This window comes from Nocardiopsis sediminis (assembly GCF_042650565.1).
Classification (GTDB): Bacteria; Actinomycetota; Actinomycetes; order Streptosporangiales; family Streptosporangiaceae; genus Nocardiopsis_B; species Nocardiopsis_B sediminis.
In genome coordinates this window covers 315,078-372,062 of sequence record NZ_JBHSBH010000003.1, presented here as the reverse complement: position 1 = coordinate 372,062, position 56,985 = coordinate 315,078, and the positions used below count along the sequence as shown (strand labels likewise).

The 56,985-nt window shown below is 72.9% G+C and carries 48 protein-coding genes and 1 tRNA gene (2 of these 49 running past the window's edge); 20 read left to right on the top strand and 29 right to left on the bottom strand.

Annotated features, from left to right (window positions below; translation table 11 throughout):
* A protein-coding gene (locus ACFOVU_RS03050) for a chitinase (protein ID WP_378529961.1) crosses the window boundary here: on the top strand, positions 1 to 200 show its end. Its footprint begins 763 nt before the window's first position; the window shows 200 of its 963 coding nt (coding positions 764-963); the start codon falls outside the window, past its left edge; the stop codon is at positions 198 to 200.
* Between the two features lie 103 nt (positions 201 to 303).
* Here ACFOVU_RS03050 and ACFOVU_RS03045 read toward each other — a convergent pair whose 3' ends face one another.
* The 4 genes from ACFOVU_RS03045 to ACFOVU_RS03030 all read right to left on the bottom strand — a co-directional run bounded on the left by ACFOVU_RS03045 (position 304) and on the right by ACFOVU_RS03030 (position 5,837).
* Positions 304 to 2,922: a bifunctional FO biosynthesis protein CofGH gene (locus tag ACFOVU_RS03045; RefSeq protein ID WP_378529720.1), complete on the bottom strand. Its 2,619-nt coding sequence runs from the start codon at positions 2,920 to 2,922 to the stop codon at positions 304 to 306.
* 64 nt (positions 2,923 to 2,986) lie between these two features.
* A complete protein-coding gene (locus tag ACFOVU_RS03040; protein WP_378529719.1) occupies positions 2,987 to 4,183 on the bottom strand; it encodes a glycosyltransferase family 4 protein in 1,197 nt (398 codons plus the stop codon).
* Positions 4,180 to 4,980: a hypothetical protein gene (locus ACFOVU_RS03035; RefSeq protein WP_378529718.1), complete on the bottom strand. Its 801-nt coding sequence runs from the start codon at positions 4,978 to 4,980 to the stop codon at positions 4,180 to 4,182. The genes ACFOVU_RS03040 and ACFOVU_RS03035 overlap by 4 nt, the downstream gene beginning before the upstream one ends.
* A 347-nt stretch (positions 4,981 to 5,327) precedes the next feature.
* The gene (locus ACFOVU_RS03030; RefSeq protein WP_378529717.1) at positions 5,328 to 5,837 is read right to left on the bottom strand and encodes an ATP-binding protein; all 510 of its coding nucleotides are present in this window, start codon (positions 5,835 to 5,837) and stop codon (positions 5,328 to 5,330) included.
* Positions 5,838 to 6,055: 218 nt separating this feature from the next.
* Between ACFOVU_RS03030 and ACFOVU_RS03025 the strand changes: the two genes are divergently transcribed.
* On the top strand, positions 6,056 to 6,916 hold the full coding sequence (locus ACFOVU_RS03025) for a helix-turn-helix domain-containing protein (protein ID WP_378529716.1): 861 nt from the start codon (positions 6,056 to 6,058) through the stop codon (positions 6,914 to 6,916).
* A 39-nt stretch (positions 6,917 to 6,955) separates the two neighbouring features.
* Here the strand turns inward: ACFOVU_RS03025 and ACFOVU_RS03020 are convergent, their stop codons facing one another.
* Complete coding sequence (locus ACFOVU_RS03020; protein ID WP_378529715.1) at positions 6,956 to 7,669, bottom strand: class I SAM-dependent methyltransferase; 714 nt, start codon at positions 7,667 to 7,669, stop codon at positions 6,956 to 6,958.
* 47 nt (positions 7,670 to 7,716) lie between these two features.
* Entirely contained in the window at positions 7,717 to 7,839 is a 123-nt protein-coding gene (locus ACFOVU_RS03015; protein ID WP_378529714.1) for a hypothetical protein, read from the bottom strand.
* A gap of 98 nt (positions 7,840 to 7,937) precedes the next feature.
* Between ACFOVU_RS03015 and ACFOVU_RS03010 the strand changes: the two genes are divergently transcribed.
* Entirely contained in the window at positions 7,938 to 8,903 is a 966-nt protein-coding gene (locus ACFOVU_RS03010) for an alpha/beta fold hydrolase (RefSeq protein ID WP_378529713.1), read from the top strand.
* 49 nt (positions 8,904 to 8,952) lie between these two features.
* On the opposite strand, the gene ACFOVU_RS03005 is transcribed toward ACFOVU_RS03010, so the two are convergent.
* Entirely contained in the window at positions 8,953 to 9,615 is a 663-nt protein-coding gene (locus tag ACFOVU_RS03005) for a TetR/AcrR family transcriptional regulator (protein ID WP_378529712.1), read from the bottom strand.
* 115 nt (positions 9,616 to 9,730) lie between these two features.
* Between ACFOVU_RS03005 and ACFOVU_RS03000 the strand changes: the two genes are divergently transcribed.
* Positions 9,731 to 11,260: an alpha/beta hydrolase gene (locus ACFOVU_RS03000; protein ID WP_378529711.1), complete on the top strand. Its 1,530-nt coding sequence runs from the start codon at positions 9,731 to 9,733 to the stop codon at positions 11,258 to 11,260.
* Between the two features lie 45 nt (positions 11,261 to 11,305).
* On the opposite strand, the gene ACFOVU_RS02995 is transcribed toward ACFOVU_RS03000, so the two are convergent.
* The 4 genes from ACFOVU_RS02995 to ACFOVU_RS02980 form a co-directional block, all read right to left on the bottom strand.
* Positions 11,306 to 11,920 (bottom strand): tetratricopeptide repeat protein, encoded by a 615-nt coding sequence (locus ACFOVU_RS02995; protein WP_378529960.1) that lies wholly within the window; start codon positions 11,918 to 11,920, stop codon positions 11,306 to 11,308.
* Entirely contained in the window at positions 11,859 to 13,394 is a 1,536-nt protein-coding gene (locus tag ACFOVU_RS02990) for an ATP-binding protein (RefSeq protein ID WP_378529710.1), read from the bottom strand. Before ACFOVU_RS02990 ends, ACFOVU_RS02995 begins: the two co-directional genes overlap by 62 nt.
* 77 nt (positions 13,395 to 13,471) lie before the next feature.
* On the bottom strand, positions 13,472 to 13,681 hold the full coding sequence (locus ACFOVU_RS02985) for a DUF397 domain-containing protein (protein WP_378529709.1): 210 nt from the start codon (positions 13,679 to 13,681) through the stop codon (positions 13,472 to 13,474).
* Between the two features lie 36 nt (positions 13,682 to 13,717).
* The gene (locus tag ACFOVU_RS02980; RefSeq protein ID WP_378529708.1) at positions 13,718 to 14,410 is read right to left on the bottom strand and encodes a TetR/AcrR family transcriptional regulator; all 693 of its coding nucleotides are present in this window, start codon (positions 14,408 to 14,410) and stop codon (positions 13,718 to 13,720) included.
* Between the two features lie 135 nt (positions 14,411 to 14,545).
* Between ACFOVU_RS02980 and ACFOVU_RS02975 the strand changes: the two genes are divergently transcribed.
* Together ACFOVU_RS02975 and ACFOVU_RS02970 are read left to right on the top strand one after the other, a co-directional pair.
* The gene (locus ACFOVU_RS02975; protein WP_378529707.1) at positions 14,546 to 15,724 is read left to right on the top strand and encodes an FAD-dependent monooxygenase; all 1,179 of its coding nucleotides are present in this window, start codon (positions 14,546 to 14,548) and stop codon (positions 15,722 to 15,724) included.
* Between the two features lie 51 nt (positions 15,725 to 15,775).
* Complete coding sequence (locus tag ACFOVU_RS02970) at positions 15,776 to 16,723, top strand: lysylphosphatidylglycerol synthase transmembrane domain-containing protein (protein WP_378529706.1); 948 nt, start codon at positions 15,776 to 15,778, stop codon at positions 16,721 to 16,723.
* 50 nt (positions 16,724 to 16,773) lie between these two features.
* Here the strand turns inward: ACFOVU_RS02970 and ACFOVU_RS02965 are convergent, their stop codons facing one another.
* Together ACFOVU_RS02965 and ACFOVU_RS02960 are read right to left on the bottom strand one after the other, a co-directional pair.
* Entirely contained in the window at positions 16,774 to 17,442 is a 669-nt protein-coding gene (locus ACFOVU_RS02965; RefSeq protein WP_378529705.1) for an acyltransferase, read from the bottom strand.
* 145 nt (positions 17,443 to 17,587) lie between these two features.
* Positions 17,588 to 18,955, bottom strand: coding sequence for a cystathionine beta-synthase (locus ACFOVU_RS02960; protein WP_378529704.1), 1,368 nt, complete (start codon positions 18,953 to 18,955; stop codon positions 17,588 to 17,590).
* A gap of 397 nt (positions 18,956 to 19,352) precedes the next feature.
* On the opposite strand from ACFOVU_RS02960, the gene ACFOVU_RS02955 reads away from it, so the two are divergent.
* From ACFOVU_RS02955 to ACFOVU_RS02945, 3 genes are all read left to right on the top strand, one after another.
* On the top strand, positions 19,353 to 20,483 hold the full coding sequence (locus tag ACFOVU_RS02955) for an SGNH/GDSL hydrolase family protein (RefSeq protein ID WP_378529959.1): 1,131 nt from the start codon (positions 19,353 to 19,355) through the stop codon (positions 20,481 to 20,483).
* Positions 20,484 to 20,549: 66 nt separating this feature from the next.
* Positions 20,550 to 21,773 carry an acetyl-CoA C-acetyltransferase gene (locus ACFOVU_RS02950; RefSeq protein ID WP_378529703.1) on the top strand — a complete coding sequence of 408 codons (1,224 nt, stop codon included), beginning with the start codon at positions 20,550 to 20,552 and terminating at the stop codon, positions 21,771 to 21,773.
* A gap of 205 nt (positions 21,774 to 21,978) precedes the next feature.
* Positions 21,979 to 22,224, top strand: a complete 246-nt coding sequence (locus tag ACFOVU_RS02945) for a DUF4287 domain-containing protein (protein ID WP_378529702.1) — start codon at positions 21,979 to 21,981, stop codon at positions 22,222 to 22,224.
* A 102-nt stretch (positions 22,225 to 22,326) separates the two neighbouring features.
* Here ACFOVU_RS02945 and ACFOVU_RS02940 read toward each other — a convergent pair whose 3' ends face one another.
* The 3 genes from ACFOVU_RS02940 to pruA form a co-directional block, all read right to left on the bottom strand.
* Positions 22,327 to 23,256, bottom strand: a complete 930-nt coding sequence (locus tag ACFOVU_RS02940) for a Bax inhibitor-1/YccA family protein (protein ID WP_378529701.1) — start codon at positions 23,254 to 23,256, stop codon at positions 22,327 to 22,329.
* 337 nt (positions 23,257 to 23,593) lie between these two features.
* Complete coding sequence (locus ACFOVU_RS02935) at positions 23,594 to 24,520, bottom strand: proline dehydrogenase family protein (RefSeq protein WP_378529700.1); 927 nt, start codon at positions 24,518 to 24,520, stop codon at positions 23,594 to 23,596.
* 213 nt (positions 24,521 to 24,733) lie between these two features.
* Complete coding sequence (gene pruA, locus ACFOVU_RS02930) at positions 24,734 to 26,359, bottom strand: L-glutamate gamma-semialdehyde dehydrogenase (protein WP_378529699.1); 1,626 nt, start codon at positions 26,357 to 26,359, stop codon at positions 24,734 to 24,736.
* A gap of 155 nt (positions 26,360 to 26,514) precedes the next feature.
* Between pruA and ACFOVU_RS02925 the strand changes: the two genes are divergently transcribed.
* A complete protein-coding gene (locus ACFOVU_RS02925) occupies positions 26,515 to 28,245 on the top strand; it encodes a PucR family transcriptional regulator (RefSeq protein ID WP_378529698.1) in 1,731 nt (576 codons plus the stop codon).
* Positions 28,246 to 28,365: 120 nt separating this feature from the next.
* On the opposite strand, the gene ACFOVU_RS02920 is transcribed toward ACFOVU_RS02925, so the two are convergent.
* From ACFOVU_RS02920 to eno, 7 genes are all read right to left on the bottom strand, one after another.
* Positions 28,366 to 28,439 (bottom strand) — tRNA-Leu (locus ACFOVU_RS02920).
* A 118-nt stretch (positions 28,440 to 28,557) separates the two neighbouring features.
* Complete coding sequence (locus tag ACFOVU_RS02915) at positions 28,558 to 29,937, bottom strand: NAD(P)/FAD-dependent oxidoreductase (RefSeq protein WP_378529697.1); 1,380 nt, start codon at positions 29,935 to 29,937, stop codon at positions 28,558 to 28,560.
* A 342-nt stretch (positions 29,938 to 30,279) separates the two neighbouring features.
* Positions 30,280 to 31,395 (bottom strand): Ppx/GppA phosphatase family protein, encoded by a 1,116-nt coding sequence (locus ACFOVU_RS02910; RefSeq protein ID WP_378529696.1) that lies wholly within the window; start codon positions 31,393 to 31,395, stop codon positions 30,280 to 30,282.
* A complete protein-coding gene (locus ACFOVU_RS02905) occupies positions 31,392 to 31,976 on the bottom strand; it encodes a DUF501 domain-containing protein (protein ID WP_378529695.1) in 585 nt (194 codons plus the stop codon). Before ACFOVU_RS02905 ends, ACFOVU_RS02910 begins: the two co-directional genes overlap by 4 nt.
* 88 nt (positions 31,977 to 32,064) lie before the next feature.
* A complete protein-coding gene (locus ACFOVU_RS02900; protein WP_378529694.1) occupies positions 32,065 to 32,697 on the bottom strand; it encodes a VOC family protein in 633 nt (210 codons plus the stop codon).
* Between the two features lie 174 nt (positions 32,698 to 32,871).
* Positions 32,872 to 33,813 carry an FtsB family cell division protein gene (locus tag ACFOVU_RS02895; RefSeq protein WP_378529693.1) on the bottom strand — a complete coding sequence of 314 codons (942 nt, stop codon included), beginning with the start codon at positions 33,811 to 33,813 and terminating at the stop codon, positions 32,872 to 32,874.
* An 11-nt stretch (positions 33,814 to 33,824) separates the two neighbouring features.
* Positions 33,825 to 35,108 (bottom strand): phosphopyruvate hydratase, encoded by a 1,284-nt coding sequence (eno, locus tag ACFOVU_RS02890; RefSeq protein ID WP_378529692.1) that lies wholly within the window; start codon positions 35,106 to 35,108, stop codon positions 33,825 to 33,827.
* Between the two features lie 469 nt (positions 35,109 to 35,577).
* Between eno and ACFOVU_RS02885 the strand changes: the two genes are divergently transcribed.
* On the top strand, positions 35,578 to 37,059 hold the full coding sequence (locus tag ACFOVU_RS02885) for an FtsW/RodA/SpoVE family cell cycle protein (RefSeq protein WP_378529691.1): 1,482 nt from the start codon (positions 35,578 to 35,580) through the stop codon (positions 37,057 to 37,059).
* Here ACFOVU_RS02885 and mazG read toward each other — a convergent pair.
* Both mazG and cysC read right to left on the bottom strand, forming a co-directional pair.
* The gene (gene mazG, locus ACFOVU_RS02880; RefSeq protein WP_378529690.1) at positions 37,025 to 37,738 is read right to left on the bottom strand and encodes a nucleoside triphosphate pyrophosphohydrolase; all 714 of its coding nucleotides are present in this window, start codon (positions 37,736 to 37,738) and stop codon (positions 37,025 to 37,027) included. The two genes, ACFOVU_RS02885 and mazG, sit on opposite strands and share 35 nt — an antisense overlap.
* A gap of 50 nt (positions 37,739 to 37,788) precedes the next feature.
* Positions 37,789 to 39,426, bottom strand: coding sequence for an adenylyl-sulfate kinase (gene cysC, locus ACFOVU_RS02875; protein ID WP_378529689.1), 1,638 nt, complete (start codon positions 39,424 to 39,426; stop codon positions 37,789 to 37,791).
* Between the two features lie 629 nt (positions 39,427 to 40,055).
* Between cysC and mfd the strand changes: the two genes are divergently transcribed.
* The 6 genes from mfd (at position 40,056) to ACFOVU_RS02845 (ending at position 52,030) form a co-directional block, all read left to right on the top strand.
* Positions 40,056 to 43,628, top strand: a complete 3,573-nt coding sequence (gene mfd, locus ACFOVU_RS02870; RefSeq protein ID WP_378529688.1) for a transcription-repair coupling factor — start codon at positions 40,056 to 40,058, stop codon at positions 43,626 to 43,628.
* Between the two features lie 229 nt (positions 43,629 to 43,857).
* Positions 43,858 to 46,650 carry a Wzz/FepE/Etk N-terminal domain-containing protein gene (locus tag ACFOVU_RS02865; protein WP_378529687.1) on the top strand — a complete coding sequence of 931 codons (2,793 nt, stop codon included), beginning with the start codon at positions 43,858 to 43,860 and terminating at the stop codon, positions 46,648 to 46,650.
* Between the two features lie 401 nt (positions 46,651 to 47,051).
* Positions 47,052 to 48,311, top strand: a complete 1,260-nt coding sequence (locus ACFOVU_RS02860; protein WP_378529686.1) for a ligase — start codon at positions 47,052 to 47,054, stop codon at positions 48,309 to 48,311.
* Positions 48,308 to 49,552, top strand: coding sequence for a phosphotransferase (locus ACFOVU_RS02855; RefSeq protein WP_378529685.1), 1,245 nt, complete (start codon positions 48,308 to 48,310; stop codon positions 49,550 to 49,552). The genes ACFOVU_RS02860 and ACFOVU_RS02855 overlap by 4 nt, the downstream gene beginning before the upstream one ends.
* A gap of 55 nt (positions 49,553 to 49,607) precedes the next feature.
* Positions 49,608 to 50,489, top strand: a complete 882-nt coding sequence (locus ACFOVU_RS02850; protein ID WP_378529684.1) for a sulfotransferase family protein — start codon at positions 49,608 to 49,610, stop codon at positions 50,487 to 50,489.
* Entirely contained in the window at positions 50,486 to 52,030 is a 1,545-nt protein-coding gene (locus ACFOVU_RS02845) for a lipopolysaccharide biosynthesis protein (RefSeq protein ID WP_378529683.1), read from the top strand. Before ACFOVU_RS02850 ends, ACFOVU_RS02845 begins: the two co-directional genes overlap by 4 nt.
* On the opposite strand, the gene ACFOVU_RS02840 is transcribed toward ACFOVU_RS02845, so the two are convergent.
* Positions 51,994 to 53,037, bottom strand: coding sequence for an NAD(P)-dependent alcohol dehydrogenase (locus tag ACFOVU_RS02840; RefSeq protein ID WP_378529682.1), 1,044 nt, complete (start codon positions 53,035 to 53,037; stop codon positions 51,994 to 51,996). The two genes, ACFOVU_RS02845 and ACFOVU_RS02840, sit on opposite strands and share 37 nt — an antisense overlap.
* A 94-nt stretch (positions 53,038 to 53,131) precedes the next feature.
* On the opposite strand from ACFOVU_RS02840, the gene ACFOVU_RS02835 reads away from it, so the two are divergent.
* The 3 genes from ACFOVU_RS02835 (at position 53,132) to ACFOVU_RS02825 (ending at position 55,965) form a co-directional block, all read left to right on the top strand.
* Positions 53,132 to 53,719 carry a TetR family transcriptional regulator gene (locus ACFOVU_RS02835; RefSeq protein WP_378529681.1) on the top strand — a complete coding sequence of 196 codons (588 nt, stop codon included), beginning with the start codon at positions 53,132 to 53,134 and terminating at the stop codon, positions 53,717 to 53,719.
* 135 nt (positions 53,720 to 53,854) lie between these two features.
* On the top strand, positions 53,855 to 54,313 hold the full coding sequence (locus tag ACFOVU_RS02830) for a UDP-N-acetylglucosamine--LPS N-acetylglucosamine transferase (protein ID WP_378529680.1): 459 nt from the start codon (positions 53,855 to 53,857) through the stop codon (positions 54,311 to 54,313).
* Positions 54,314 to 54,510: 197 nt separating this feature from the next.
* Positions 54,511 to 55,965 (top strand): glycosyltransferase, encoded by a 1,455-nt coding sequence (locus ACFOVU_RS02825; protein ID WP_378529958.1) that lies wholly within the window; start codon positions 54,511 to 54,513, stop codon positions 55,963 to 55,965.
* Positions 55,966 to 56,016: 51 nt separating this feature from the next.
* Here the strand turns inward: ACFOVU_RS02825 and ACFOVU_RS02820 are convergent, their stop codons facing one another.
* The 3 genes in view from ACFOVU_RS02820 to ACFOVU_RS02810 are tightly spaced (each overlapping or abutting the next) and all read right to left on the bottom strand, a layout consistent with a single transcriptional unit that may run on beyond the window.
* A complete protein-coding gene (locus tag ACFOVU_RS02820) occupies positions 56,017 to 56,478 on the bottom strand; it encodes a hypothetical protein (RefSeq protein WP_378529679.1) in 462 nt (153 codons plus the stop codon).
* Positions 56,479 to 56,937: a hypothetical protein gene (locus tag ACFOVU_RS02815; protein WP_378529678.1), complete on the bottom strand. Its 459-nt coding sequence runs from the start codon at positions 56,935 to 56,937 to the stop codon at positions 56,479 to 56,481. It lies immediately after the preceding gene.
* On the bottom strand, positions 56,924 to 56,985 hold the final stretch of the coding sequence (locus ACFOVU_RS02810) for a polymorphic toxin-type HINT domain-containing protein (RefSeq protein ID WP_378529677.1). Its footprint extends 1,840 nt past the window's final position; the window shows 62 of its 1,902 coding nt (coding positions 1,841-1,902); its start codon lies beyond the right edge, outside the window; the stop codon is at positions 56,924 to 56,926. Before ACFOVU_RS02810 ends, ACFOVU_RS02815 begins: the two co-directional genes overlap by 14 nt.

Here is a 56,985-nt window from a genome sequence, read left to right as displayed (position 1 = left end):
CCGCCGCAGGCGGCGGCCACCAGTCCCCGGCCAACGTCGTGGCCGCCCTGGACTGCCTCGAATCGGGGAGCGGCTGCGGCTCCTTCACCCCCGAGCAGCCCTACGGGCCCATCGGCGGGGCCATGACGTGGTCGATCAACTGGGACGCCACCAACGGCTACGCCTTCGCCAACGAGGTCGGAGCACGGCTCGGCACCTGAGCCCTGCCTCGGCCTCGGGCTCGTCGACGCCCGTTGACCGCCGCCCGGCCGGCGCGTGCACCCGCCGGCCGGGCGGCCTCCATTCCTCAGCGGGGAGCCGTCGTCACACCAGCGGCAGGCGTGTGCGGCGGATCCCCTCGGCGACGCCGCCGCTGGCCTCGGCCACCGCGCGCCGATCCGCCGCCACCTCGCCGTAGAGCGTGGTGCGCTGGCGGAGCGGCCGCCCGGTCGGGGCGACCAGGGCGCGGATGTCGCCGATGGTCTTGAACGACCCGTTGGCCGAGCCCGCCATGCGGCTGATGGTCTCCTCCATCAATGTGCCGCCGACGTCGTTGACGCCGCCCTGGAGCAGTTCCCGGCAGGTGTCCTCGGCCAGCTTCACCCACGAGCACTGGATGTTGTCGATGTGCCCGTGCAGCAGCAGCCGCGCCAGCGCGTGCACCGCCCGGTTCTCCCGCACGGTCGGCCCGCTGCGCGCCAGGCCCGCGAGGTAGATCGGGGCCCCGGTGTGCACGAACGGCAGGGGCACGAACTCGGTGAACCCCGGCCGCCCGTTGCGCTCGACCGAGCGCTCCTGGAGCGAGCGCAGCAGCTTGATGTGGGCCACCCAGTGCCGCGGGGTGTCGACGTGGCCGTACATCATCGTCGACGTGGTGGGGATGCCCAGGTCGTGGGCGGTGGTGATCACTTCGACCCAGTCCGCGGCGGGCAGCTTGCCCTTGGTCAGCACCCAGCGGACGTCGTCGTCGAGAATCTCGGCGGCGGTGCCGGGGATGGAGTCGAGCCCGGCCTCGCGGGCGCGCACCAGCCACTCACGGACCGGCAGGTTCGTCCGTGAGGCCCCGTTGACGACCTCCATCGGGCTGAACGCGTGCACGTGCATGCCCGGGACGCGCTGCTTGACCGCGCGCGCGATGTCGAAGTAGGCGGTGCCGGGCAGGTCCGGGTGGATGCCGCCCTGCATGCACACCTCCCCCGCGCCAGCCTCCCACGCCTCGGCGGCGCGGTCGGCCACTTGGTCCAGCGAGAGCGTGTAGGCGTCGGCGTCGGTGCGGCGCTGGGCGAACGCGCAGAACCGGCACCCGGTGTAGCAGACATTGGTGAAGTTGATGTTCCGGGTGACGACGAAGGTGACGTCGTCGCCCACGGCGTCGCGCCGCAGCGCGTCGGCCAGGCGGGCCAGCTCCTCCAGCTCGGGGCCGTCGGCGTGCAGCAGGGCCAGGGCCTCGTCGTCGGTGAGCCCGGCCGGGTCGGCCTCGGCCCGCCGCAGGGCGGCGCCGATGTCGCGGTCGAAGCGGTGCGGCGCCCCGGTGCCGGTCTCGGGGGCGGGCACCCGTTCGCGCAGGCGGTCCCAGTCGCCGTAGACGGCGTCGAAGTCGCCGCGGCGGTCGGCCGAGCGGCCGTCGGTGTCGATCCCGGTGTGCAGGTCGGTGCGGCCCGCCGCCGTCAGCTGCGGCTCGGGCTCCTGCCACGGGCGCCCCTCGACCACCGCGTCCTCGCGGGCCAGCCCGGTGCGCGGGTCGGCGAGCGCCGCGACGTGGCCCATGATCCGCGGGTCCAGCCACGGTTCGCCCTGGAGCACGTAGGGCGGGTAGGCGGTCAGGCGCTCGCGCAGCTCGAACCCCTCCGCGGCGGTCTGCTCGGCGAGCGCGTCGATGTGCGGCCACGGGCGCTCGGGGTTGACGTGGTCGGGGGTGAGCGGGGAGACCCCGCCCCAGTCGTCGATGCCCGCGCGCACCATGAGCGCGTACTCGCCGGCGATCAGGTTGGGCGGCGCCTGCACCCGCATGCCGGGCCCCATGACCAGCCGCGTGACGGCGATGGTTGCGGCGAGGTCGGTGAGGTCGGCGTCGGGGCGGTTCATCATCGCCGTGCCGGGTTTGGCCCGGAAGTTCTGCACGATGACCTCTTGGATGGAGCCGTACTCGCGGGCGATGCGGCGCATCGCGAACATCGAGTCGGCGCGCTCGGCCAGGGTCTCCCCGATCCCGATGAGGATGCCCGTGGTGAACGGGACGCTGCTGCGCCCGGCGTCCTCCAGCGTCCGCAGCCGGACCGCCGGGTCCTTGTCGGGGCTGCCGTAGTGGGCCTGGCCGCGTTCGGTGAACAGCCGCTCGGAGGTGGTCTCCAGCATCATGCCCATGGAGGGCGCCACCGGCTTGAGCCGCTGGAGGTCCGACCAGCCCAGCACTCCGGGGTTGAGGTGCGGCAGCAGGCCGGTCTCTTCCAAGACCAGGATCGCCATGGCGCGCACGTAGGAGAGGGTGTCGTCGTAGCCGTGGGCGTCCAGCCACTCCGCCGCCTGCGGCCACCGGTCCTCGGGGCGGTCGCCGAGCGTGAACAGGGCCTCCTTGCAGCCCAGCGCGGCGCCCTTGCGCGCGATGTCCAGGATCTCGTCGGGGGTGAGGAAGGGCGCGGGCAGGTGGGCGGGTGCGGTCGCGAAAGTGCAGTAGTGGCAACGGTCCCGGCACAGCCGGGTGATGGGCACGAACACCTTGCGGCTGTAGGTGATCACACCGGGGCGGCCGGCAGCCGCGAGCCCGGCGTCGCGGACCCGGCCGGCGTGGGTGAAGAGGGCGGTGAGGTCGTCGCCGCGCGCGTGGAGCAGCACTTCGGCCTCGGAGGCGTCCAGGGGCTTGCCGTCGCGGGCGCGCGCCAGCGCGCGCCGCATCGCCGACGGCGCGGGGGCCGGTTCAAGGGCCCCGTCTCCAGCAGCTGTCATAGGGCGCACGATACGTGGCGGCCGACCGCCGGTCACCGGCCGGGCCCCGCGCGGCGCGCCGGGCCTAGCCCGGTGCGGGCCGCCACCGCAGGCCGCGCCGCTTGGCGGCCGTGCGCTCCTCCAGCAGCTCCTCCCAGCGCCGGGTGATCGCGGTGACGTCGTAGTCGGCGGCCGACGCCACGGCCGCCTCCGCCATCCGCAGCCGCTCGTCGCGGTCCTCGACCAGCCGCAGCAGCCCCGCGCCCAGCGCCGCGACGTCCTGGTGGGGCACCAGCAGGCCGTTGCGGCCGTGGTCGATGATCTCGCGGGGGCCGTGGGGGCAGTCGAAGCTGACCGCGGGGACGCCCACCGAGAACCCCTCGATGATGGTCATCCCGAAGCCCTCGGTGCGCGAGCTGACGGCCAGCAGCGACGCCTTGGCGAGCTCGCCGGTGAGGTCCTTGGTGCGGCCCATCAGCGCGACCTGGTTGCTCAGCCCCATGCCGGTGATCTTCTCGCGGAGCCGCTCGTCCTTCTTGCCGCCGCCGTAGATCCGCAGCCGCCACTCCGGGTGCCGCTCGACGACCAGCGCGAACGCGTCGAGCAGCTTGGGGTACTGCTTGATCGGCGACATCCGGCCGGCGGCCACGATGATGGGGTTGTCCTGGGTGGAACGGGGATAGGCGCCGGAGGGCAGCGAATTGGGCATGGCCCGCAGCCGGCCGCCGGACATGCCGAGGAACCCGGCGTAGGCGGCGCGGTCGGCCTCGGTGAGGACCACCACACCGTCCAGGCGCGGGTAGGCGGTGCGGATCGCCGCGCGCACGTCGGCGGCGTGGCCCTCGAGGTGGATGTGCTCCTGGCCGATGCGCAGCATGCGCGACGGCGCCCAGCGGGCGATCAACAGGTTGATCCCCGGGCGGGTGCCCATGACGACGTCGGCGTCGCTGCGCCGGAGGTAGTCGCGCACCGCTCTGAGGCGGTGGTCATCGTAGACGGGGTTGCGCCGGGCCTCGCTGCCGGGGACGACGGCGGCGCGCCGCTGTCTGCGCCGCCGCTCCAGCCGGCCCGCGGCTTCGGGCGCGGGGTCCGGCTCGTCCTTGGGAACGAGCGGGACCAGGCGCACGCCCGGGGGCGGCGGGAAGAACGGCGCCTCGCGGTGCTGATCGAGGCTGACGACCTCCACCTCGTGCCGGGCCGCCAGCCCGCCGGCGAGGTTGAAGACGGTACGGATGGTGCCGCCCATGCCGTAGGCGTTGGCGATGAGGATCGCGATCTTCATTCGTGCCCCGCGAGGGTCGCCAGGAGGGACAGGTCGTCGTCGACCGTGTAGTACGGCCGGATGCGCACCCCTCCCAGGAGGGTGTCCGGGTAGACGACCTTCTTCTTCTTGCCGACGATGTCGTCGGCGCGGGCGGCCAGCCGCAGTTCGCCGCCGCCGGGGAGGGCGAGCCAGAGGTCCCACTCGTTGTGGGGACGCCCGGGGTCGTGGTGGCGGCTGAGGGGTTCGAGGGGGATCTCGGTGCGGAACGCGCCGTCGGTGAGGTCGGCGGGGGCGGTGATGGTCCCGCTGCGCTCGCGCTGGCGGGCGACCAGCCGCGCCGGCCCGGTGCCGGCGCGCGGGCCGTAGGCGGGCATCCCCGATACGCGGACGGTGTCGGTCCCGACCTCCACCCAGGAGACCTCGGCGTAGGGGGCGACGGTGCGGGCGCGCAGCCGCAGCCGGCCGCGGGGGTCGCGCAGGGCGCGGAGCTCGCGGCGGCGCGGGGTCCTCAGGTAGGCGACACGGTCGGCCATGCTGAACCCGGGGTCGGTGGTGGCCAGCGGCCGGGGTCGGCCGTCGCCGCCGATCCACAGGACGTCCCAGGTGCCGTCGTCGAGGGGCACCTCGCCTAAGTCGGCGCGGACCCGGCCCTCGCCGACGACCCGCCCTGTGACGTGCACCGCCGGACCGGGTGCGTCGTCGCGGCGCAGCTCCAGCACCGCGTCCTCCGCGCGATCGATACCGGCCTCACCGGTATCGCGGAGCCGCAGCTCCAGCACGTCTCCACTGTCGATCCGACTCAGCTCCGCCTGCACGTGCCCCCCATGCCACCGGGTGAATGTGCCGCAGAGGACCGCCGCGGCCCTCGCCCGGACGGGCCGGCGCGTTGAGCGCGGGCCGTCCCATCCGTCCCCCACGATAAGGCGACGAATCGGTACATCTTCCCCGGAGAAATCTCATCTTTCCGTCATATGTACCGCCTGTGGGTAAGGTTCTCGTTAGTAGTTCATCTGCGCGTAATCATGGCCGGATGCGGTCATCCCGGAACGCACCCGGCCATCAGGGCACACGAAAACCGCGCCCGGCGCGTGGCGGCCGGGCGCGGATGGTGAAGCTCACACGGGTCGGGCCCCGGAGGGGCGGTCCGTTCCCCCTGAAGGGCTCAGGCCGCCTCTTCGGGGTCGAGTTCGAGCTCCACCCACACCGAGTGCACCGGGTGCCCGGGCGGCTCCGTCCAGCCGTAGCGGCGCGAGTGCACGGCGATCAGCGCCAACCCGCGGCCGTGCTCGGCGGTGAGCAGGTCGGCGTCGGAGAGGATGTGCGGCGGCTCCTGGGGGCGGGTCGGGCGCTCGGGGTGCGGCCCCTGGTCCATGACCCGCAGGCCGATGGTGTCGTGGGGGAAGTGGACGGTGGTGATGAAGTACGCACCCTCCTGCCCCGACGCCGAGTGGGCGATGGCGTTGGAGGCGAGCTCGCTGGCCACCAGCCGCAACGCATCGGCGAGGTCCTCACGCTGGGCATACGGGCGTCCGCACGTGCGCAGCCGCTCGGCCACCCAGGTCCGGAGCTGGCCGGGTGATTCGGGCGTACCTGGCAGGGCCACGACATCGGCGGCGGGGCCCCACCCCCAGCCGGGCTGCACGAGCGTCGGTCGCGGGATAACTTGGGTCATGGGTCGACTCCCTGCTTCCTCAGGAGAGTTGGGCCAGGCCCTTGGCACGTGCTGAACCCACGTGCCGGGGGCCGTTCTTCGTGCGCGCGGCAAAGATAACCGCACCGGAGGACATGACTCCTCGTAAACGATCACTTACGCGTTGCTAGAGTGGCAGTCATCGATCGGTGGTGCAAGACTTCCGGCAATTTTGCCCTGCTTTCGACGGGGAGGGGTCCTTGGCCGCGACACGGAGCCCGGCACTGCGCGCGCAGTGGCTGGGCGGGATGCTCCGGGACCTGCGCGAGAGCAACCGCCTGCCCCTCCGGGAGACCGCGCGATTCCTCGAACGCAGCGCCTCGACGGTGAGCCGGTTCGAATCCGGCGCCCTGCCCATCGCCCCGGCCGACGTCGCGGCCCTCCTGGACTTCTACCACGTCGAGGGGGCGCTCCAGCGCTCGGCGCTGCTCCGCCTCGCCGAGGACCCCGCCGCCGCCGGATGGTGGGAGCGCTATCGCGCCGACATCAGCCCCGCGACCGGCGACCGCATCTGGCTGGAGGACCGGGCCGAGCGGATCCGGGTCTTCAGCCCCCTGGCGGTCACCGCGCTGTTGCAGACCGAGGCCTACGCGCGCGCCGTCATCGCCGCAGGGGCGCCCGGCGCCCCGGACCGCCAGGTCGAACGCTGGGTCGAGGTGCGCATGAAGCGCCAGGCCGTCTTGGAGGGCGACTCCCCCGCTCGGCTCGACGTCCTCCTCGACGAGGCCGCCCTGCGCCGCCCGGCCGGCGGCCCCGCCGCCATGCGCGACCAGCTCGCCCACCTGCGCGCATCGGGCGAGCGCGACAACATCCGCATCCGGGTGCTGCCCTTCGACGCCGGCGCCTACGCGGACCCGGTCACCGACGGCGGGTTCAGCCTGATCGCGCTCGACGGCCCCCTGCCCGAGGTCGCCCACGCGGACGGCGCGACCGGCCGCGTCCTCCTCGCCCACGACGACGTCACCCGCCTCGGCGCGCTCTACGACCGCCTTGAGGCCGGCTGCCTCGCCGAGGCGGAATCGGCCGACTTCCTGGCGGCCGTGGAGTCGGCCGCCGGCTGAGGCCGGAGAGCGGGGCAGGAGGCACCGCCGGGGAGGTCGTCAGCCGGTCTTTCGGGCGCGCAGGAGGACGATGCTGCCGCGGGTGTTGGGGCGGCGGGCGTCGCCGGCGGCGATGAAGGGGATGAGCGGGGCCGCGGCGTTGAAGCCGACCCGGCCGCCGCGGGCCGAGATCGTCAGGTAGGTGCGCTCGGCGGAACGGCTGCGGAACTGGTAGGAGTGCTCCTGCACCTCCAGGCCGCAGTCGGCCAGCAGCGCGCCCAGCGACTCGTGGGTGTAGGTCCGTTTGACGTGGTAGCGCTCGGCGTGGGCGGCGAACAGCTCCGGCCACTCGTCGCGGCGCGACAGGCAGTCGGCCGACATCACCAGCTCGCCCCCTGGCCGCAGCATCCGCGCCATCTCGCGCAGCGAGGCCGGGCCGTCGTCGAAGTGCTCGATCGCGCAGATCGACAGCACCTTGTCGACGGAGGAGTCGCGCATCGGCAGGCGCAGCGCGTCGCCCTCGATCAGAGCAGGGGCGTCGCGGAGCCGGGCGCCACGCAGCATCTTGGCGCGCGCGAGGTCGAGCGAGACCGCGCGGGCGCCCCGCCGCCGGGCCTGGGCCGCCCAGTAGCCGTCACCACCGGCGACGTCGAGCACCACCTGCCCGCTGAGATCCCGGCCGAGCCACTCCAGCAGGGTCCCCGCTTCGCGGGCACGGCAGACATGGACCCGGTGACCGGCGAAGGCGACGACGTCAGGCATTCCCACGCGCATCACCTTAAGGCAGCGGACCGGCGGCGGGGACAATCGGCGTCGTCCGGCTACAGCGGACCGGCGATGGGAGCACAGGTGTCGTCGTCCGGCTCCATCGGTCCCGCCACGAGCACATCGGCGTCGTGCGGCATTTCGGTCCGGGCCGCGAGCGCATCATCGGGGTCCGGCATCGGCGGATCAGCGATATGTCAGGCGAACGGAAGCGCAGGGCTCTAGCGTGCTGGTCATGGGCCGACGATGGCGTCGGTCCGGAGCGGAGGGATCGTCCATGCCGGAGACCGGGACGGCGGCAGGTCCGACATCGGCGTCGCAGCCGTGGGAGACGCGCCTGGAGGGGGCGCCCTCGCTCGCGGTGCGCGTGCGGGAGGGCAGCGGGGTCCCGGTGGTCCTGCTGCACGGCCTCGGCCGCACCCTGGAGGACTGGGAGCCCGTCGCGGCCCTGCTGGCGGGGCGCGACGGAGCCGCCGGTGCCGGTCACCACGCGGTGTACACGGTGGACCTGCGCGGCCACGGCCTCTCCGCCGACGGCGCGTGGTCGCTCGACGCGTGCGTGGACGACCTGATCCGGGTGATCGGCCACTTCGGGCTGGAGCACCCGGTGGTGGCCGGCCACGGGCTGGGCGGGGTGGTCGCGCTGATGTGCGGCGCGCGCCGGTCCGACCTCACCGCCGTGGTCGGCATCGAGGTCCAGGGCCGCCCGCGCGCCGAGGAGATCGCCGGCCCGATGGGCCTGTCCCCGGCCGAGGCCGAGGGCCCGGCCCGGACCGCCCACGACTACATGGTCGAGCAGCTGACCGCCCTGATGTCCCCGATGCCGCTGGACTCCTTCGAGCAGCTCCTCAAGGCCCAGCGCACGGGCCCCCTCGGCCTCCCCGGCGAAACGCTGGAGGCGTCGGCCCTGCGGGGGAGCCTGATGGGCGACGGCCTGGTCTCCCCCCGCCCGGGCCCGCGGGCGGTACGCGCCCTCGTCGAGTCCTACGGCGAGTACCGCTCCTCCTGGACCCAGCCCCGCCTGATCGTCCCGGCCCTGTCCCTGCTGTCCAGCCAGCCGATCCCCACCCCACCGGGCGCTCCGGCGCGCTACACCGAGGTCCTGGCCGCTCAGACGGCCTACGAACTGGCCCCCCGCGGCGACCGGGCGACAGTGACCGGCGTCGACGCCCCGCATGCGATGCACCTGACCCACCCGGCCCTGGTCGCCCGCCTGATCGAGGAGTTCCTGGACGGGGTATGACCACCTCACCCAGGTCGCGCTCATGCATGAGCGCTGTGCCGATGACGTGCTAGCCGTGGCTCCGTGACTCCCCGGCGGCCTCAGCAGCTCCAGCCGCTCCCTCGACGGCCTTTTCGGAAGGCGGATAGGCGTCGCGCAGGCGTTGCACGGTCGCCGTCACGACGGCACGGACGTCCGTCTCGTGCAACGGGGTGGAGGACAGCGCCGAACTGAACGAGAAGCCCTCGATCAGGGCGAGCAGCAGGAGCGCCTCGCGGTGCAGCGCCTCCTCCTCGATAGCGCGGTCGGCCAGCGCCTCGCGCAGCAGCGAGCGGATCACCTCTTCAGCCGCGAGGGACGTCGCGGCGATGTCGGCCGCAAGCTCCGGGTCCGTGCGCGCCATGACACGGTATTCGACGAGGGCGATGTTCTCACGGTGCTCCTGCTCGCTGGTCGGCGCGGCGAAGGTGAACACATCCACGATCCGTGTCAGCGGGTCGTCGGACATCGTCGCGTCGCGGCGCGCGGCGCGCTGCATGAGGACGCCCAGCGTGAAGCGCATGACCTCGCGGATGGTGTCGCCGAAGTAGTGCCGGATGCTCCCGATGGCCAGGCCGGTGCGTGCGGCGATCCGGCCGAGGGTCACCGAGCGGACCCCATGCGCGGCGATCTCGTCGATCACGGCGTCGGCGACCTGTTCTCGGCGGACATCCGGGTCGACTCTCTTCGGCATGACACCATCCTAGTCATTTTTTTGGCATGCGCGTGCTACATTCTCTAGCATGAGAATGCTAAATAAACTTCGTGGCGGTGCTCCGTCCGGTTTCGATGTCGATCACGTGTCGGCCGTGCGCGCCGCGGCCGCCACGGCTGTACTCCTACTGCTCGCCGGATGCGCGCCCGCTTCCCCTGCATCGAACGCCGGCGCGGATGCGGACCTCGGCGCCTACCTGGAGCAAGATCTCGACTGGGCCGGATGCGAAGACACCGCGACGAGCGCGGCGGACGCCGAGCTGTTCGCGAACCCGGTGCTCGAGTGCGCCTCGGTCGAGGTTCCGCTCGACTACGACGAGCCGGAGGGCGAGAAGGCCCAGGTCGCGCTCCTGCGCCTGCCCGCGACGGGTGAGGCCGAGGGCTCGCTGCTGATCGACCCGGGCGGACCCGGAGGATCCGGCACCGGCCTCGTGGCGTCCTTGCTGCCACTGTGGCAGGAAAGCCCCGTCGCCGAGCGCTTCGACATCGTCGGCTTCGACCCGCGCGGGATCGGGTCGTCGACCCCCGCTCTCGACTGCTACACCGACGAGGAGTACGACGCGGGCGACGCGCCGCGGTTCGGCGCGGTCTACGACGTCACGAGCGCCGAGGAGGCGGCCGAGCTCGCAGAGCGCTGCACCGAAGGCTCCGGCGGCGTCGAGAACCTCGCCAACGCCGGGTCGACGAACGTCGTGCGCGACATGGACATCATGCGCGAGGTGCTCGGCGACGAGAAGCTCACCTACCTCGGCTACAGCTACGGCACCGAGCTCGGCGCAATGTACGCCGCGACCTACCCGGAGAAGGTCCGTGCGATCGTGCTCGACGGCGCCGTCGCACCCGACCTGACAGCGAGCGAGTTCCGCATCTCCCAATTCACCGGCCTCCAGGCACGGTTCGACGACCTCGCCGCCCTCTGCGCGGAATCGCCCGACTGCGTTCTCGGCCCCGACCCCGCGGCTGCGAACGATCGCCTGCACGAGATCGTCCAGCCGCTCATCGAGACACCGGCGACGGCCTCGGACGGCCGGGAGGTCAGCGTCTGGGACGTCTACCTCGGCATCGGCGTTGGACTGTACTCCGAAGCGAACTGGCCCGAGATCATCTCCGCCCTGACCGCGCTGGAGGCAGGCAACGCCGACGAGATGCTCGCCCTGCGCGACGCGTTCTACGCCCGCGGGGCTGACGGCGCCTACGGCTTGGACCTCGATACGAACATCGCTGTGCGCTGCATGGACTCGCCCCGTCTGACGCCGGAGGAACAGACCGCGCTCGCACGCGAGATCGGGGAGGTCGCGCCCATGTTCGACCTCGACGTGTTCACCACGGGGGACTACCGCAGCGAATGTGAGGCGTGGCCCGCGCCGCCCACACGCGACGAGCCCTGGCTCGCCGATGTCGAAGGCCTCCCGGAGACGCTCGTCGTGTCGGTCACCGGCGATCCGGCCACGCCGCACGAGGGCGGCATCGCGATGGCGCGAGCTCTCGACGCCAGCCTGCTCACGGTCGACGGCAAGCAGCACGGCGCCTACCTCCTCGGCGGCAGCACGTGCGTCGATGACGTGGTCGAAGCGTATCTCCTCGACCTCGAATCCCCGCCCGCCGACGCCCGTTGCAGCCTTTGACACACCCCGCGGAGAGCAGCATCGCGGGCCGGCGGGCGGCAGCCGTCAGCCGGGCTCCGTCAGCCGGCCTTCGATGTGTTCCCGGGTCCGCACCGCTCGCGGGTCGCCGAAGTCCGCGAGTAGCCGGAGAGCCTCGGTCCAGTGGCGCCGGGCTTCGTCGGGGCGTTCGTCCGACAGCGCCTCGGCCAGCCCGTCCAGCGAGATCGCCTTGTTCCAGGAGTCACCGAGTTCACCGTGGACCGCGGCGGCTCGGCGATGGAAATCGGCGGCTTCGGCGGGGCGGCCCATGTGCCGGTAGGTCTCGCCGGCGCCGTGCCACGCCAGCGCCTCGCGGCTGCGGTGGCCCAACCGCCGGTGGAGCGTTGCCGACCGCTGGTACGAGGTCAGAGCATCACCGAACCGGCCGAGGGCCTGCTGGGCGTTTCCCAGCCATAGCAGCCAGTAGCCCTCCACCAGCTTGTCGCGGAGATCCTCGGCGATCTTCACCGCCTCGGTGGCCGCGAGAAGCGCATCGTCGGCCTCCCCGAGATCGAGCAGAACGGCACTGAGGATCTGCAACGCATTTCCCACGGACGCGGGCTCGTCCTGCCGCCGATGATCAGCGAGGCTCCGGCGGATCTCCTCGTGTGCCTGCGGGAGCCGCCCTTGCCGGTTGTGGATCTCGGCGAGGTTGGACCGGAGCAGGGCCTGCCAGTGAACGTCGCCGAACTCTTCGAAGGCGGCCATCGCCTGCGTGACGTAGGCCTCGGCGTCGTCGAGGCGAGACGATCGTGTACGGCCCCCGGGCGTTCCACAGGACTACGGGGATCTGCCAAGCGTGGCGGTCGAATCCGGCCTTCTCTGCCGCACGGACCACTGGAAGGAAGTTCGTGTTCTCGCGTTCGGACCAGTCCACCGCCTGGTCGTATTCGGAGAACGCCGGCGGCGAGACCCCCTCGGCGGGCGGGTCGAGTGCCACGCGCTCCTCACCGGGGTTGACCAGTGCCTGCGCGGCGTCGGCGGTGTGCAGGTACCAGTCGAGCAGGCGTCGCAGAGCCGCCTCCTGCCCGCCTCTGGGCTCTTCTTGGCGGGCTTGGTCGGACGCGAAGGCGCGCAGCAGGTCGTGGAACTCGAACCGGTCGGGGGCGGTCTGCTCCAGCACGTGTGCGCCGACCAGGACGTCCAAGAGGTGGCGGGCCCGCCGGACGCTGATTCCGGCCAGGGCGGCTGCGGCCGCGATGCCGAAATCCGCGCCCGGGTGCAGGCCCAGCAGCCGGAACATGCGCGCCGCATCGTCGGGCAGTGCGCGGTAGGACCAGGAGAACACTGAGCGCACCGCCCCGGATTCTTCTTCGTCGCCGGTATCGAGGGTGTCCCAGAGGGCGGATTCGTCGCGCAGGTCGGCGATCAGCTCGTCCAGCCCCGTGTGCGGACGGGTCACGGCGCGTTCGGCGGCGATGCGCAGGGCCAGCGGCAGCCGGGCGCAGAGCCGGGCCAGTTCGCTGAGCTTCTCGTCATCGTCGGCGCTCCGGAACCCCGCGGTGACGGCGCGAACAAGCGCCACGGCATCGGGGTCCGGCAGGGTGCCCAGCGTGATGCGGTGCGCACCGTCGTGAACGGCCAGGCCGGACAGGCGTCCCCGGCTGGTGACGACCACGAGGCATCGGGAGTTGCCAGGTAGCAGTGGACGCACTTGGGCGACCGCGTTGGCGTTGTCCAGCAGGACGAGCATCCGCCGGTCGGCGAGCAGGGACCGGTACAGGGCCGCGGCGTCATCGGTGTTGTTCGGTACCTCATCGCCGGCGATGCCGAGCGCGATGAGGAACCGGCGCAGGGCGTCGTAGGCGCCGACCGGGGCCCCGGGGTCGTAGCCCCGCAGGTTGATGTAGAGCTGGCCGTCGGGGAAGCGCTCCTGGATCTGGTGGGTCCAGCGCAGGGCCAGGGCCGTCTTGCCGACTCCTGCCGTGCCGGCGATGACGCAGACGCTGACGGCGCGGTCGCCGCCGTCCTCGTTTTCGTCGGTCAGGACCGCATTGAGTTCGGCGAGTTCTGCGGTGCGGTTGACGAAGCCCCGGACTTCGAGGGGCAGCTGCCGCGGACGCGGGCTTCTCGGTCCATTTCCGTGGTGATCATGGAAATGGACCCCGCCACTCACGCTCCCCGCCTGAACGACATCGCGGGACGTGCCCGAGATCTCCGAACGAATTCCGCGGCGATCCACATCGCGGCCCGTCATTCGCGCCTCCGCGCCGGTCGGCTCGGCCAGTCTCCGGTCTTGACGGCCTCGATGAACGCCGACCACTCGGGTGAGGGGAAGGCGAGGGTGGCGAGGTCCCGGTGCTTCGTGTCACGGATGGCGGAGGCGGCGGCGCCACATGCCACTTCCACGCAGTTGCTCTGGCTTGCGCTGTAAGAACTCTTCCGCCAAGCGATGGGGGACAACGGAATTGGCCCTTCTGCTCCTGCCGATGTCCTTCATCATGCCAGCCACCTCCCCGTATCCACGAGGATCGCCAGAATGCCCCCGGTGACGAATGCCACGAGCCATTCCGTTTCCGATTCCGCCGCAGCCTCCCTCCCGCCCTCGTTCAGGGGCCGGTCCGGTGGGGCGAAGGCGCCCGACTGGTAGGTGGCGAGGAGGCCGAGCATGCTGGTGTAGGCGAAGCGGACACCGTCGTCGCCGAGGTCCGGGAGGGCGCGGCCGAGCGCGGCGAGGTAGCGGCCCTCGACCGGGCCGACCTGTTCGGCGAAGATCCGCCGGACGCGCGGGTCGGGCTCGCCGATGATGCGGCCGATGAAGCGCGCGACATCGGGCCCTCGCGCGCCGTGGGTCAGCGCCAACCCGGCGCCGGGCTCGACGAACGCCCGCACCAGGTCGGGGACGGCCGGCCGCGGCGACGCCGCTTCGAGTTCGTCCAGCCGCCGTCCGCGCTCGTCGTTGACGGCCCGCATGGTCTGGTCGACGGCCGCGCGCAGCAGGCCCTCCTTCGACCCGAAGTGGTAGTTGACGGCGGCGATGTTGGTCCCGGCGGCTTCGGTGAGGGCCCGCATCGAGGTGGCCTCGATGCCGCGTTCGCCGAACATCCGCACGGCCGATTCGACCAGCCGCTCCCGCGTGGACGCCCGATCCTGCGCCACCTGCGCCGCGGGAGCGGAACCCCGTCCGGACATCGCCGCCTCCTGTGTGCCGTCCCCGTCATTGCCACCGCTCGCTCCGTGAGTGGAACCGCCATGCATGCTATAGCCTTCGTTTTAAACGATCGTTTGAAACGACCGTTTGATTCATTCTCGAGATCGGGGTGCGTTATGTCGAACACGGCGGTCATCGTCGGCGCGGGCATCGGCGGGCTGGTCGCCGCCCATGCCCTGCGGCGCATCGGGTGGCAGGTGTCGGTCTACGAGCAGGCGCCCGCCATCGGGCCGGTCGGAGCGGGCGTGGGCATCGCGCCCAATGCCGTCAAGGCCCTCGACCACCTCGGTCTGGGTGCCGCCCTGAGAGACCGCGGCCGGCGCCAGGACGGCCTGGAGATCCGGCGGAGGCGGGGCATCCGCCTGGCCGGCATCTCCGGCTCGGACATCGAGCGGCGCTACGGCGCCCCGTTCTACGCCCTGCACCGGGCCGAGCTGCACCGCCTGCTGACCGCCGGCCTGGACCCGGACACCCTGCACACCGGCCACCGCGCCGACCGGATCACCACCGCGGAGGACGGGGCGACCGTCGGCTTCCACACCCCTCAGGGCCCGATCTCGGTGACGGTGGACCTGGTCGTGGCCGCCGACGGCGTGCGCAGCGGGCTGCGCGCGAGCCTGTTCCCCGAGTACCCCGGCCCGGACTACGCCGGATACACGGTCTGGCGCGGCCTCGTCCCCGCAGAGCGGGCCGCCCCCCTGCGGATACCGCCCGTGCTGTCCGAGACCTGGGGCCGGGGCGCCCGATTCGGCGTCGCCGCGATCGACGACGGCCGCGTCTACTGGTTCGCCTGCGAGAGCGTCCCCGAGCACGCCGTCCTGGAGCACGGCCTCGGCCGGCTCGCCGCGCGCTTCCGGGACTGGCACGATCCGGTCCCCGCGCTACTGGCCGCCACCCCTGAGGACGCCCTGATGCGCCACGACGTCTACTACCTGCGCGAGCGCCTGCCCGGGTTCGTCCGCGGCCGCGTGGCACTGCTGGGCGACGCCGCCCACGCGGTCACCCCCGACATCGGCCAAGGCGCCTGCCTGGCGATCGAGGACGCCGTCGTGCTCGCCGCGGCCATCGACCGATCGGGCACCGCCCGCGGCCTCGCGGACTACGACGCCGCCCGCCGCCCCCGCACCGAGCGGATGGCGCGCACCTCCGGGCGGATCGGGCGGATCATGCAGACCCGCAGCCGCACCGCGGCCGCCCTTCGCGACACCGTCGGCGCCGCCCTCCCCTCCTCCTTGCTCATGCGCGGGGCCGGGGCCGCCTTCGCCTGGGACCCGCCCGCGGACGGGAGCGCCTGACGACCGCGCGCGGGTGCGGAGGCGGGCCCCCGGCGGCACTACGCTGGCGGGGTGCTGAGCCGTCTGCGTGCCGATCGATGGGTGCGGCTGGTCGTCGTCCTGGTGGTGCTGGGGTGCGCCGGGTATGCGCTGCACAGCAGGTGGAGCGAGGCGCGCGAGGCGCTGAGCGCGCTGTCGCCGTGGGTCGTGGCGGGGTCGGTGGGTGCGGCGCTCGCCGGGCTCGGGGCGCAGATGCTCGCCTGGCGCGCGATCCTCGCCGACCTCGGGTCGCCACTGTCCCTGCCGACGGCGGCGCGGGTGATGTTCGTCGGCCAGCTCGGCAAGTACCTGCCCGGCTCGGTGTGGGCCTTCGTCGCCCAGGTCGAGCTGGCCCGCGACCACGAGGTGGCGCGGCAGCGCGGGATCACCGCCACCGTCCTGGCGGTGGCCGTCACCCTCGCGGTGAACCTCGCCGTCGCCGCCGCGACCCTGCCGTTCACCTCCGCAGACGCCGCGCGCCAGTGGTGGTGGGCGCTGGCCGTCGCCCCGGTCCTGCTCGCCGCCCTGCACCCGCGGGTGCTCACCCCGGTGATCCACACGGCGCTGCGCCTGGCCCGGCGCTCCCGCACGGTCCCCGACGAGGAGCTGGAGCGCATCAGCGGGCGCGGCATGGCCGCCGCCGTGGGCTGGTCGGTGGCGGCGTGGGTGCCGCTGTCCCTCCAGATCTGGCTGCTCGTCGTGGGCGTCGACGACGGTGCCCGCGGGCCGGGGGCGCTGGCGGTGTCCGCGGGCGCCTACGCGCTGGCGTGGACGCTGGGCGTGCTGGTGGTGATCGCCCCCGCCGGGCTCGGGGTGCGCGAACTGGTGCTGGTCGTCGCCCTGGCGCCGCTGATCGATCCGGGCTCCGCGCTGATCGTCGCCGCGCTGTCGCGGCTGGTCATGACCGTGGGCGACGTCGTGTGGGCGGGCGGCGCGCTGCTGCTCACCCGCTCGGCCGCGGCTCGTCCCCCTGCCGGCTGACCCGCCTCCGCCGCACGGCGGGGCTCCCGGCCTTCACGGCCGGGAAGGCGTCAGACCTGCTCCCGGCCCCGGGCCGGGGTGGCGTCGCCCGCGCTGAGGGGCGGGACCCAGCCCTCCTCGCTGTCGTAGCCGCGTACGACCCGGCCCGGGACACCGGCGATGACGCTGTGGTCGGGGTACTCCCCCGCTCGGACCACCGAGCCGGCCGCCACCACGCAGTTGCGGCCCAGCCGCGCCCCCGGCAGGATGACGGCGTTCGCGCCGATCCACGTGCCCGGCCCGATGCGCACCGGCCGGTCGGCCGGCCACTGGCGGCCGACCGGGACCTCGGGGTCGCTGTACACGTGGTTCTGGTCGGTGATGTAGACGTAGGGGCCGGTGAAGACGTCGTCGCCGAGTTCGATCGACCGGTGCGCGACGATGTGCGAGCCGCGCCCGATCGTGCAGCCGCCGCCGACCCGGATCAGCGGCTCCTCCCCCAGGTCCAGCCCCGGCACCATCCCCGCGGTCAGGGTGATGTCGGCGCCCAGCAGGGTGTGCGCCCCCAGCTCGATCCAGGGCTCGCCGAAGACGGTCGCCGGGGGGAACGCGATGGAGGTCCCCGGCCCGAAGGCGGCGAACCTGCGGGCCGCGCGGGTCCCGGCGCGGATGTCGGCGTTGCGCCGTGCCCACGACCACACGCCGCGCACCATCCAGGACATCAGCCGCGAAACGCGCATCCCCACATCCACCGTCCGGTACTCGCCGGTAATCACCAGGGGAGAACAGTATCCCGCGGCGGCCGGGACGGTGCCGGGGCGGGGCGCGGCGCCCGTGCGGTGCGCGCTGCACGCACCCCGCAGCGCACCGCGCCCCGCCCCGGTGTCAGCCCGAGAGGTGCGCCAGGAGGTCCTGCCGGGTGAGGACGCCCGCCGGCTTGCCGTCCATCAGGACCACGACCGCCCCCGACGACTCCAGCAGCTGCACGCAGCGGCTTACGGGCTCGCCGGAGCCCACGACGGGCAGCGGGGGGCTCATCCGGCTCTCCACCGGGTCGTCGAGCTGGGCGCGGGCGTTGAACAGCGCGTCGAGCATGTCGCGCTCGGCGATGGAGCCCACCACCTCGGCCGCCATCACCGGCGGCTCCTCCTTCATGACCGGCAGCTGGGAGACCCCGTACTCGCGCATGATCGCCACGGCCGTCCCCACGGTCTCGTGCGGGTGGATGTGCACGAACTCCGGCAGGTCGCGGCCCTTGCCCCGGAGGACATCGCCGGCCGTGGCCTCCTCGGTCTCGGTGGCGAGGAAGCCGTAGTCGGCCATCCACTCGTCGTTGAAGATCTTGCCGAGGTAGCCGCGCCCGCCGTCGGGGAGCAGGACGACGATGACGTCGTCGGGCCCCGCGGTGGCCGCCACGCGCAGCGCCGCCACGACGGCCAGCCCGCAGGAGCCGCCCACGAGCAGCGTCTCGTCCTTGGCCAGCTGGCGGGTCATGAGGAACGACTCCTTGTCGCTGACCGCGATGACCTCGTCGCAGACGGCGGGGTCGTAGGTCTCGGGCCAGATGTCCTCGCCCACCCCCTCGACCAGGTAGGGGCGCCCGGTGCCGCCGGAGTACACCGACCCCTCGGGGTCGGCCCCGATGACCTTCACCGCACCGCCGGAGGCCTCCTTCAGGTAGCGCCCGGCACCGGTGATGGTGCCGCCGGTCCCGATACCCGCGACGAAGTGCGTGACGCGCCCCTCGGTCTGCTCCCAGATCTCCGGGCCGGTGGTCTGGTAGTGCGACTCCGGGTTGTTCTGGTTGGTGTACTGGTCGGGCTTCCAGGCGCCCGGGATGCTCGACGCCAGCCGGTCGGAGACCGAGTAGTAGGAGTCGGGGTGGTCGGGGGCGACGGTCGTGGGGCAGACGACGACCTCGGCGCCGTAGGCGCGCAGCACGGCGAGCTTGTCGGTGCCGACCTTGTCGGGGCAGACGAACACGCAGCGGTAGCCCTTGTCGGCGGCGACGATCGCCAGCCCCACACCGGTGTTGCCGGAGGTGGGCTCGACGATGGTGCCGCCCGGCTTGAGCAGCCCGCGCTTCTCGGCGTCCTCGACCATGCGCAGGGCGATGCGGTCCTTGACCGACCCGCCGGGGTTGAAGTACTCGACCTTGGCGAGGACGGTGGGGGCCAGGCCCGCCGTCACCTTGTTCAGCCGCAGCAGCGGGGTGTCGCCGACCAGCTCGATCAATGAGTTGTGCACCCGCATCCGCGGAGCCCCCTTTGTGTCCTTGCGTCCGGCGGCCGCGGATCGCGCGGACCGCCCTGTCCGGTCACGGCCGATCGCGCCGCGCACAGGCCGGTCGGGCCCGTGTCCCCCGACTGTAACGCGGTGTCGGCGCTGCCCACACGCCTGTTGCGGAACTCGGCCACACCGTCGGTCGGCGCGCTCCGGGCACCCGGCCGGCGCCGCGCGCACGGCCTCCCGGCGTCGAGGGAACGCCACCCCGACGGCGGTCGTTGACAAGACGGTTACCCGCGGGTAGATCAGCTAGTGAGGGGCCTGACGGAGTCCGGCCCCCGGCCGGGGCGGCGCCCAACCCCCGCGGGCCCGCCGGGAAGGACGAAGTCGACCACGCCGCTGAAGTCGGGAGGCGGGGACCATGGTGCTGCGAGCCGCACGGGCCCGGAGGATCGCCACCGCGACGGCGTTCGGCGGAGGCGGTATCACCCTCCTCGGGGCCAGCACGATCGGACTGCTCTACCTCCAGGCGCTCCAGGCCCACCGGACCGTCGGCACCACCGAGTGGAAGCCCCCGCGCGCCGACGGCGTCTACGGCACCGGCGACGCCCCGCCGATCCGGTTCGTGATGATGGGCGACTCCACGGCCGCCGGCTACGCGGTGACCGACGCCCTGAACACGCCCGGCGCGCTGCTGGCGGCGGGCCTGTCGGCGGTCGCCGACCGCCCGGTGCGGCTGCGCCGGCTGGCCCGCGTGGGGGCGACCTCGCGCGACCTCGCCGACCAGATGGCCAAGGTGCGCGGCCACCGGGTCGACCTCGCCGTCATCTTCATCGGCGGCAACGACGTCATCCACCGCATCCGCCCCGCCGACTCCGTGCGCCACCTCCAGGACGTCGTGCGCGAACTGTCCGCCCTGGGCGCGGCCGTTGTCGTGGGCACCTGCCCCGACCTCGGCACCGTGCAGCCGATCGGCCAGCCGCTGCGCTACGTCGCCCGCCGCGCCTCCCGGCAGCTCGCCGCCGCCCAGACGATCGGGGTGGTCGAGGCGGGCGGGCGGACGGTGTCGCTGGGCGGGCTGCTCTCCGACGACTTCCTGGCCCACCCCGACGAGCTGTTCGGCCCGGACCGCTTCCACCCATCGGCGCGCGGCTACGCCCACGCCGCCGCCGCGGTCCTGCCGTCGGCCTGCGCGGCGCTGGGCCTGCTGCCGGAGCCCGAGGCCGCGCCGGCCCTCGGCCGCCGCGACGGCGTGCTGCCCGTCGACCGCGCGGCCGTGGAGGCGGCCGAGCGCCCCGGCACGGAGGTCAGCGGCGCCCGCGTCGCCGGCCGGGCGCGCGGGCCGCGGGGGCGCTGGGCCACGCTCATGCGGCGCCGCCCGCGGACCGCCCCGGACGAGGGCGGCGCCGACGCCACGGTCGCCGCCGACGCCGCGGACGCCGGAGGCCCCGGGGCCCCGGCCGCGACGCCCGCCGCCGTCCCGGCCGACACCCCCGACCCGGGCAATCCGGGCAATGCGACCCCGGAGGTGAGCGGAACGGGCCCGACAGGTTAACGTGCGAGTAACCACCCGACCGACCGCCTGGTCTGTCGATCCACCCCTCATGGAAGGGCCGCGCGCATGCCTGAAGCCGTCATCGTCGCCACCGCCCGTTCGCCCATCGGGCGCGCCTTCAAGGGATCGCTCAAGGACATCCGGCCCGACGACCTGGCCGCGCAGATCATCTCCGCCGCACTGGCCAAGGTGCCCGCGCTCGACCCGACAACGATCGACGACCTGCTGCTCGGCTGCGGCCTGCCCGGCGGCGAACAGGGTTACAACCTGGCACGGGTGGTGGCGGTCCGGCTCGGACTCGACACGGTCCCCGGCGCGACCGTGACCCGCTACTGCTCGTCGTCGTTGCAGACCACCCGCATGGCCTACCACGCGATCAAGGCCGGGGAGGGCGACGTCTTCGTCTCCGCCGGGGTCGAGGTGGTCAGCCGGTTCACGAAGGGCAACAGCGACTCGCTGCCCGACACCAAGAGCCCGTTCTTCGAGGGGGCGGAGCTGCGCACGGCGAAGCGCGCGGAGGGGGCCGCCCCGATCTGGGTCGACCCGCGCGACGACGGCGACGTCCCCGACGTCTACATCGCCATGGGGCAGACCGCGGAGAACGTGGTCCAGCTGCGCGGGGTCTCGCGCCGGCACCAGGACGAGTTCGGCGTGCGCTCGCAGAACCTCGCCGAGAAGTCGCTCGACAACGGGTTCTGGGAACGCGAGATCACCCCGGTGACGCTGCCCGACGGCACCGTCGCGAGCACCGACGACGGCCCCCGCCGCGGCACCACCTACGAGAAGGTGTCACAGCTCCAGCCGGTGTTCCGGCCCGACGGCACGATCACTGCGGGCAACTGCTGCCCGCTCAACGACGGCGCCGCCGCCGTTGTCATCATGAGCGACACCAAGGCGGCCGAGCTGGGGCTGACCCCGCTCGCCCGGATCGTGTCGACCGGGGTCGGCGCGCTGTCCCCGGAGATCATGGGGCTCGGCCCGGTCCAGGCGTCACGGCAGGCGCTGGCCCGCGCGAACATGAGCATCACCGACATCGACCTGGTCGAGATCAACGAGGCCTTCGCGGCGCAGGTCCTGCCGTCGGCGGACGACCTGGGGATCGACATCGACACCCAGCTGAACGTCAACGGGGGCGCGATCGCCGTCGGCCACCCGTTCGGCATGACGGGGGCCCGCATCACCACGACGCTCCTCAACGGGCTCCAATTCCACGACAAGACCTTCGGCCTGGAAACGATGTGTGTAGGTGGGGGGCAGGGGATGGCTACTGTGTTCGAGCGGCTGAGCTGAGTCGCAGTGGAGGGCGGGAGACCCGACGCGAAGCCCCACCGGTATCCCGCCCGCAACGGAGGCGAGGCTCAGCGCTCCCGGAAACACGAGCGGCTGAGCTGAGTCGACCCGGGAACTTGGTAAAAGGTAAGCCCCGGGGGCTTGTCGTCGCCGTCTTCCTGTTGCAGGGTCGCTGGTAAGTGCACGCGCTCTTTCGGAGGTGCCTATGTCGGTGACCCACTCGCCGGAGACACACGCGCTGCTCATCGCCCGCATTCCGACCGTCACCGGTCGCGAACTCCACGAGTGGTTCGACACCCTGGAGATGGGACCGGGACTCACCCGCTGCTCGGAACGCGCCAACTGGCTGGCCGACGAGTACAACCTCAGCCACGGCTACGCCCAGGCGATCGTGCAGGAGTACAACCGCCGGCGGCGCAACCGGTCCCTCATTCCGCAGCAAAGACGTTGAACGCCCGCAACCGCACACCACCGCCGACACCGGTGGAACAGGCGAGCGCCCCGCCCGGATCTTCCGGACGGGGCGCTCGGCGGTCGGAGCGGTGCTCCAGGGTCATTCACTGAAGAACGACTGGATCATCCAGACCAGGCGCAGCATCTCGATGTAGAGCCACACCAGCGACACCGTCAGCCCGAAGGCGAACTGCCACGCCAGCTTGTTCGGCACGCCGGCGGCGATACCGTCCTCGATGCCGCGGAACTCGATGGCGAGGGTGGCGCAGGCGATCACGATCATCAGCAGGGAGACCGCGATGCCCAGCGGGCCGGCCTCGCGCAGGCCCAGGCCACCGGGGATGAAGAAGCCGAGCACGAAGTTGGCGAGCAGCATCACCAGCGCCGCGACGAGCGCGACGGAGACGACCTTGACGAAGGTGTTGGTCACCCGGATGATGCGCAGCCGGTACAGCGCGAGCATGGTGCCGAACGCGAAGATCGTGCCGAAGACCGCCTGGGTCACCAGCGCGCCCGGCGCTGCGCCCGCCGACACCTCGAACACGCGGCTGATGCCGCCGACGAACAGGCCTTCGAGGGCCGCGTAGACCAGGATCAGCGCGGCGTTGGTGGACTGCGTGAACCCGATGACCAGGCCCATGATCAGCGCGCCGATCGCCCCGACGAAGGTCAGGCCGAGGGCGAGCCCGGGGTTGGACGTGTACAGGAAGAAGTTGACGACGGCGGTCAGGACGACCATGCCGATCGTCATACCGCTGCGTATGACGACGTCGTCGATGGTCATGGCGCCGCCGGCGGCGGGGGCCATGGGGGGCTGGCCGTAGGGCTGCTGGCCGGGCTGCGGGTAGCCCGCGTAGCCCTGCTGGCCGTAGCCCTGCTGGGGGTAGGGCTGGCCGTACGGCTGCTGGTAGCCGTAGCCCTGCTGGTACTGTCCGCCCTGGCCGTACGGCGTCTGGTACGACTGGCCGTACCCGGCTTGGCCGGACCTCATCGCCCGTTTGAGTACGGGGTTGGAACTCCTCATCCGCATGACTTCGCAAGCCTTTCCAGGGCGTGACGTATCTGCCCTCAACGTAACGCACGGGTCCGCGCACGGGTTCCCACGGCAGATCACGGGTCGGACTCATCGGTGACCTGCGCAGGCCCCGGGGACCGGCTGACAGCGGGGAACGGCTCCCCCTGTGGTGTCGATTCCCCGGGGGGCCGCCGCGAACCCCTCGTCCGGTCGCCTGTGGACGGCCGCCGCCTCCCGTGGTCGCCCGTGGACGGCCGGCTCCCCTCCCCCGGTCATCCGGGGGGACGACCGGACACCGGGCCGTTCAGGGCACCCGGACACCCGGACCCGGCCGCCCCGACCGGTACGCCCCTCAGCCCCGCGTGGCCAGCGACCGGAGGAAGAAGGCGATGTTGGCGGGGCGCTCGGCCAGGCGCCGCATGAAGTAGCCGTACCACTCGTCGCCGTAGGGCACGTAGACGCGCATCCGCTCCCCCTCGGCCGCCAGCCGCCGCTGCTCGGCATCGCGGATGCCGTAGAGCATCTGGTACTCGTGGTCACCGGGGGCGCGTCCGCTGTCTTCGGCGAGCCGGCCGGCGATGGCGACGATCCGCGGGTCGTGCGTGGCGACCATCGGGTAGCCCTGGCCGCGCATGAGGATCCGCAGGCAGCGGATGTAGGCGCGGTCGACCTCGGCTTTCTCGCGGTGGGCGACCGACGCCGGCTCGTCGTAGGCGCCCTTGCACAGCCGCACCCGCGACCCGGCGCCGCTCAGGTCGCGGCAGTCGGCCTCGGTGCGGCGCAGGTAGGCCTGGAGGACGGCGCCCACCCACGGGAAGTCCACCCGCAGCTCCCGCAGGACGGACAGGGTGGAGTCGGTGGTGGTGTGGTCCTCCATGTCCAGGGTGACCGTGGTGCCCGCTGCCGCCGCGGCCTCGCAGATGCGCCGGGCGTTGTCGAGCGCGATCTTCTCACCGTCGGCGGGCAGCGACTGCCCCACGGCCGACAGCTTGACCGAGACCTCCGCGCGCCCGGCCAGCCCCGCAGCGTCCAGTTCGGTGAGCAGCCGGCCGTAGGCCGCGACGGTGGCCTGCGCCTGAGCGGCGTCGGCGACGTCCTCCCCCAGGTGGTCCAGGGTGACCAGGCGGGTGCGGGTCAGCTCGCGGACCGCGGGCAGCGCCTGCTCCAGCGTGGAGCCGGCGACGAACCGGGCCACCAGACCCCGGGTGACCGGGGTGCGCTCGACCAGGTTCCGGCAGGCGGTGGAGCGTGCCGCGATCAGCAATGGGGTACGAAGCATGGTTCACCTCGCGTTTCGTGGGCGGCGAGCGGCTGGGCCGAGCAGCAGTGGAGGGTGGGATGCCTTCGCGAAGCCCTCAGGATCCCGCCCGCAACGGAGGCGAAGCCCAGCGCTCAGAGAATCCGGCCGTCGATGGTCCCGGCGGCGCGGCGCGGGCCGGCGGGCGGGCCGCGCCGCCCCGGCCCGCCGGGCGGGGCCGGGACGGCGCTCCCGTCAGCCCTGGTGGGGGTGGGCGGAGGAGGTCGGGGGGACGAAGGTCTCCTTGATCGACCGCGGGCTGGCCCAGCGGGCGAGGTTCTGCGCGCTGCCCGCCTTGTCGTTGGTGCCGGAGGCGCGGGCGCCGCCGAAGGGCTGCTGGCCCACGACCGAGCCGGTCGGCTTGTCGTTGACGTAGAAGTTCCCGGCGGCGAAGCGCAGCGCGTCGTGCGCCGCTGCCACGGCCCGGCGGTCGGTGGCGATGACCGCTCCGGTGAGCGCGTAGGCCGACCCCTCGTCGACGGCCTTGAGGACGCGGTCGTAGTCGCCGTCCTCGTACACGTGCACGGCGATGAGCGGGCCGAAGTACTCGGTGCGGAACACCTCGTGCCCGGGGTCGGTGCCGACCAGGACCGTGGGGCGGACGAAGTAGCCCTGGGAGTCGTCGCACTCGCCGCCGGCCAGGACCGTCAGCGTGTCGTCGGCGCGCGCGGCGCCGAGCACGGCCGCGAGCCGGTCGTAGGCGCGGCGGTCGATGACGGCGCCCATGAAGTTGGTGAAGTCGGTGACGTCGCCGACGCTCAGCGCCTCGACCTCGGCGGCGAGGTCGTCGCGGAGCCGCTCCCACACCGAGCGGGCGACGAACGCCCGCGAGGCGGCCGAGCACTTCTGCCCCTGGTATTCGAAGGCGCCGCGCACGATCGCGGTGCGCACCACATCGGGGTCGGCCGAGGCGTGGGCGACGATGAAGTCCTTGCCGCCGGTCTCGCCGACGATGCGCGGGTAGGACCGGTAGTTCGCGATGTTCTCGCCGACCGAGCGCCACAGGTGCTGGAAGGTGCGGGTGGAGCCGGTGAAGTGCACGCCGGCCAGGTCGGGTTCGTTCAGGGCGACGTCGGAGACCGCGAGGCCGTCGCCGGTGACCATGTTGATGACGCCCGGGGGGAGCCCGGCCTCCTCCAGCAGGCGCATGGTCAGGTGGGCCGCGAACTGCTGGGTGGGCGAGGGCTTCCAGACGACGACGTTGCCCATGAGTGCGGGGGCGGTGGGCAGGTTCCCGGCGATCGCGGTGAAGTTGAACGGGGTGATCGCGTAGACGAAGCCTTCCAGCGGCCGCTGCTCCAGCCGGTTCCACTGGCCCGCGGGGCTGTAGGGCTGCTCCGCCATCAGTTTGCGGGCGTAGGAGACGTTGAACCGCCAGAAGTCGATCAGCTCGCAGGCGGCGTCGATCTCGGCCTGGATCGCGGTCTTGGACTGGCCGAGCATGGTCGCGGCGTTGAGGGTCTGGCGCCAGGGCCCGGCCAGCAGGTCGGCGGCGCGCAGGATGACGGCGGCGCGCTCCTCGAAGGGCAGGGCGCGCCACCCCGGTGCGGCGCGCCGGGCGGCGGCGACCGCGGCGCGGGCGTCGTCGCGTGTCGCGTTGCCGAGGGTGCCCAGGACGGCGGCGTGCCGGTGCGGCTGGACGACGTCGATGCGGTCGCCGCCGCCCATGCGGCGCTCGCCGCCGATGGTCATCGTCAGCTCGGCGGGCTCTTTGGCGAGCGCGTCGAGGCACTCGGCCAGCTCGGCCCGCTCCGCGCTGCCGGGTGCGTAGGTGAGCACGGGCTCGTTCACCGGGGCGGGAACGCTCGTCACGGCGTCCATGGGCACCTCCTCGTGGGGTGGTGGGGGTGGTGGGTGGGTGGCGCGGTCCGCGCCTGGTCGGAGCCCCAACGTACGAGCGGCGGCGCGGGGGGCGCCTTGTGGGCCCGGCCACTCTTCTTGGCAGGCGGTTGGCCGATGCGACAAACTGGGAGGTCATGGATGTCTCCCTTGGTTCCACCCCGCCGTCCGCCGACTCCGGCGGGCCCGGCCCCGCGACCGGCGTTCCGCTGCGCCGGCTGCTGCTCGCCATCGGCGATTCGGTGGTGGACGTCCTCGCGGCGCCCGCGGGGATCGATGTGCGGGTGGACAATGTCGTGATCGCCGACCCCGAGGACGAGCCGGAGGCCGAGCCGGGCGACCTCGTGCTGCTGATCGGGGCCCGCGGCGGGACCGCCCGCCACCTGCTGCGCACCGCCGCCCGCCGGGGCGCGTCGGCGGTCGTGGTCAAGCCGGGGGGCTCCGCGCAGGTGGCCGATGACGCCGACCTGCGGGCGGCGGCCGGTGCGGCGGGGGTCGCGCTGCTGGCGGTGCGCCCCGATGTGCGGTGGGACCAGGTGCAGTCGCTGTGCCGCAGTGTGCTGGATGACGCCCGGCTCACCGCCGACGCCGACTTCGGCGACTCCTCCGGCGACCTGTTCTCCCTGGCCCAGACCATCGCCACGCTGACGGGCGGGCTGGTCAGCATCGAGGACTCCGCCAGCCGGGTGCTCGCCTACTCCAGCGGCGAGGAGGTCGACGAGCTGCGCCGCCTGTCGGTCCTGGGGCGCCGCGGGCCCGAGCAGTACCTGTCGCTGCTGCGGGACTGGGGGGTGTTCTCGCGGCTGCGCGCGGGCGAGGAGGTCGTCCGCATCGACGAGCACCCCGAGCTGGGGATCCGCCGCCGGCTGGCGGTGGGGATCCACGCCGGGTCGCAGCCGCTGGGCACGATCTGGGTCCAGGAGGGGGCCGAGCCCTTCACCGCCAACTCCGAGGAGGCGCTGCTCGGCGCCGCGCGGATGACCGCGCTGCACCTGCTCCGGCACCGCACCGAGATGACCGTGGGGCTGCGGCTACGCGAGGACCTGCTGTCGAGCCTGCTGGAGGGGCGGATCGAGGCGGCGGCACTGGCCGACTCGATCGAGGTGACGCCGGCCCGCCCGGCGCTGGTCGTGGCGTTCTCGCTGTCGCCGGCCGGTGGCCGGGGCGGGGCGGCGGAGGAGCGCGGCCGCTCGGAGCGGGCGCTGAAGCGGCGCCGGATGATCGACCTGATCTCCGTGCACACCGCCGCCTACCGGCGCACCTCCCTGGTCACCGCGCTCGGCGGCCGGGTGTACGTGCTCCTGCCCGATCTGGCCCACCGGCCGGGGCCGGCGGTCGCGGGGCCGCGCCCGGCGGGCGCCGACGCCGAAGCGTCGGTCCTCGCCCTGACACGCAAGACCGTGGAGGCCGCCCGGCAGATCCTGGGGGCGGCGGTGCAGGGGGCGGTCGGGTCGCCGGTGGAGTCGCTCGCCGGGATCGCGGGGTCGCGGGCCGAGGCCGACCGGATCCTGGACGCGATGGGCCGCGACCTGGAGCGCGACGTCGCGACGATCTCCGATGTCCGCGCCGACGTCCTGATCAGCGAGACCCTGGCGCACCTGCGCGCCACCCCGACCCTGCGCGACCCGCGGGTCACCCGGCTGGTGGACCACGACGCCGCGGCGGGGTCGGAGCTGGTGGCGTCGCTGGTGGCCTACCTGGACGCGTTCGGCGACGTGCGCGCGGCCGCCCGGCGGCTGCACATCCACCCCAACACCCTGCGCTACCGGGTACGCCGGGCCGAATCGGTGAGCGGGATCGATCTGTCGGACCCCCGCCAGCGGCTCTTCGCCCACCTCCAGCTCCTGACGGAGCACGGCGGGTACTGAGCGGCCGCCCGCCTCGCGCGACCGCGTCGACCTGAGGTCGCCCACGGTAGGCCACGGCGTGCACAGCGTTACGCCACAGAGTCCGGAACCGGTGGTACGGGAGCGGCTCCCTGTGGTACGTACCCCCGGTCGGACTCGAACCGACACTTGTGACCCTTTTAGGGGGCCTGCCTCTACCATTGGGCTACGAGGGCGGGACCATCATACCGGCCATGGACGTTTCAGATCGTTTCGCACCGCTTCGGCCTGTCAACAGACGAAACGGCCGGCCACCCGAAGGTGCCCGACCGTTTCCTTGGTCGCTGCCGGTCCTTAACCCACGCGCCGCAGGAGCTGGCCGTTCTCGACCTTGGCGCTGCTGGCGTCCTCGAACGCCTGGCGCGGCTCGTCCATCTCCGAGAGCGCCGCGAAGTCGCGGCGGAACAGGAACCCGAGCGTCCAGTCGGCCAGGACCCGCATCTTGCGGTTGAAGGTGGGGACCGCGTAGAGGTGGTAGGCGCGGTGCGCGTACCACGCGAGCCGCCCGGTCAGCTTGACCTTGCCGAACAGCTGGGCCGCGCCCTTGTGCAGGCCCAGGCCGGCCACCGCGCCGAGGTTCTTGTGCACGTAGGCGGTGGGCTTGGCGCCCCGCAGCGCCGCGATCACGTTGTCGGCCAGGACCGGCGCCTGGCGGACGGCGTTCTGCGCGTTCGGCGGGTAGAACCCGCCGTTGCCGTCGGGGACCTGGGCGTTGTCGCCGCCGGCGAACGCGTTCTCGGCACCGTTGACCATGAGGAACTCGTTGGTGTCCACGTGGCCCTTGGGGCCCAGCGGGAGGTCGCTGGCCTGCACGACCGGGCTCGGCTTCACGCCGGCGGTCCACACCAGGGTCCCGGCGTCGAACTCCGCGCCGTCGCTGAGCTTGATGCGCTGGTCGGTGGCCGACTCCAGGAAGGTGGAGAGGCGCACGTCGATCCCGCGCCGCTTGAGCTGGTTCAGCGCCTTCTCGCCGACCTCCGCGCCCACCTCGGGCAGGATGCGGTCGGCCGCCTCGATGAGGTAGAAGTGCAGGTCGTCGACGCCGATCGACGGGTAGATGCGGGTGGCGTCGCGAGCGAGGTCCTCGAGCTCGGCGATCGCCTCGGCGCCGGCGAAGCCGCCGCCCACGAAGACGAAGTTCAGCGCCTTGCGGCGGACCTCGGGGTCGTCGGTGGAGTCGGCGATGTTCAGCTGCTCCAGGACGTGGTTGCGCAGGTAGGCGGCCTCTTCGACCGTCTTGATGCCGATGCCGTTCTCAGCCAGCCCCGGGATGGGCAGGGTGCGCGAGACGGCCCCGGCCGCCATGACGATGTAGTCGTAGGCGATGGAGCGGGGCTCACCGACGTGCGGCTCGAAGTCGACCTTGCGGTCGGCGTGGTCGATGCGGACCACGTGGCCGTTGAGGACGCGCACGCGGTTGAACGCCTTGCGCAGCGGGACGACGACGTTGCGCGGGGAGATGCTGCCGGCAGCGATCTCGGGCAGGAAGGGCTGGTAGGTCATGTAGGAGTTGGGGTCGACGACGGTGATGCGGGCCTCGCCCGTCCCCAGCTTCTTCTCCAGCCGCTTCGCGGTGTACATCCCGAGGTACCCGCCGCCGACGATGAGTACGTGCGGGATCTCCGCTTCGTCGCCACCGCCGTGCACCAGCCGGTAGTTCCTGCTCTCGGTCATCGCATATCCGCCCTTAGTTCCCGTTCCACGTCCACGAGGGGCGCAAAGATCGGTAAGTCGTCGTTGACTCGCATGTTCCTGTCGGCTTTCGACGGAAAGGCTGTCGCTTCTTCGGTCTCGGGTGAAGTCCACCCTCCTCCGCCTGCTTGTGCATTCTTTCACAAGCACCTTCCGTCAAGGAAGCGACAGCCGGATAAGGTTTAGACCACCACAAACCCGACGTTGGTCACGTCTTTGCAGGTCAGAGGCCTTGTGAACGCTTTCACGTGCTGTTCCGCGGGTGACGCGTCTCACGTGCCACACCGGCGGCCGACCACCGCCACCGCAGAGCAACGTAGCAGGTCACCCCTGCTCTTCCGGCGGCTCCCCCAGGCTCAGGCTCCAGGCGATGCCGTCGAGGATGTCGTGCTCGCTCGCGACGAACTCCTTGGCGCCGATGCGGGCCACAACGCGGTCCAGGATCAGGGCCCCCGCTGCGATCACGTCGACCCGGCCGGGGTGCATGACGCCGAGGGCGGCGCGGCGGTCGCGGTCCATCGCCAGCAGCTCCTCGGCGATGGTGTGGGTCCGCTCGGCCGAGACCCGCATGTGGTGCAGGATCTCGGGGTCGTACTCGCGCAGGTCGGCGGCGATGCCCGCCACCGTGGTGGCGGTGCCGGCGACGCAGACGACGGTCGCCGCCTCCTCCAGCGGCACGACGGCGGCGGCCTCGTCCAGCGCCGCGTCGACGTCGGCGATCGCGGCCGCGACCTGCTCGGCGGTCGGCGGGTCGGCGGTGAAGTGCCGCTCGGACATCCGCACGCACCCGATGTCCACCGAGCGCGCAGCGCGCACCACGCCCTCGCCGTCGTCATCGGCGTAGCCCAGGACGAACTCGGTCGAGCCGCCGCCGATGTCGACCACGAGGAACGGCAGCGGGAACGCCGGGCCGTCGCCATCGGGGTCGGGGGCGATAACGCCGTGGGAATCGGGCAGATCGGCGCTGCGGGAGTCGGTCAGGTCGGCGCCGCGGGAGGCGGACGGGTCGGCGGCGCCGGCTTCACCGTCGCCGTCGGACTCCAGTTCGGCGGTCGCGCCGATGAAGGAGAGCTCGGCCTCCTCGTCGCCCGAGATGACCTCGGGCTCGACGCCCAGGATCTCGCGGACGCCGTCGATGAACACCTGCCGGTTGGCGGCATCGCGGGTGGCGCTGGTCGCGACCATCCGCACGGTGTCCGGCCCGAGGTCGACCCCGTGCTCGCGCATCAGCTCGGCGAAGCCGCGCAGGGCCTCGAACGTCCGCTCCAGCGCCTCAGGCGCGAACTCGCCCGTGCGGTCCACGCCCTGGCCCAGCCGCACGATCTCCATGCGGCGCTCGACGTCGAGCAGCTGCACTTCGTCGTCGTCCTGCGCCAGCACGCTGGAGATGAGCAGCCGGATGGAGTTGGTGCCGCAGTCGACGGCCGCCACAGTGGTCACTTCGCCTCGTTCTCTTCCTTGCTGTTACGGGCGTCCTGCGCCCCCGCGCAGACGCACGGCCCCTTGGCCCACCACTCGGGCAGCACGTCCAGCGCCTCGCGGCCGAAGGGGTTGGTCCCGGGCGCGGCCAGCTCGTGCCCCACAAGGGCGTGCAGGCACTTGACGCGCTCCGGCATCCCCCCGGCGCTCTGCATCCCCTCGGGCAGCGGCTCCATGCCGTCGGCCCGCGCCTGGTCGTCGCGCTCGGCGATGTAGGACGCGTGGGCCTTCGCATAGGCGGCGCGCAGCTCCGGGTCGTCCGCCAAGCGGTCCTGCATCCGGCGCATCAGGCCGTCGGCTTCGAGCGTGCCGATGGCCGAGGCCGCACGGGGGCAGGTCAGGTAGTAGAGGGTGGGGAACGGGGTACCGTCCTCCAGGCGCGGCGCGGTCCGCACGACATCGGGGAGCCCGCAGGGGCACCGGTGCGCGACGGCCCGCAGCCCGCGCGGCGCCCGGCCCAGCTGGAGTTCGACGGCGGCGGTGTCCTCGTCGGAGACGGTCTCGCCGGAGGCGGTCCGCCCGGCACGATCGGTGGAAGTCATGGCGCCCTCAGCGTAGCCGCTGCCCGGCCGCCTCCGTGCCGGAGCCCGGCGCATCCGCGCGCAGGTGGGGCACGTCGGCGCACCGGGATCAGTCGAACACGACCTCCCCGTTGGGCGTGTCCACCGCGAAGGAGATCCGCTCGGGCCCGGGACGCGGATCGAGGCCGACGCCGATGGCGCCCAGCAGCGGGCGGATCGCGGCGGGGTCGGGGACGTGCGCCTCCATCCCGAGCAGCCGGACGGTGGGCAGGTCACTGCTCGTGGGGTGGGCGGAGTCGCCCCAGTCGATCAGGAACGGCACCACCCCCGACGGGTGGGCCGCCCCGACGCGGGTGAGCCGCCAGCTCAGCTCGTGGCCCTCCTGAGTGCGGCGGCGCATGGGCCGGATCTCCCCGGGGTCGTGTCCCAGCGCCCGGGCGCGGGCCACCGTGGCGTCGAGGTCGGCGGTGCGCACCGCCCAGGTGACCGTCCGGGCCTCGGGCAGGCCGTCGATGCCGAAGGGGCGGGGCTCATCGGGATCGGGCTGGTCCGGGTCGGGGCCGATGATCTCCAGGTAGCGGATGCCGCCAAGCCCGATCAGGTGGTTGCGGGTGCCCAGCCCGGGGTGGGCACCGCCGGGGGCGGGCTCCACCCCGGTGCGGCGGGCGAACTCGGCCACGGTGGCGTCGAGATCGGGGGTCGCCAGGACGAAGTGGTCCAGGGGCTCGGGTACCTCATCCACGCCGGGGCTCCTCTCGATCGGCGCGACGGGGGACGCTCGGGGCAGGGGCGGCCCGGTGCCGTCCGCCGGCCACGCGGCTACCCGCCGTGTCCGCTGCCCCGTTCGCCGCCGTCCCACCGGTGACGGATGTCACGGACGACCGAGGTCGCCCACGGCATGGCACCCGCTCCGGGCTCAGCGCGCGGGGGGCTGGGCGTCGGGGATCCCGTCGTCCGCGGGGACCAGCGCGTCGGCGGCCTTGACCGACTTCCACAGGCGGGTGAACCAGGGCTCGGGCGTGCCCTGCTCGGTGTCGGCGCTCTCCTCCTCGTCGCCGGTGATGACGACGTAGGCGCGCTCCCCCGGGTACTGGTAGTGCAGCCGGGTGCGGGCCTCGCGCTCGATGTAGGTGGGGTCGTTGAGCTGGTCGCGGCGCTCCGTCAGCTCGGCGACGCTCTCCTGGGCGCGGGTCTGCTCGTCGCGGAGCTGGGCGATCTCGGCGCGCTGGGCGATGTATTCGCGCAGCGGGTAGGCCAGGCTGAGCGCGATCACGCAGATCACGACGGCGAGGATGGCGGCGCGGCTGGTCAGCGCGGGGCGGGTGCGCGGTGGGGCGGGGGACGCGGAGGAGCGGGGGGCGGAGCGGCCGCCCGCTCCGGAGGAGACCGGGGGCTTGGCGGCCGGGGACGTGCCGGCCGGGGCCTTGGCGACCTGGGGTTTGGCGACCGCGCCCTTGGCCGCCCTGCCAGCGGGCCGGGCGCTCCCGGCCGTCGCGGCGCCCGCGGATGCGCCGGAACCGTCCGCCTGCGGGCCCGTTCCCGTTCTTCCGGCCGCGGCCTTCGCGGCCTTCCCCGACGTGCTGTTCTTGGCGGGCTTGCCGCCCTTGCCGCCCGTGGCCGCGGGCCGGGACGGTGCGCCACCGGCGCCGGTACCGGCCGCGCCCTTTCCGCCGCTCTTCGCGGAGGGCCCTGCGGTGGAGGCCTTCCCCGGCTTCGCCGGCTTGGCCGGGGACCCGGTGCGCCCCTGGGCGCCAGAGGCCGGGGATCCCGCTGTGCGGCGGGGTCCCGGCGCGCTGCCGCGCGCGCGACGGGCCCGCTCACCGCGGCGCCCGTCCGGCTCCTCTGGCACCTTGGACATATCGGACGAGCCTAGTCCCGCACGGCGAAGCGGGGGAAGGCCGACACGCCGGCGTAGACGGCGGCGTCGTCGAGCTCCTCCTCGATCCGCAGCAGCTGGTTGTACTTCGCGACGCGCTCGCTGCGCGCGGGGGCACCGGTCTTGATCTGGCCGGCGTTGGTGGCCACGGCGATGTCGGCGATGGTGGTGTCCTCGGTCTCGCCGGAGCGGTGCGAGATCATCGCGGTGTAGCCGCTGCGCTGGGCCAGCGAGACCGCGTCGAGGGTCTCGGTGAGCGAGCCGATCTGGTTGACCTTGACCAGCAGCGAGTTGGCGGCGCCCTCCTTGATGCCGCGGTGGAGCCGCTCGGGGTTGGTGACGAACAGGTCGTCGCCGACGATCTGCACGCGCGAGCCGATGGCGGCCGTCAGCTTGGTCCAGCCCTCCCAGTCGTCCTCGTCGAGGGGGTCCTCGATGGAGACCAGCGGGTAGGCGTCGACCAGCTCGCCGTAGTAGGCGGCCATCTCCTCCGACGTGCGGGAGGTGCCCTCGAACCGGTACACGCCCTCGGAGTGGAACTCGCTGGCGGCGACGTCCAGGGCCAGGGCGATGTCGCGGCCGGGGGTGTAGCCGGCCTTCTGGATCGCTTCGAGGATGAGGTCGAGGGCGGCGCGGTTGCTCTCCAGGTCGGGCGCGAACCCGCCTTCGTCGCCGACGCCGGTGGCCAGACCGTGGGCCTTCAGGACGGCCTTGAGCGCGTGGTAGACCTCGGCGCCCCAGCGGACGGCCTCGCGGAACCCGGGGGCGCCGATCGGCGCGATCATGAATTCCTGGATGTCGACGTTGGTGTCGGCGTGCGCACCGCCGTTGAGGATGTTCATCATCGGCACGGGCAGGATGTGCGCGTTGGGTCCGCCGATGTAGCGGAACAGCGGGAGTCCGGCGGACTCCGCAGCGGCCTTGGCGACGGCCAGGGAGGAGCCCAGGATGGCGTTGGCGCCGATCCGGGACTTGTCGGGGGTGCCGTCGAGGTCGATGAGCGCGCGGTCGATGAGCCGCTGCTCTTCGGGGCCGAAGCCGAGGAGCTCGTCGGCGACCTCGTCGTTGACGGCGGTCACGGCCTTCTCGACGCCCTTGCCGCCGTAGCGGTCCCCGCCGTCGCGCAGCTCGACGGCCTCGAAGCGGCCGGTCGACGCCCCGCTGGGCACCGCCGCCCGGGCGACGATCCCGTCGTCGAGCGTGATCTCGACCTCGACCGTCGGGTTACCGCGGGAGTCGAGGATCTCCCGCGCCTGCACTGCCTCGATCGACGACAACGTTGTACTCCTTCATTTCGCGTCGGATCCCCCTGCGCGCGTACGCGAGCGGGGTGCACGGCCGCTGGTCGCGCGGCGCGGTCCCGCGCGTGGGCCGCGGGCCGCACCCGAGCCTAGCGACCCGGCCGCCGCCCAGTCTCCACCCTTCACCCGAAATTGGTCTAGTCCACAGCCTGCACTCATCCGGTCGCACCCGCGAACGGGACGGGTACCGGACTGTCGGCCTCTCGGGTGCGCTCGGGATACGGCGGCCGGGATGCGCGGGTCCGTCCGGTCCGCCCGGGCGCGCGGTGCGGCCGGGGCTGCGGGACGTATCGCCACCGCTCGCCTATAGTTCGGTTTAGCTCAGTTCATCCGCCCCCGGCGCCATGCGCCGCCATCGCAGCACCCGTGCCCCGCTCCCCTCACCCCAACCGCGCGGTACCGCGGCCGAAGCGGAACACACCAGGACCACCCACTGCGAGGCGGAATGGCCAGACCCGGACCCCGCGACGGAGCCCTCCGTCCGGCCCGGCGGCGCACCGTCGAGCTGGTCCTGGTCCTCACGGCGCTGGGCGCGTTCGCCCTGTGCCTGGCCATGGCCGGCCTCCAGATCGACGGCCGGGTGCCGGAGCGGTTCCCGCTCTACGTGGGGGTGGTCTCCGCGGCCGCCCTCGGCCTCCACGTCACGCTGCGCCTGGTCGCCCCCTGGGCCGATCCGCTGCCGCTGCCCCTCGCCACCCTGCTCAACGGCGTCGGCCTGACGGTCATCTGGGGCCTGCACCACGTCCGCGGCACCGACACCAACGAAGCCGACCGGCAGCTCGCCTGGACCGTGATCGGCACGGTGCTGTGCTGCGCGGTGCTGCTGGTGGTGCGCCGGCCGCAGCGGTTGCAGCGCTACCCCTACCTCGCCGCTGCCGGGGGCCTGGTCCTGATCCTGCTGCCCATGCTGCCGGTGATCGGGATCGAGGTGTTCGGCGCGCGGCGGTGGATCGGCATCGGCGACTTCACGGTCCAGCCTTCGGAGTTCGCCAGCATCCTGCTGATCGTCTTCCTCGCCGCCTACCTCGGCCTCAAGCGGGAAGTGCTGGGGACCGCCGCCCGCCAACTGCGCCTGGGCCGGGTGAAGATCTTCAGCCTGCCCCGCATGCGCGACCTGGGGCCGATGACCGCCGCCTGGGGGGTGGCGATCCTGCTCCTGGTCGGGACCCGCGACCTGGGCACGTCGCTGGTGCTGTTCAGCGTGTTCCTGGCCATGCTCTACACCGCCACCGGGCGCAAGTCCTGGGTCGGGATCGGCCTGGCGATGTTCTCCGTGGGCGCCACCGCCGCCTACCTGATGTTCTGGCACGTCCGCCAGCGGGTCGCGATCTGGCTGGACCCGTTCGGGCCCGATGTCTACACCGAGCACGGGGGCAGCTACCAGCTGGTCCAGGGGCTGTTCGCGCTGGCCGACGGCGGCCTGTTCGGGACGGGCTTCGGGCAGGGGCGCGCCTCGGAGATCTTCGCCTCCGACAGCGACCTGATCCTCATCTCGATCGGCGAGAAGCTGGGGCTCACCGGTCTGGTGGCGGTGATCCTGTCCCTGCTGCTCCTCGCCGAGCGGGGCTTCCGGATCGCTTTGGGCTCCCGGGACGTGTTCACCAAGCTGATGCTCACCGGGTTCGCGTTCCTGCTGGCCTTCCAGGTCTTCGTCGTCCTCGGCGGGGTCACCCGGCTCATCCCGCTCACCGGGCTGACCACGCCGTTCCTGGCAGCGGGCGGGTCATCGCTGATCGCCAACTGGATCGGGCTGGGGCTGTGGCTGCGCGTCAGCGACAGCGCACGGCGCCCGGCGGTACTCCCCCTTCCCACGCCCGCGGAGCACGCGACCGTCACGATGCGGCTGAGCGGCGCCCACACGCGGGCCGCGGAGAACGGCCGTAACGGGGAGGTCAGCTCCAATACCCGCGCCACTCCTCAGGGGTGAGTCCGCGCGGGTCGCGGCCCTCGGCGCGGGCGGCGGCCTCGGCGGCGCGCACCCGCTCGTCGAACCGGCGCGCGGCGGCCCGCAGGTCCATCTCGGGGTCGGCGCCGGCGCTGCGATCGGCGTCGACGGCGGCGAACAGGGTGCCGCCGGGGCCGCCGTCGTCGCCGATCAGGTCGGCCGGGACGCCGTTGCGCTCCGCCCGCTTCTGGAGCTCGTAGGCGAGCAGGGCGGCGGGCTGGCCGAACGGGACACCGTCGAGCACGGAGGCGTCGCCCCGGCCCTTGCCAGCGCGTTCGGCGGCCTTGATGGTCTCCCAGTTGGCGCGCACGTCGTCGGCGCCGGAGACCTCCGTTCCGGCGAAGACGTGCGGGTGGCGCCGTATGAGCTTGTCGATGATGGCGTCGGCGACGTCGTCGATGGTGAAGCCGTCGGCCCCGCGCTCGGCCGCCACGCGGGCGTGGAAGACCACCTGGAGTAGGACGTCGCCCAGCTCCTCGCGGAGCAGCGCGTAGTCGCCCTGCTCGATGGTCTCCAGCGTCTCGTAGGCCTCCTCGATGAGGTACTTGGCCAGGGACTCGTGGGTCTGGCCGGCGTCCCAGAGGCATTCGCGCCGCAGGACGTCCATGACCTCGACCAGGGCGGGCAGCCGGTGCCCGGGCGCGGGCGGGGCGTCGCTCATCAGGTGGACCGTGCCTTCTCGGTGGTGGGTGGTTCGGCCGTGCGTGCGGGTCACGGGCGGTCCGTGGGCAGCCAGCCGCCGGTGCGCAGGGCGGCGACCGCCTCGGCCACCGACTCCGCAACGGACCTGCCCTCAGTGTGCAGCACGAGGTCGGCGTCGGTGGGCTCCTCGTAGGGGTCGGAGACGCCGGTGAACTCCGGGATCTCCCCCGCTCGGGCTTTGGCGTAGAGGCCCTTGCGGTCGCGGGCCTCGCACACCTCCAGCGGGGTGGCCACGTGCACGAGGAAGAAGTCGCCGGCGTCCTCCACCATCGCCCGGACCTCGGCGCGGGTGACGGCGTAGGGGGCGATGGGTGCGCAGATCGCGACGCCGCCGTGCCGGGTGATCTCGGCGGCGACGAAGCCGATGCGGCGGATGTTGAGGTCGCGGTCGGCGCGGGAGAAGGTGAGCCCGGAGGAGAGCATGCGCCGCACGACGTCGCCGTCGAGGAGGGTGACCGTGCGTCCGGAGCGGCGCACCGCCTCGGAGACCCCTCGGGCGACCGTGGACTTGCCCGATCCGGACAGGCCGGTGAAGAACACGGTGAGGCCGCGCCGGGTGCGGGCCGGCCGCAGCCGCGCCAGCTCGGCGGCGACCCGGGCGGGCGTGAACCAGGCCGGCAGCTCGCGGCCGAGGGCGAGCGATTCCTCGACCTCGGCGTCGCCGGGCTCGGTGCGTGCGTGGGCGGGATCGACGCGCTCGGCGGGCAGCCATAGCTCCTCGCCGGTGTCGTAGCGCCAGTCGCCCGGGTGCAGGACGGGGATGGGCGGGCCGGCGGGCGCGGGCGCGGAGCGGGCGTCGGGGTCGCGGTCGATGAGGACGTGGGTGGCGCCGTAGGAGCGGGCGACGTGCGCGGCGAGCAGGTCGGCGCGGTCCTCGGGGAGGGCGGGGTCAGCGGGGGGCAGGGTCGCGACCGCGAAACGGGTGCGGGCGGGCAGCAGCGGTTCGGCGGCCAGGATCGCCGGGGCCATGCCCTCGCCGTCGAAGGGGGCGTCGATGATCACCAGCACCTCGGCGCGGCGCCCGCCGCCGATCCGGTCGGCCGCGGCGCGGATCTGGTGCAGAGCGCGGTGGTGCAGGGGGCGCCCGGTCACCACGGCCAGCAGCGGGCGGTCGGGCGCACCGCCGGCCTCGCGGCGGGCGCGGACATCGGCCGGGACCCGGCGCAGGTGGCGCAGGGAGCCGTACATCGAGGGCCGGATGAAGCGGACCTCCCCGGCCAGCCGGTGGCCGGGGCCGCCGTGGCCGTCGGCGGGGCCGCGCCGGTCGAGGGCGCCGTGCGGGTCGGGGGTGCCGGGGCCTGCGGATTCTTCCCCGCTGGAGCCCTCCGTCCCAGGTCCGCCGGGGCCGGACCACCAGCGCTCGCTGACGGTCAGCTCGGCCAGGGGCGCGCCCTCGGGGTCGGTGAGGACGAGGCGCGCGGCATCGGCCAGTCCAGCGGGGACCGCAAGGGTGACCGGGACCGGCCACGGGGTTCCATCGGGCAGCCGGCCGTGCCCGGCCACCGATGCGGCCTCCGCCGCGGTCATGAAGCCGGCGAGCGGGTAGGCCCCGCTCAGGATCGCCTCCAAGTGCGCCAGCCCCACCGGATCCGGCGCGAACACCGGTGCCGCCGGTCCCCCGCCGTGCCCGCTCTCACCCACGCTCAACCGGACCTCCACGCTTTTGCCCACCTGCTCTCACCGTTCGTATGTGGTCAGGCACATCGCACAGCGTATGTGCCCTGTTCACTACGGGGCGGCGCGGCCCCTCAAGGCCGTGCGGGCGATCGTCCGGCCCGGGACGCGTTGAGGCGCGGCCGGATCCGGCCACGGGAACACGACGGGCGGCTCCAGCGTTGCGCAAAGTGGTCGAACCGTCAGGTGTCCGGTATCCGCCGACTCCGGCCAGCGCCGGGGCACGGCCGTACCGGGCGGGGCGGGCGTCACACGGGCGGGGGCGGGTCGCGGATCCCACTTGTGGACGGAGTGCCCCGGCGGGCGGTCCGGCGCATAGTCTGGGTACCCGGACACGCGCCGCCGTGCCGACCACACGCCACCGATACCTGGGAAAACCACCGGACCTCGGATGACGCCCCGGCGGTCTCCGCCCGGAGACCCCGCGGACACGCTCCGCGCCCGGCGGCGAGCGAGCGGAGAACACGGACAAGGGAGTTGCGGGCGACGACGCAGGAGACCGCGTTCCGGCGCCCCCTGCGGCGTCCGGACGGGCCACCCCGCCCGATTGCCGCAGGCCGCTGCACCACCGGTACCACTGACAAACGCCCTGATCTGGTGATATGAGCCTCTCTGGACTTCTCGCGGTCGTCGCCGACGACCCCGCACTCAAGGAAACGATCGCGACCGCGCGCAGCGGCCACGATCCCCGTCTCGATCTCGTCGCGCCGCCGTCGCTGCGGCCGTTCCTCATCGCGGCGCTGGCCGCCGAGGCGCCGGTGGGCGCCGACCGCCCGGTGCTGGCGATCACGGCGACCGAGCGCGAGGCCTCCGACCTCGCCGAAGCCCTCGGGTCGCTGCTCCCCGAACACACGGCGGCGCTGTTCCCGGCGTGGGAGACCCTGCCGCACGAGCGGCTCTCGCCGCGCTCCGACACCGTCGGCCAGCGGCTGGCGGTGCTGCGACGGCTCGCCCACCCCGACCCCTCCGACCCGCTGACCGCGCCGCTGCGGGTGGTCGTCGCGCCGGTGCGCGCCGTGTTGCAGCCGCTGGTCGCCGGGCTGGGCGACCTCACCCCGGTGCGGATCCGCCCGGGCGACGACGCCCCGCTCGACCAGGTCGTCCAGTCGCTGATCGACGCCGGGTACGCCCGGGTCGACCTCGTCGAGAAGCGCGGCGACCTCGCCGTGCGCGGCGGGATCCTCGACGTCTTCCCGCCCACCGAGGAGCATCCGCTCCGGCTGGAGTTCTGGGGCGACCAGGTCGAGGAGATCCGGTACTTCCAGGTCGCCGACCAGCGGTCCATCGGCGGCCACGCCGAATCCGGGCTGTTCGCGCCCCCCTGCCGCGAGCTGCTGCTGACCCCGCAGGTGCGCGAGCGCGCGCGTGACCTCGCCCGCGAGCACCCGTCGCTGGCCGACGTCCTCGACAAGCTGGCCGAGGGCATCGCGGTCGAGGGCATGGAGGCGTTCGCCCCGGTCCTGGCCGACCGCATGGAGCCGCTGTTCGGGTACCTGCCCGAGGGCGCGCACATCGTGGGCTGCGACCCCGAGCGCATCCGCACCCGGGCCATCGAGCTCCAGGCCACCAGCCAGGAGTTCCTCGACGCGTCCTGGATCAACGCCGCCTCGGGCGGCGAGGCCCCTATCGACCTCGGCGCGTCCGCCTACAAGTCCATCGCCGAGGTGCGCTCCGACGCCGATGCGCTGAGCCTGCCGTGGTGGAGCATCAGCCCGTTCGAGTCCGGCGACCCCGCCGCCGACGACGACGCCTCCGGCTCCGTCGAGCTGGGTGCGGCGTCCTCCGACGCCTACCGCGGCGACACCGAACGCGCGCTCGCCGACGTCAAGTCGTGGCTGCACGACGAATGGAGCGTCGTGCTGCTCACCCCGGGCCACGGTCCGGCCGAGCGCCTGGTGTCCATGCTGCGCGACGCCGGGCTGGGGGCGCAGCTGCGCCCCGATCTGGCCGCCCCGCCCGAGCGCGCGGTGGCCACGGTCACCACCGGGCTGATCGAGCACGGGTTCGTCTGGCGGTCGGTGCGCCTGGTGGTGCTCACCGAGACCGACCTCGTGGGGCAGAAGTCCTCGACCCGCGACATGCGCAAGATGCCGAGCCGGCGCCGCGGCACCGTCGACCCGTTGCAGCTCAAGCCGGGCGACTACGTCGTGCACGAGCAGCACGGGGTCGGCCGCTACATCGAGATGGTCAGCCGCAGCATCCAGGGTGCCACCCGCGAGTACCTGGTGATCGAGTACGCGGCGTCCAAGCGCGGGCAGCCGGGCGACCGCCTGTTCGTCCCCACCGACCAGCTCGACGAGGTCACCCGCTACGTCGGCGGCGAGGCGCCCACGCTGTCGCGCATGGGCGGCGCCGACTGGTCGAAGGCCAAGAGCCGGGCGCGCAAGGTGGTCCGCGAGATCGCGGGCGACCTCATCCGCCTGTACTCCGCCCGCCAGGCCAGCCCCGGCCACGCGTTCGCGTCCGATACGCCGTGGCAGCGGGAGCTCGAGGACGCCTTCCCCTACGTCGAGACCCCCGACCAGCTGGCCGCCATCGAAGAGGTCAAGCGCGACATGGAGAAGCCGCTCCCCATGGACCGGCTGATCTGCGGCGATGTCGGCTACGGCAAGACCGAGGTCGCGGTGCGCGCGGCGTTCAAGGCGGTGCAGGACGGCAAGCAGGTGGCGCTGCTGGTGCCCACCACGCTGCTGGTCCAGCAGCACCTGTCGACCTTCAGCGAGCGCTACGCGTCGTTCCCGGTGACGGTGCGGCCGATGTCGCGGTTCCAGACCGACGGCGAGGTCGAGGTCACCCGGGGCGGCCTGCGCAGCGGCGAGATCGACATCGTGATCGGCACGCACCGGCTGCTCTCCAGCGAGACCCGGTTCAAGAACCTGGGCCTGGTCATCATCGACGAGGAGCAGCGGTTCGGGGTCGAGCACAAAGAGGCGCTCAAGCGTCTGCGCACGCAGGTCGACGTGTTGTCGATGTCGGCGACGCCGATCCCGCGGACCCTGGAGATGGGCCTCACCGGCATCCGCGAGATGACCACCATCCTCACCCCGCCCGAGGAGCGGCACCCGGTGCTGACCTTCGTCGGCCCCTATGAGGAGAAGCAGATCGCGGCGGCCGTGCGGCGCGAGCTGATGCGCGAGGGCCAGGTGTTCTTCGTGCACAACCGGGTGGCGTCGATCGACAAGGTCGCGGCCACGCTGAGCCGGCTGGTGCCCGAGGCGCGGGTGGCCTATGCCCACGGCCAGATGAACGAGCAGCAGCTCGAACGCGTGATGGTCGACTTCTGGGAGAAGAACTTCGACGTCCTGGTCTCCACGACCATCGTGGAATCCGGCCTGGACGTCCCCAACGCCAACACGCTGATCGTCGACCGCGCCGACACCTACGGCCTGTCACAGCTGCACCAGCTGCGCGGGCGGGTGGGCCGCGGGCGCGAGCGCGCCTACGCCTACTTCCTGTACCCGCCCGAGAAACCGCTGACCGAGACCGCACACGAGCGCCTGGCCACCGTCGCCCAGCACACCGAGACCGGCGCGGGCATGTACGTCGCCATGAAGGACCTGGAGATCCGCGGCGCGGGCAACATCCTCGGCGCCGAGCAGTCCGGCAGCATCGCCGGTGTGGGCTTCGACCTCTACGTCCGCATGGTGGGCGAGGCCGTGCGCGAGCTCAAGGGCGACCCCGGAGCCGTCGAGGAGACCGAGACCAAGGTCGAGCTGCCCATCGACGCCCACATCCCGCACGGCTACGTGCCGGGCGAGCGGCTGCGGCTCCAGTCCTACAAGCGGATCGCGAGCGTCGCCGACGACTCCGACATCGCCGCGGCGCGCGATGAGCTGGTCGACCGGTTCGGCCCGCCGCCGCGCGAGGTCGACAACCTCCTGGCGGTCGCGCGGTTCCGGGTGCTGGCCAAGAGCGCGGGGCTGTCCGATGTCGTGCTCCAGGGCTCGCAGATCCGGTTCGGCCCGGTGGAGCTGCGCGAGTCGCAGCAGCTGCGGCTGCGCCGACTGCACCCCAAGGCGATCTACAAAGAAGCGGCAAAGACACTGCTCGTGCCGGTCCCCAAGGCGGGGGGCCTGGGCGGCAAGCCGCTGCGCGACACCGAGCTGCTGAAGTGGTGCGCCGACCTCGTCGAGTCGCTGTTCGAGCCCGCACGCCGGGGCGCGGCAGCGGGCTGACCGCCGCCGGTGCGGGTCCCGGGACCCGCACCGCCAGGGCATCAGGGGGCACCGGCCGTGCGGCCGGTGCCCTTTTCGCGTTCGGGGGCCGGCGGGCGCGGCCGGGGCGAATCACCGTTCACGGTAAACCTCCCGGACGACCAAAACGACTACTCTTAGTATTCATAGAACTGCTTAGAGTAGTGGTCACCTTGTGTGCCGTGGCCGCCGCCGAAAGGATGCCCGCCGAATGGACTCCGCCGACCCCGGACCGGACCTCAGAGACTACGCGGCCCTCCTCCGCCGCAGATGGCGCACCATCGCCGCGGGGACGCTGGCCGGCCTGGCCGCCGCCGCGGTCGCGCTGCTCGTCGCCCCCGAGACCTACACCGGCACCTCGTCGGTGCAGGTCCGGCCCACGGGGATCGCCGAACTGACCGGCGAGCGGTCCGGGCGCACCAACGGCGAGGTCAACCTCGACACCGAAGCCCAGGTGGCGCGCTCGGCCCAGGTCGCCGCCGCTGCGGCCGAGCTGATGGGCACCGGGGCGTCGGCCGCCGACCTGCGGGAGCGCGTGTCGGTCACCGTCCCGCCCAATAGCAGCGTCCTGGAGATCGGCTACAGCGCCATCGGTCCCGACAGCGCGCGCCAGGGCGCCGAGGCGTTCGCCGACGCCTACCTCGCCCACCGCACGGCCGAGGTCGAGTCCCAGGTCGACCGTCGCCTCGACGCCCTGCGCAAGGAGGTCGACGCCCGTTACGGCGAGATGGAGGACCTCGCGGAGACCGCCGACGACGGCAGCGGCGCCGAACGGATCCGCGCCGAGTCGCGCCTGGAGGCGGTGCAGACCGAGATCGCCGACCTCAACGGCGAGATCAACCCGCTCGCGGCCCTGCGCGACTCGGTCGTCCCGGGGGAGATCATCACCGCGGCGACGACGCCCGACGCCCCGTCGTCGCCGGTCCCGGCCGTGTGGCTGACGGGCGGCGCGCTCCTCGGGCTGCTGGCGGGGCTGGCGCTGGCGGTCGCGGACGACCGCGGCGACGGCCGGCTGCACTGCCTCCGCGACATCCGGCGCGCCACGCGCGCCCCGATGCTGCTCGACCTCACCGACGACGGCCGCGCCACCCGCGGGGTCGGCCTGGTACCGGCGTCGGGCCCCGCCGGCCAGCACATCAACGGGGTCGCCCACACCCTGTCCGCCCGAATGGGGCCGGGAGACCACGTGCTCCTGGTATCGGGCACATCGGACGGCGACGCGGGCATGGTCGCCGCGGCCAACCTCGCCGCGGCGTTCGCCCGCATCGACGCCGACGTCCTCTTGGTCTGCGCGGACCCGCGTGAGGCGGCGGAGTTCACGGTGGACGACGACTCCACCGCCTCCCCAGAGGGCACCGCTCCCGTCGAGGGTGCGGACGGCGAGGGAACCGCCGCCCTCGCGGGGGGACGGGACGCCGGACGACGTGCCGGAGGACGCAAGGCCGAACGGGGCGGAGCTCCGCCCCGTTCGGGCACGCGCCGTACCCGCGGGACCAGGTCGGCCAAGGTCGCGCGCGAGAACAGCGGGCCCGCCGCCGGGCTGGTCGACCTGCCCGATGGCCCCGGCCTCGCCGAGGCACTGGCCGACGGGGAGGACCCCACGCTGCTGGAGTGCCGCCCCGAGGGCCTGCCCGGGCTCCGGGTCCTGCGCCACGGCGGACACGGCGCAGCGGACCTGCTCCAGCGGGGGGCCATGGTGGACCTGGTCCATCGCCTGCGCGGCCGGGCCCGGTTCGTGATCATCGCGACCGCCCCCACCTCCGAGCGCGCCGACGCCCAGGCCGTCGCGGCGGCGGCCGACGGAGTGCTGGCCACGGTCGAGCTCGGCCGCACACGCGCCGCCGAGCTCATCGCCGCCGTGGACGGCCTGGCGACCATGGGCACCGAGGTCACCGGCATCGCCGTCGTGCCCGCCCGGGTGGGGCCGCAACCGGTGATCGCCCCCAAGCCGCAGGCTGGCAGCGCCGCCACGGCGAAGCCGTCGGGCACCGGCGCCCCCGAGGAGGGCGCGGCGTCCGAGGGTGCCGACCGTGGCACAGGCGCCGCCGACGAGGCCGCGCCCATGCCCGCGGACACGGGCCAGGCCGCGGAAGCGGAGGCACAGACCACGGCACCCGCGGCGACAACGAACGATGCGGGCGCCGCCACGGCGGCCGACGGTACGGGCACCGATTCGGCGGAGGAGTCGGCGTCCCCGTCCGCTGCGGGCAACGCGAAACGCTACGCCACCGCCGCCGCCACGGCAGAGTCCGGAGGGCTCACCGTGACCGTGCCCGTGGACGACGTCTCCTCCGACACGGCCGCGGCGGATCCCGACACACCCGCCGAACCCGGTATCGCGACGAGCACCAGCTCGATGCCACCGTCGTCGGCAACGGACCCGGCCACGGAAGCGAGCGACGACGCCGGGCAGGCGACATCGGCCACGAGCACCGACGCCGGAGGGGCCGCTGAGAAGGCGCCCGCGAGCCCCAAGAGCACCCCGGCCCGTAAGGGCGGACGGAGCACCAAGGCCACCACCAAGCGAGCGCCCCGCTCCACCCGCGGCCGCGGCACATCCGCCGAGGCCGCCACCGCGAGCGGGACCGCCCGGGATAACCCGGCCGGCAGTGGTACCGCCGCGGCCAAGGAGTCGACGGGCACGACCGTCGAAGGCGGCGCGCAGGGGACGACAGGGACGAACAAGGCGGCCCGCGCGGCGGGCAAACCCGGGGCGAACGGCCAGGCGGCGACGCCGGGACGAGCCGGGGCGGGCGCTTCCGATAACGCGGACGACCAGCGCGAGACCGCCGCGGCCGCGCCGGCAACGGACACGGCCGCCGCGAACACCACGAAGAACGCAGCGAAGTCGAACGGCGCAGCGCGCAGGACGGCCAAATCCGGGGAGAACGGCCGGGCACCTGACGCGGGCACGGCCGCGACGGACACTCCTGACGGCACGGACGACCAGGGCGCCGACGGTGACGGCGGCACCACCGGGTCCGACCTGTCGCTGCACCGTTGACCAGTCACGGTGCGACCGGGGCCGGCGGCGAAACGGCCGCCGCGCCCCGGCACTCCCCGGACCGCCCCGAGGAACCCACCCACACGGAACACCCCGGATCGCACAAGCCATCCGGACACCTCGTCGGGCAGCGGCGGCCCGGCCAAGGCGACGCCGTTGGCCTCCCCGAACCGCAGGCACATCCCGGCCGTCCCGGTCCGGCAAGGCGCGGTCCTGGACGGCCGCCGCACCCCGGCCATTCGAGCCTGGTCGACCGGCCGGATCGGATCGCTCGATCAGGTCAGGCGAGTCGGCCTTCCGGCGGCCGCCCCGGCTGGCCCGTTCTCTGGCTGTTCGGCGGATACCCGCTGTGGTGGGCGCTGGGGCTGGGGCAGTTCGCCTTCTGGATCTTCGCGGTCCCCATGGCGGCGGACCTCGTCCGCCGCCACCGTACGGCCGGCCTGCGGCTGCCCCCGGGGTTCTGGCTCTGGGGGCTGTTCCTCGTCTGGTCGGTGGCCGGCCTCGCATTCACCGGCCTCACCCCGCCCGGCACCCTCCCCGAGAGCGGCGGTCCGGCCGGCGCCATGATGCGCGTCCTGACCTACCTGTCGCTCACCGTCCTGCTGCTCTATATCGGCAACACCCCCGGCCGCCCCGATCCCACTCGCCCGGCCACCAAGACCCGGCGGGCGCTGGGGGACCTGGACGTCGGCCGGGTGCTGGCGGTGTTGTGTGTGGCGACGATCGGTGGCGGGTTTCTCGGGCTGGTGGCGCCCCAGTTCGAGTTCACGTCGCCCGTTGAGATGCTGCTGCCCGCCGGGGTCGCGGCCGACCCCTACGTGCAGGCGCTCGTGCATCCCGCGTCCGCGCAGATCATGGACGTGCTCGGGTACGAGTCCGCCCGGCCCAAGGCGCCCTGGGAGTACACGAACACCTGGGGCAACATGCTCTCTCTGCTGCTGATCTGGCTGGCCGTCGCCTGGATCGCGCGGGGCGGCGCGGCGACGCGGTGTGCGGCCGTCGCCGCGGTGGCCGCCGCCGCGGTTCCCGTCGTCTACTCGCTGAACCGGGCGCTGTGGGTGGGGCTCGCGCTGTCGGTGGTGTTCCTGCTGGTGTGCCTCGCGCGCCGGGGGCGGGTCGCCGCCGTCGCGCTGTGCAGCGCGGGGCTCGCGGTGATCGCCATCGCGGCGCTGATGTCCCCGCTCGCGGCGGTCGTCCAGGAGCGGGCCGACCACCCGCACAGCGACGACGGCCGGGCCGCCGCCAGCATCGCGGCGGTCGAGGCGGCCAACGCGTCGCCGGTCGTGGGCTGGGGGACGACCCGCGACATGCTCGGCAGCTCGGCGTCCATCGCCGTCGGCAGCACCCCCGAGTGCCCGGGCTGCGGCAACCACACCATCGGCAACAACGGGCAGCTCCAGCTGCTGCTGATAGCCAACGGCTGGGTGGGGACGGCCCTGTTCGTGGCGTTCTTCGCGCAGATCGCGTGGCGGTTCCGGCGGGACACCTCGCCGGTGGGGGCGGCCTGCCTGCTGATCCTCCTGCTGCTCTTCTGGTACATGTCGTTCTATGTCGCGCTGGCGGGGCCGCTGGCGGTCTCGATGGTCGCGGTCGCGCTCCTGTGGCGGCGCGCCGCCGAGGGACGTTCTCCGGCCGTGACGGCGGGAGGAGGTGCCCCGTGACGGCCGACGACGCCACCTATCTCGCCGGGCTCGCGCAGGTCCTCTGGCCCAGTGGCGGACGCCTCGGGCGCGGCGGCGCGGCCTCCCTCCCCCTCGGTGAGTCCGCCCTCGACACCGACGAGGCGGGGCTCCGCGCCTACCTGCCGGTCCCCTCCGCCCACCATCCGCGGGTGATCCTGCCGGTGGCCGACCGGTTCGCCGCCGCGCGCGGGATCTCCGCTTTCGCCCAGCGCCATTCCGTGCGCGCGCGCCTGCGCGCCGCCCTGCTGACGACGGCGTTCGCCAGCGGGCTGGCCCCGATGCTGCTGCGCGACCGGCTGCACGTGGCGACGGCGAGCGCCATCGAGCAGGCGCTGTCGTCGGCGCTGGACCGGGAGGTCGTCATCGCGATCCACGTCGGCCCGCCGCGGGCCAACCGCAAGCCGGTCCTGCTCCTGCTCACACCGGGCGGACGTACGGTCGGCTACGCCAAGATCGGGGTGAACGACCTCACGTCGCGCCTGGTCAAGGCCGAGACCCGGGCGCTACGCCGGATCTCCGGCGCCCGGATGCGCGACGTCACGGTGCCCCGGCTGCTGCACGCCCAGGAGTGGAACGGCCACCCGCTGCTGGTGCAGGAGGCGCTGCCGGTGGGCGACCAGACCGACCGCCCCACACGGCGCCAGCTGCTGCGCTGCGTGGTGCAGATCAGCGAACTCGCCCCGGTCCGGCACCTCCCGCTGTCCGGCAGCCCCTACCGGCGGGCCCTCGCCGAGCGGATCGACGACCTGGGGGACCGCCCGGAGGTGCCCGCTCTGCGGGCCGCGCTTGACCGGCTCCCCGATGTGCGGCTGCCCTTCGGCGCCTGGCACGGCGACCTCACCCGGTGGAACGTCGCGGGCACGGCGCGCCGGGCGTTCGTGTGGGACTGGGAGCGGCTGGAGTTCGGGGTCCCGGTGGGGTTCGACGCGCTGCACTACGAGCTGAACGAGTGCGTGCAGAGCGGGGTGCACCCGGGGGTGCGCCGCTGGCTCGACTCCGGGGCCCGGCTCCTGCGCGACCCCTTGATGGCGGGGGCGGGGCTGGCGCCCGGCACGGCGTCCACGGTGATGGCGCTGTACCTCGTCGACCTCGCGGCCCGCTACCTGCACGACCGGCAGGAGGAGGCCGGCGGGCACCTGGCCGCGGTGTCGGACTGGCTGCTCCCCGCTCTCGCCGGGCTGGGCCACCGCGCCGCCCACGCGGCCAGGAGCCCTGCCTGACCGCCGTTCCCGGCGCGGTCCCTCCCGGGCCGCCTGACAACTCACGGAGGGTCCCATGTCGATCCCGTCGTCGGTCACATCGGCGGCCGGGCGGCTGCTGCCGCGGTCGCTGCATCCGGCGCTGCGCGTGCTCCCGGACGCGGTGGGCCAGGCCACCCGGCGGGGGCGCGCGCTGCCCACGTTCCTCATCGCCGGGGGCCAGCGCTGCGGCACGACCTCGCTGTTCAAGGCGCTGGTCCGGCACCCGCAGGTGGCGGGCCCGACCCTGCGCAAGGGGGTGCACTACTTCGACACCGGCTACCCGCGCGGCCTGGACTGGTACAGGGCACACTTCCCGCTGGCCGCGACGCTGCGCGCACGCGGGCGGGTGGCCGTGGGCGAGTCCAGCCCGTACTACCTCTTCCACCCCCTCGCCGCCGAGCGCATCGCCCGCGATCTCCCTGGTGTGCGGGTCATCGTGCTGCTGCGCGACCCGGTCGAGCGCGCCTACTCCGCGCACGCCCACGAACTGGCCCGCGGCTTCGAGACCGAGCCCTTCGGACGGGCGCTGGAGCTGGAGGACGAGCGCCTGGCCGGCGCGGAGGAGCTGCTGCGCGCCGACCCCGCAGCCCGCTCCCACCATCACCGGCACCACGCCTACCTGCGCCGCGGGCACTACGCCGACCAGCTCCAACGGCTGGAGAAGCACATCGGGCGGGACCGGCTGCACGTGGTCGAGAGCGAGGAGTTCTTCGCCGACCCGGAGCCGGTGTTCGCCGGGATCACCGACTTCCTCGGGATCGCCCGCGCAGACGGGATCGGGGTCGAGCGGCACAACGCCCGGCCGCGCAGCTCCCCCATGCCCGAGGCCCTGCGCGAACGGCTCCGCTCGCACTTCGCGGACGCCGACCGGCGGCTCGCCGAGTGGTGGGGCCGTACACCCTCGTGGCGCGCGTGAGCCCTCCGGCCGACGGCGGGGACGCGGAGCTGTCCCGCGTCGCGCGCGGCGGGGCGCTGAACGTGGCGGGCGCGGTGGCCGGCGCCGCCCTGAACACCGGGCTGATCGTGCTGCTCGCCCGGGCCTTCCCCCAGGACACGGCCGGGCTGCTGTTCTCCGCGACCTCCGTGTTCCTCATCGCCGCGGCGGTCGCCGACCTCGGGGCGTCCACCGGGCTGGTGTACTTCGTGGCACGGCTGCGGGCGCTTGGGGGCGCGGGACGGATACCGCACCTGCTGCGGCAGGTGTTCGGGCCCGTCGTGGCGGTGTCCGTCGCCGCCGCCGCGGCCCTGGTGGCGTGCGCGGACGACATCGCACGGTTCATCGGCGCCGACGAGGCGGGCTCCTACGTCCGGATGCTCGCGGTGTTCCTGCCGTTCGCAGTGGTCACCGACGCCGCTCTGGCGGCGACCCGCGGCCTGCGCGACATGGGCGCGACCGTGCTCGTGGGGCGGGTGGGCCGGCCCCTCGCACAGCTGGCGCTGGTGGGGGGCGTGGCGCTCACCGGCGGCGCGGGGCTGCTGATGGTCGCGTGGGCGGGGCCGTACCTGCCCGCCGCGATCGTCGCCTGGTTCTGGCTGCGCCGGATCGTACGCGATGCTGCGCAATCCGCCGACGCGCCCCCGGACGACGCGGCAGCGGGGCCGGTCACCCCCGCTGCGTTCTGGGCGTTCAGCCTGCCCCGCTCGGTCGCCACCATCGCCCAGCTCGGCATCCAGCGCAGCGGGATCGTCCTCGTCGCCGCGTTGCAGGGCGGGGCGGCGGCGGCCGTGTTCACCGCCGCCACCCGGCTGCCGGTGGTGGGGCAGTTCGGCGCGCAGGCGCTCCAGTTCGCCGCGCAGCCGCGCCTGGCCGAACTCCTGGCGGTGGACGACCGCCGGGGCGCGGGCGCGCTGTACCGGGCGAGCACCGCGTGGCTGATCTGCCTGACATGGCCGCTGTTCCTGACGGCGATCGTCCACGCCCCGCTGGTGATGGGGCTCTTCGGGGCGGGCTACGAACAGGGCGCGGGTGTGCTGGTCGTGGTCGCGGTGGCGCAGCTGGGCGCGGCCGCCATGGGCATGGGCGACGCCGTGCTGGCCATGGCGGGGCGGACCGGCTGGAACCTGGTGAACAACGTGCTCGCCCTGCTGGTGAACGTCGCGCTGTGCCTGGCGCTGATCCCGTCGTGGGGGGCGCTCGGCGCGGCGCTCGCGTGGGCGGCGGCCATCGCCGTGCGCAACGCCCTGCCCGTGGCCCAGCTGTCGCGGAGCCTGGGGCTGCACCCCTTCGGGAGGGGGTGGTGCATCGCCATCGGGGTGTGCCTGGTGTGGTTCGGCGCGGTGCCGATGGCCTGCACGGCGTCCTTGGGGGACGGGCCGGTGTCGTTGTCGGTCGCGCTGGCGGTGGGGGGCGCGGGCCACCTCGCCACGCTGTGGCGGCTCCGCGGCCTTCTGCGCCTGGACGGGTTGGTCCGCCCGCCGGCTCAGCTCAGGTCGGACATGTCGAGCACGAAACGGTAGTGGACGTCGTTGCGGCGGAGGCGGGCGAGGGCCTCGTTCACCTGCGCCGAGGGGAGCAGCTCGATTTCGGCGGTGATGCCCTTGCCGGCGCAGAAGGCCAGCATGGCGGCGGTCGCGGGACGGCCGCCGCTGCCAGCGGAGCTGAGGCTCTTACGCCCCACGAGCAGGTCCATGGTCTCCACCGTGACCGGCCCGAGGTGGCCGAGGTGGCTCAAGGTGCCGTCCATGGCGACCAGCCGCAGATAGGGGCCGAGGTCGTGCGGCGCGGAGACGGTGTCGATGACGACGTCGAACCGGTCACGGGCGTCGGCCACCTGCTCGGGGTCCGTGGACAGGATGAACTCGTGGGCGCCGAGACTCCGTGCGTCGCCGGCCTTGCCGGGTGAACGGCTGATGACCGATGTCGTGGCGCCGAGCGCCACGGCCATCTTGACCGCCAGATGTCCCAGGCCGCCCAGCCCCACCACGCCGACGCGGCTGCCGGGACCCGCCCCCAGGGCGTGCAGGGGCTCCCAGACGGTGACACCGGCGCACAGCAGCGGCGCGGCGGCGGCCGGGTCCAGACCGGCGGGAAGCGGGTAGGCGAACTTGTCGCGGACGATGTACTCGCGGGAGTACCCGCCCAGGGTGGGCGATCCGTCGTGGCGGTCGGTGCCGCCGTAGGTCAGGGTCGGGAAGGCGTGGCAGAAGTTCTCCTGTCCGGCCCGGCACATGGGGCACTCGCCGCACGAATCGACGATGTTGCCGACCGCCACGTGGTCGCCGGCGGTGAAGCGGGTGACCGCGGGCCCGGTCTCGGTCACCACGCCGGTGAACTCGTGCCCTGGCACCAGGGGGACCCCGGATCCGCCGTCGTGGGCGCCGATGGCGTGCGCATCGGTGTGGCAGACACCGCAGTAGTCGACCCGGACCGCGAGATCGTCGGGGCGCAGATCACGACGCTCGAACCTCGCGCGCCGCAGCGTCGCCGTCGCGCCGTCCACCTGCCAGCCGGTCGTCGTCCGCATGTCCCACTCCTTAAACAGACTGTTCGGTCTATTTGATCTTAAGCACTTTCGCCGAGGAAGCAAACCAACCGTTCTGTCTGTTAGGGTCGTGAGCATGGCGGACCAGCCCCTGACCTCGCGCGGAGCAGCGACCTACCAGCGCATCCTCGATGTGGCGACCCGGGAATTCGCCGAGTACGGCATCGCCGGGGCGCGCATCGAGCGGATCGTGACCGGCGCCCGCACCAACAAGGCTCAGCTCTACGCCTACTTCGGCAACAAAGAGCAGCTCTTCGACGCGATCTTCTTCGGCTCGCTGGAGCGGATCACCAATGTCGTCCCGATCGATGCCGCCGACCTCGCAGACTGGGCGGTACGCCTCTACGACGAGTACCTTCGCCGCCCTGACCTCATCAGGCTGGCCACCTGGGCGCGACTGGAACGCCGGCCGACCGGCCACCTCATTCCGGACCACGACCGCTACGACGACCGCAAGCTGCGGGCGATCGCCGAGGCCCAGGCGGCCGGGCGGGTGCGCCAGGGCGACCCGTTCGACGTGATGGCCATGGTCATCGCCATGTCCATGGCCTGGTCCCCGGTCAGCAACGTCTATGCGGCGAGCGACCAGGAGCCCTCCGACGCACACGAACGCCGCCGCACCCTGCTCCGCGAGTGCGTCCGGCACGCCGTCACCCCCGATTGACGCGAGCGGGCGGCTCCACCGCTCAGGGCCGCCGGACCTGACCACGGGACGGAAGGCATTTTTCGCTGCCCACGATTTCCGGGACATCACCGTTCGCAACCAGGAAATCACTATGTGTTGTGAAACGATGACCGCATGTTCACGGCCCCGGTCCTGCTCATCGCCTCCAGCGGGGGGCACCTCGCCCAGTTGTGGTCGCTTCGCCCCTGGTGGCAAGGGCGCGAACGCGTGTGGGTGACCTTCCGGACCCACGACGCGACGGCGCTCCTCGACGACGAGGACGTGCGCTGGGCGCACCGCCCCACGACCCGGCACCTCGGCAACCTGCTGCGCAACACCGCACTCGCGGCGCGCACACTGGCCCGGCTGCGCCCGGCGGTGGTGGTCACCACCGGGGCGGGGGTCGCGCTGCCGTTCTTCGTCCTGGCGTGGCTGCTCCGGATCCCGACCGTCTACATCGAGGTCTACGACCGGATCGACACCCCGACCCTGACCGCCCGGCTGTGCCGCCCCTTCACCCGGCTGTTCCTCGCCCAATGGGAGGAACAGCGCTCATTCCTGCCGACCGCCATCACCGTGGGGCCTCTGCTGTGACCGACACACCCGACCCGTCCACCACCGACCACACAGGCCCGGGGAACACCACCGAACCCGCCGACGGCGACAAGGCGCCCGTCGTCACCGAAACCACCGGAGAAGCGGCCGCTCCGGACCCCGCCGCCAAGGCCGCGGAGACTTCGGGCACCGCCACCACCACCGACACCCCTGGGTCCACGGACGGGCGGCCGCTCATCCTGGTCACCGTCGGCACCGACCACCACCCCTTCACCCGGCTCGTCGGCTGGGCCGACGCCTACGCGGCCGACCGCCCCGACGTCCGGGTCCTCGTCCAGCACGGATCCGCCGAGGCCCCGGAACACGCCGACGGCGAGGCCTTCCTCGACGGCCCGGACCTGCGCGCCGCCATGACCGAGGCCGCGGCCGTGGTGACCCACGGCGGACCGGCCACCGTGACCGAGGCCCGGCGCCTGGGGCACCTGCCGATCACGGTCGCGCGCGACCCCGAGCTGGGGGAACACGTCGACGACCACCAGATCCGCTTCGTCGCCCGGCTCGACGCGTCCGAACGGGTGCTCTCCTGCGCCAGCCACCAGCAGTTCGCCGCCGCCCTCGACAAGGCGCTCGACCATCCCGGGGAGTTCCGCCTCGGGCCGGGGGCGGAGGAGGGCGCCGAAGCCGTCGCCCGCGAGGCGGGGCGGCTGATCGACCTGCTCGTCCCCCAGCCCGCAGCGGACTGGCGGATCCCCCCGCCGACCCCGCTGCCCTTCGGCCAGCGCTGGCCCGACGTCACCGTCGTGGTCCCGACCCGCGGCGACCGGTCCGAGCTCCTGCGCCGCACCCTGCGCTCCATCGCCGCGCAGGAGTACCAGGGCACGATCACCAGCCTGGTCGTCTACGACAACGACCGGCCCGACCACTCGCTCGCCCACGACAGCGGCGACCGTCCGGTGCGGGTCATGGGCAACACGCTCAGCCCGGGGCTGGCGGGCGCGCGCAACACCGGAATCCTCGCGGCGACCAGCGACCTGGTCGCCTTCTGCGACGACGACGACACCTGGCTGCCGGCCAAACTCCGCGCCCAGGTCGAGGTGGTACGCGCCGAGCCCGAGACCGAGATGGTGTGCTGCGGCATCAACGTCGCCTACGACCGCACCGAGGTCCGCCGGGTCCTCAAGCGCACCACCATCACCTTCGCCGACCTACTGCGTTCCCGGCTGACCGAGCTACACCCCTCGACATTCCTGATCCGCCGCAGCGCCCTGGTGGATGGCTGCGGCCCGGTCAGCGAGGAGATCCCGGGCAGCTACGGGGAGGACTACGAACTCCTCCTGCGCATGGCCCGACGGGCCCCGATCCGCAACATCCCAGAGGCAGAGGTGCGCGTGCTGTGGCACCGGCAGTCGTATTTCACCGGCCGCTGGCAGACCATCTCGACCGCGTTGCGCTGGCTGCTAGACCAGTACCCCGAGTTCCGCCTGATCCCACGGGGCCACGCCAGGATCACCGGCCAAATAGCTTTCGCGGAAGCAGCAGCAGGCCGAAGGCGCGCCGCCTTGGAGTGGGCAATCGCCACCCTGCGGACCCGCCCCACCGAGGCTCGCGCCCACCTGGCGCTAGCGGTGGCCTGCGGCCTACCAGCGGGTTTGGTGACCCGCACCCTCCACCAAAGGGGCAGAGGGATTTGACGCGCGATCATCCGAGTCAATTTGATCGCCTAATAGCCGCACCAGGCTGGATCATTTCCCGCTAGCGAACATCTCAATGTCATCTAGAGCATTTTCAATGTAACCCTGTACATCAAATTTCTCACCCACACGATCAAGCATCCACCTCGCCCGAACCTCATCAATTCTTCCGCTGGTCCGAGCAAGGTGCCCTAAGCTGATAATAGCTGATATGACGACCCCCTTATCGCCATTATCCATCAGCTCAAATATGCGATCCTGCGTCCACGCGGGATACACTCCAGCCAGAGAAAGACTAATAATTGATTCACGAATCAATGGAAGATCGTTCCGCGTGATTGCATCCGTGATCCCCAAAGGCAAGGCTTGACTGGGCTCCTCGTACCTCATTACTTGATCCTCCACCTCCTCGCGACCAATATGAAGAAAACTATCACGACGAGGACGGCCACCCCGAGCCTCGCCACTCGACACTCCGACCTCAATCATCCCCACGTGGATGACGTTCAGCATTTAATTACTTGACGACTGAGATCGATTGACCATGCGATCAACCCGCTTGGAAATGAATTCACAGAAAGAAGATGCCAAAATGGAATCCGTTAAGCCATCATCATCTTCTGTACGCAGATAGACATGCTGATCATTCGGTTTGAAATAATAAAATTGATACCCTTGATGATGACCAAAGAGAAAAATCTCTCTAATCTGCCCTCCAGGGAAGACTTCCACTCCAACCTCGAAGGCATCAAGACAGCCTGGATAGAAGACGTCGGTTCCACGCAAGAGCCGACCAGCTTTCTTCCCCATGCACCTCATGAAGGCCACATATGCGCCAGGCGGCGAGAATGTGGAATTCATCGCAATGATATCGGCTAGCTCTTCTTCGGTGCATCCTTCGATGGAGTCAGATCCCACCGATGTCGAGATCAACTTGTCTCGCACCCTGGCCATCTGGTCATCCGGATTCATAGAATACTCCACCGTCTTCAGCGCGTACGACGAGTTGAATATTTGGAT

Bases quoted from the DNA above. Each gene is read 5' to 3' on its own strand.
- ACFOVU_RS03045 (WP_378529720.1), bottom strand. From the start codon at position 2,922: ATGACAGCTGCTGGAGACGGGGCCCTTGAACCGGCCCCCGCGCCGTCG.
- ACFOVU_RS03040 (WP_378529719.1), bottom strand. From the start codon at position 4,183: ATGAAGATCGCGATCCTCATCGCCAACGCCTACGGCATGGGCGGCACC.
- ACFOVU_RS03030 (WP_378529717.1), bottom strand. From the start codon at position 5,837: ATGACCCAAGTTATCCCGCGACCGACGCTCGTGCAGCCCGGCTGGGGG.
- ACFOVU_RS03020 (WP_378529715.1), bottom strand. From the start codon at position 7,669: ATGCGCGTGGGAATGCCTGACGTCGTCGCCTTCGCCGGTCACCGGGTC.
- ACFOVU_RS03015 (WP_378529714.1), bottom strand. From the start codon at position 7,839: ATGCCGGACCCCGATGATGCGCTCGCGGCCCGGACCGAAATGCCGCAC.
- ACFOVU_RS03010 (WP_378529713.1), top strand. From the start codon at position 7,938: ATGCCGGAGACCGGGACGGCGGCAGGTCCGACATCGGCGTCGCAGCCG.
- ACFOVU_RS03005 (WP_378529712.1), bottom strand. From the start codon at position 9,615: ATGCCGAAGAGAGTCGACCCGGATGTCCGCCGAGAACAGGTCGCCGAC.
- ACFOVU_RS02980 (WP_378529708.1), bottom strand. From the start codon at position 14,410: ATGTCCGGACGGGGTTCCGCTCCCGCGGCGCAGGTGGCGCAGGATCGG.
- ACFOVU_RS02975 (WP_378529707.1), top strand. From the start codon at position 14,546: ATGTCGAACACGGCGGTCATCGTCGGCGCGGGCATCGGCGGGCTGGTC.
- ACFOVU_RS02965 (WP_378529705.1), bottom strand. From the start codon at position 17,442: ATGCGCGTTTCGCGGCTGATGTCCTGGATGGTGCGCGGCGTGTGGTCG.
- ACFOVU_RS02960 (WP_378529704.1), bottom strand. From the start codon at position 18,955: ATGCGGGTGCACAACTCATTGATCGAGCTGGTCGGCGACACCCCGCTG.
- ACFOVU_RS02950 (WP_378529703.1), top strand. From the start codon at position 20,550: ATGCCTGAAGCCGTCATCGTCGCCACCGCCCGTTCGCCCATCGGGCGC.
- ACFOVU_RS02945 (WP_378529702.1), top strand. From the start codon at position 21,979: ATGTCGGTGACCCACTCGCCGGAGACACACGCGCTGCTCATCGCCCGC.
- ACFOVU_RS02940 (WP_378529701.1), bottom strand. From the start codon at position 23,256: ATGCGGATGAGGAGTTCCAACCCCGTACTCAAACGGGCGATGAGGTCC.
- ACFOVU_RS02935 (WP_378529700.1), bottom strand. From the start codon at position 24,520: ATGCTTCGTACCCCATTGCTGATCGCGGCACGCTCCACCGCCTGCCGG.
- pruA (WP_378529699.1), bottom strand. From the start codon at position 26,359: ATGGACGCCGTGACGAGCGTTCCCGCCCCGGTGAACGAGCCCGTGCTC.
- ACFOVU_RS02925 (WP_378529698.1), top strand. From the start codon at position 26,515: ATGGATGTCTCCCTTGGTTCCACCCCGCCGTCCGCCGACTCCGGCGGG.
- ACFOVU_RS02915 (WP_378529697.1), bottom strand. From the start codon at position 29,937: ATGACCGAGAGCAGGAACTACCGGCTGGTGCACGGCGGTGGCGACGAA.
- ACFOVU_RS02905 (WP_378529695.1), bottom strand. From the start codon at position 31,976: ATGACTTCCACCGATCGTGCCGGGCGGACCGCCTCCGGCGAGACCGTC.
- ACFOVU_RS02895 (WP_378529693.1), bottom strand. From the start codon at position 33,813: ATGTCCAAGGTGCCAGAGGAGCCGGACGGGCGCCGCGGTGAGCGGGCC.
- ACFOVU_RS02885 (WP_378529691.1), top strand. From the start codon at position 35,578: ATGGCCAGACCCGGACCCCGCGACGGAGCCCTCCGTCCGGCCCGGCGG.
- mazG (WP_378529690.1), bottom strand. From the start codon at position 37,738: ATGAGCGACGCCCCGCCCGCGCCCGGGCACCGGCTGCCCGCCCTGGTC.
- mfd (WP_378529688.1), top strand. From the start codon at position 40,056: ATGAGCCTCTCTGGACTTCTCGCGGTCGTCGCCGACGACCCCGCACTC.
- ACFOVU_RS02865 (WP_378529687.1), top strand. From the start codon at position 43,858: ATGGACTCCGCCGACCCCGGACCGGACCTCAGAGACTACGCGGCCCTC.
- ACFOVU_RS02860 (WP_378529686.1), top strand. From the start codon at position 47,052: ATGGCGGCGGACCTCGTCCGCCGCCACCGTACGGCCGGCCTGCGGCTG.
- ACFOVU_RS02850 (WP_378529684.1), top strand. From the start codon at position 49,608: ATGTCGATCCCGTCGTCGGTCACATCGGCGGCCGGGCGGCTGCTGCCG.
- ACFOVU_RS02840 (WP_378529682.1), bottom strand. From the start codon at position 53,037: ATGCGGACGACGACCGGCTGGCAGGTGGACGGCGCGACGGCGACGCTG.
- ACFOVU_RS02835 (WP_378529681.1), top strand. From the start codon at position 53,132: ATGGCGGACCAGCCCCTGACCTCGCGCGGAGCAGCGACCTACCAGCGC.
- ACFOVU_RS02830 (WP_378529680.1), top strand. From the start codon at position 53,855: ATGTTCACGGCCCCGGTCCTGCTCATCGCCTCCAGCGGGGGGCACCTC.
- ACFOVU_RS02820 (WP_378529679.1), bottom strand. From the start codon at position 56,478: ATGCTGAACGTCATCCACGTGGGGATGATTGAGGTCGGAGTGTCGAGT.
- ACFOVU_RS02815 (WP_378529678.1), bottom strand. From the start codon at position 56,937: ATGAATCCGGATGACCAGATGGCCAGGGTGCGAGACAAGTTGATCTCG.